The organism is Methylosinus sp. LW3 (assembly GCF_000527115.1).
Classification (GTDB): Bacteria; Pseudomonadota; Alphaproteobacteria; order Rhizobiales; family Beijerinckiaceae; genus Methylosinus.
On the sequence record NZ_AZUO01000001.1, the window covers coordinates 393,871 to 448,855 of the forward strand.

Genomic DNA, 54,985 nt, shown 5'->3' on the forward strand with positions numbered 1-54,985 from the left:
GCTGCGCGCGCTCGATCTGCGCCGCGAGGCGGAGGAGGTCTCCTACGCCTGGCGCGTTCCGCTGGTGAACAATGGCATTCTCTTTCTCGATTTGCTGGAGCGCGATCTCACGCAGGAGACTCCGCCATATCTGGAGCCGGCGCGCCTCGCCCGCTATGCGGCGGTGACGATCGAATCGGCCTCCGGCGAGGGCGCGCAGGGTCTCGGCTGGTACGCCTATAATTCCTGCCAGTTCGATGTGGCGCGCTTCTGGTTCGAGCGCGCGGTCGCCTGGTTTCCGAAGGAGGCGACGCTCTATGGCTATGTGCTGACGCTGAAGCGCCTGCGCAAGGACAAGGAGGCGCTGGAGCTCATCAACCGCTATGACGGGCTGTTCCCCAAGCTGGTCGAGCTGCTGTTCCCGGATGATTATTATCATCCGCCCTTCCCCTGCGACTCGCGCGTCGCCGCCAAGGCGCATGGGCCGGCGGTGAAAATGGCCGGCTATGTGGTGCCAGGGCCGGCCGGGCCGGCGCTCGCCGCCGAGCGCGACCGCCTGCGCGTCGAGGCCGAGAAGAAGGAGGCGACCACGCCGGACGCCGCCAAGGTGGCGGCGCAGGAGCAGCAGCGCGAGCGCGTGCTGAAAGCCGTGCGCGGCAGATTCCCGCTAGCGGTGACGGCGGAAAATCCGCTGCGCTTCGCGCCGCTGCCGCTGGTCGCCGCGCGCTCCGCCTCCGCCCAGCCGGCGCCGGTCGTAGCCGCCGCCGTTCCGGTCGGGCTGCGGACGGAGCCGCTCGGCGGCAAGGCGCCGCTGGTGGCGCGGCGCGTGCCCGGCGTCGGACCCATGCCCTCGGAGCGCTACGGCTTCATCCTCTCGCCCGGCTGGAACGCCGTCGATCTCGCGAGCTGGCCGCCGGCCTCCGAGCAGGTCGCGCCGACCGGCACGCAATGGGCCAATCAGGAGGCCGATCCGGCCTGGATCGGCCAGCAGAAGGCCGACGCCGCCACACAGCTCACGGCCAGCGCCGCCGAGCATGTCGCCACCGCCATGGCGCCGCGCAATCGCTATGGCGCCGCGCCGCCGCCGCCCGATCTCGCCGCGGTGCTTTCATTGCCCTCGTCCAAGCAGAGCCAGACCCGCTGAATTCGTTTTTCGGAGATTTCGTCATGAGCCATTTCTCGAGACATTCGCCCCCGCTGCTGCTGCTCGCGCTCGGCCTTTCCGCCTGCTCCCCGACGCGCGGCATTCTCGCCGTCGATACGACGCCGACCGGCGCCACCGCCGGACCGCCGCCGGCGCAGGGCGTCGAGGCGCGCAGCGGCGCGGCCTCCATTCTGGCGCTGCCGGCCGAGGCGCGCGTGCGCGGCGGCCTCGAGGAGCGCCGCTACGCCAATGGCTGGCGTCAGAGCGTCGCGCTCGACCGCGCCCTCATGGGCAAGGGCTGGAACGAGCTGACCATCGACATTCGCGCGGCGGCCGCCGGGAGCGGCCATGAGGGCGAGATCCCAATGGGCAGGCCGACCGAGGTCGGCGTGCGCCAGGAGCTGGCGCTGCGCTTTCCGACGACGCGCATGCGTATCGTCGCCAAGCCGCTGCATAATGAGCTCGGACCCTTCGGCCTCGCCGTGGGGCCGGGACCGGAAGGGACGCGCTGCGCCTTCGCCTGGCAATGGGTCGATGATTTGCGCGCCGTGGCCCGCCCGGACGCCGCCGCTACGACCATCGTCCGGGGCGACGAGATTCCCGCCTCGATCCGCATGCGCCTCTGCCGCAAGGGCGTCAGCGAGCAGCAATTCGCCGAATGGTTCGCGCGGCTGCGCGCCACCGAGGCCGCCAATGTGGAGCGCGTCGTCGACGCCGCCCGCAGCGGCGTCGATACGCCCACGCCTCTGCCCGCCGCTGGGGAGCGTCCCGCAGCGCCGGCGACGGTGGCGAGCATCGCTGGTCCGGCGAAGCGGCCGCCGGTCCATAAAGCCAAGGCGCGGCCTCTCCATCGCCATGAGGAGACGACGACCGAGGTTCGCCGCTACAGCGAGCCGGCCAAGCCGATGGAAACAAAGCCGGTGGAGACACGGGCGGCGGCGGTTCATTTCGACCCCGGCCTGCCGCCCCAGGCCTTCGCCGGCCCGCCCAAGCCCGCGGCGCGGTGAGAGGCTGCAGAGGCGGGCCTAAGACGATTGCCGGAGACGCCCAAGGCCTTGACACTCTCCTCCCGGCCGCCGATGTTGCCGAACAAATTGTTCGGCATATCGAACAGGAGAGAAGAATTTGGCCAATGCGCTTCCAGCCATAGAGACGTTGTCCTCTTCGGACCCGCTCAATGGGCGCATCGTCGAGTTCCCGCTGGACCGGCCGCTCCTCACCGATGGGGGCGGCTGCGTCGCGCCTTTGACGATCGCTTATCAGACCTATGGCGAGCTGAACGCCCAGCGTTCCAACGCCATTCTGCTGTGCCATGCGCTGACCGGCGACCAGCACGCCGCCAATGTGCATCCGCTGACCGGCAAGCCCGGCTGGTGGGATGTGATGGTCGGCCCCGGCAAGCCCTTCGACACGGAGCGCTATTTCATCGTCAGCTCCAATGTCGTCGGCGGCTGCCTCGGCACATCGGGTCCGTCCTCGATCAATCCCACGACGGGCCACGCCTATGGCCTCGATTTTCCGGTCGTCACCATTCGCGACATGGTGCGCGCGCAGGCGATGCTGATCGATCACCTCGGGATAGACCAGCTCTTCTGCGTCGCCGGCGGCTCCATGGGCGGCATGCAGGTTCTGCAATGGGCGGCGAGCTATCCCGAGCGCGTCTTCTCCGCCATGCCGATCGCCACCGCGCCCAAGCATTCGTCGCAGAATATCGCGTTTCACGAGGTCGGCCGGCAGGCGGTGATGGCCGATCCCGATTGGCGCGGCGGGCGTTATCTGGAGCAGGGCGTGCGGCCGGAGAAGGGCCTCGCCGTCGCGCGCATGGCCGCGCATATCACCTATCTCTCGGAGCCGGCTCTGCAACGCAAGTTCGGCCGCAAGCTGCAGGATCGCGCGGCGCCGACCTTCTCCTTCGACGCGGATTTTCAGATCGAGAATTATCTGCGTCACCAGGGCATGGCCTTCGTCGATCGCTTCGACGCCAACTCCTATCTCTATGTCACGCGCGCCTGCGATTATTTCGATCTCGCGGCCGATTACGGCGGCTCGCTGGCGCAGGCGTTCAAGGGCACGACGACGCGCTTTTGCGTCGTCTCCTTCAACACCGACTGGCTCTATCCGACCTCCGCTTCGCGCGCCATCGTGCATGCGCTCAACGCCGGCGGCGCCTCGGTCTCCTTCGTCGAGATCGACAGCGACAAAGGCCATGACGCATTTCTCGTCTATGAGCCGGATTTCATCGCGACGACGCGCGGATTTCTGGAGGCGGCCGCTGCGGCGCGCGGCCTGCCGCGCGCCGAGGAGGCTTAGCCGATGAACGCTCCCATCTTTCCTCAGAGCGCGCAGGAACGCCCCGTTCGTCTCGATCTCGCCGCCGTCGCGGCGATGGTCGCGCCGGGCAGCCGCGTGCTCGACGTCGGCTGCGGCGATGGCGCGCTGCTGAAATTGCTGGCCGAGACCAAGCAGGTGGACGGACGCGGCGTGGAATTGTCGCAGCGCGGCGTCAATGATTGCGTGGCCAAAGGCTTGTCGGTGATTCAAGGCGACGCCGACACCGATCTGCGCGACTATCCGACCGACGGATTCGATTATGTGATTCTGTCGCAGACGCTGCAGGCGACGCATCATCCGCGTCAGGTGCTGGTCGACATGCTGCGAATCGGCCGGCGCGCGATCGTGTCCTTCCCCAATTTCGGACATTGGAAAGTGCGGCTGTCGCTGCTGGCGAAAGGCCGCATGCCGCAGACCACGACGCTGGCGCACGCCTGGTACGACACGCCCAACATACATCTCTGCACGATCAGGGATTTCGTCGATCTCGTCGAAGCGCTGGGGGCGCATATCGAACGCGGCGCGGCGCTGGATCACGCCGGCGCGCCCATCCGCGTGAACGCGCCTTGGTGGGTGTGGAATCTCTTCGGCGCGCAGGCGATCTTCCTGCTCGAGCGCGATCCGCCGAAAAAAATATCGCTCATCGCTGCAAAAAATACTTAGGCGATTGAATCTCGCGGGGCTCGGCGTCTGCGCAATAATGCCGAGACTCCGCGCTCTCTCTTTTTCATGCAGCGCCGCGCAAATCACGAAAAGTCCAGAAATCAAAGGCGGATCGCTGCTTTTTACGAGCGCTCGCGGAGGCGGAGCGCGCGCTTCATGCGACTTCCTGTCCAAGAGCGAGCGCTTTCCCAGGGGGAAGCTTCGCGATAGATTGCGTACAATGACCGATGAACGCGCCGATTTGCGCGGAAAAGTCGGCGACCGCGGGAGCGCGCTAATGCTGGAGCCGCCGTCTCTTAGAGGCGTGCCGATGTTTGCGACTGTCGATGCGCAGTCGATGCAGCGGCTCACCCGCGATGCGAAATTAGAACAATTCGAAGATGGTCAGACGATTTTTCGTCAAGGCGATCACGCGCTTCACGTGGCGATTGTGCTCGACGGATTCGTGAAGCTGATGCGCACCGCCTCCTGCGGCGACGAGACTCTCATCAATATCTGCAATATCGGCGAGACTCTCTTCGAGGCGCTGAGCCCGGACGGCGAGAGCTATCGCGTCGGCGCGGAAGCAGTTGGACCGGCGCAGCTCATAAAGCTCTCCGCGCCGCGATTTCGTTTCATGCTGCGTGAATCCCCTTCGCTCGCATCGGCGGTGATCGAGGAGACCGCGCGCAAATTGGGCGGGCTGATCGGCGAGATCGAATCGCTCAAAGGCCAGACCGCCGAGCAGCGGCTCGCACGCTTCCTGCTAACGCTGTGTCCGCCGAATGTCGAAAGCTGCAGCCTGCGCTTGCCTTATGACAAGCGGCTCATCGCCGCGCGGCTCGGCGTCAAGCAGGAGACATTGTCGCGCGCTTTCGCCAAGCTGCGCGAGATCGGCGTGCGCACGGAGACGCGCGACGTCACCATTGAGAATGTCGCGCGTCTGTCGATCGAATGTTGCGGCGGCGAGCGCGAGCCCACTCTGCCCTCCGAGCGGCGCGATCTGATCGAGAGCCGTGGCGCGCTCGCCTGAGCTTCGCCGCCTTCGCGCCATGATTTCGGCCCCGCATGCCGCAATTCTCCGCCCCTCGCGCGCAGGGCGCGAAGCTCGGAAGGAATTGCGCATGAAACGGATTTTCGCGACCGCTCTTTTCATTCTCGCGGCCGATGGCGCCGCCCTCGCCGCCTCCACGACGGACGGCGCCGGCGCCTTGTCGCTCGCCGCCCTCGCCGGCAAGCATTCGCCGGCGGTGAAGCCCGCCGAGAAGGCGGCGCTCGGCAAGCTCGCCGACGGACATGCGAAGGTCGCTTTTCCCAAGGGCAAGACGATAGAAGTGGTCGTCGATTCGATCAGCTGCCGCGCGAGCAATGTGGACATTACGCAGCATGCATGCGAGCTGACGTTCGGCCAGAAGAAGGTCCAGCTCTCCGGCCGCCTCGCGCATGAGATATTCGCGACGCTGCTGGAAGTGGGCGTGCCGCCCGACGGCGCAGCCGGAACGATTTATGCTGCGGCGTCCGCTCTCGACTGCACGGTCGATCCGGATGAGGTGGCGCAAAAGGCCGGCGGCGGGGCGCAGTGCAAATATGAGCCGCCGAAGTGAGCGGCGAAGGAGGTCAGGTGAGCGAGCCGGAAACGACGGTCTATGTGTGCACTGTCTGCCGAGCCAAGGATGATCCGGAGGTGCGTCCGGGCCATGCGCTGCTCGAGGCGCTCGGCGCGCGCCTCACCGCGGAGGATCGCGCGATCGTCGCGGCGGAGCCGGTGGAATGTCTCGGCGTGTGCTCGCGCCCCTGCACGGTGGCCATGGCCGCCCGCGGCAAGTGGACCTATGTGCTGGGCGATTTCGACAATGTCGCCGATGTGGACGATCTCATCGAAGCGGCGCGCCGCTACACGGCGTCGGAAACCGGCCTGGTGCCGAAGAAGGATCGGCCGGACGCCATGCGCAAGGGGATAATCTCGCGCACGCCGCCGGCGCCGAAGGGGTGAGCGAATAGCGAAATAGCGAGTAGCGAATAGTTTTTGCTACTCGCTATTCGCTACTCTCTATTCGCCCTTTTTCGCCCGCGCGATCGCTTCATTGATGATCTTGTGGGCCGCTTCCGCGTCGCCCCAGCCGGCCGCCTCGACCCATTTGCCGGGCTCCAGGTCCTTGTAATGGGCGAAGAAATGCTCGATCTGCCGAGTCGTGATCTCCGGCAGGTCGGTGTAGTTCTGCACCTTGTCGTAGCGCTTGGTCAGCTTGGGCGCGGGCACGGCGATGATCTTCTCGTCGCCGCCGGCCTCGTCGCGCATGTAGAGCACGCCGATCGGGCGCACGGCGATCAGCGCGCCGGGCGCGATCGGCCGCGTATTGGCGACCAGCACGTCGCAGGGGTCGCCATCTTCCGACAGAGTGTGCGGGATGAAGCCGTAATTGCCGGGATAGCGCATCGACGTATAGAGGAATCGGTCGACGACGAGCGTTCCCGAGGCTTTGTCGAGCTCATATTTGATCGGCTCGCCGCCGAGCGGCACTTCGATCACGACATTGACTTCGAATGGAGGATTCGCGCCGATTTCAATGGCGTCGAGACGCATCTAGCAGCTCCTGACAGTGGGAAAAGTCAGCGGACGGGCGCGGAGACGAATCCGAAGGCGACGCGCGCCAACATGTCTTCGCCGAAGCGCTCTTCCGCGCGGCGGACGGTGAGGCCGCCGAGCCGGCGATAAAAGGCGAGAGCCTTGTCATTATCGGCCAAGGCCCAGACGATGGTGGAGAGATAGCCATGCGCGGCGAGCTCCTGCCGCGCGGCGTTGAACAGGCGTCGGCCGAAGCCGAGGCCCTGATATTCGGGCAGCAGATAGATCTCGAAGATCTCGCCCGAGTAAGGCATGGAGGGCACGCGATTGCGGCCGTAGGTGACGTAGCCGACGACGTCCTGGTCGAACTCCAGCACCAGAATGCCGCTGCCCCGCACGATCGCCCGCGCCCACCATTGCGGCCCGCGGCGGGCGATCATGCGCTCGAGCTCCCCGCCCGGAATGACGCCGCGATAGGCGTCCCGCCAGGAGGCGTCGTGCACATGCGTGATCGCCTCGGCGTCGCCGGGTCCAGCATGGCGAATGAGGGTGGTGGTCTCGACCATGGCTCCGATGTTAGGTCCCGAGGGCCTGTTTGGGCAAGAGCCGGGCGCCGACAAAGCGAACAAAAATAAAAGATCGCGGCGCCGAAATGACCGAATCGGCGCCGCCTCCCTTGCGGCTCAAGACAATAGGCCGGTGGCGGCGCCCACGAGCAGAACCACGCCGATGAAGGCCCGGTAGACGACGAAGGGCCAGGTGGAGAAACGCTCCAGAAAACGCATCAGTCCCCATATGGCCGCGAAGGCCGAAACGGAGGCGACGACGAGGCCGACCGCCAGCACCGACCAGCCATGGCCGTCGAGATGCGCCTTGTGCAGCTCATAGAGCTCCTTGAGGCCGGCGAGGGTGATGGCCGGCAGGCCGAGCAGGAAGGAGAATTGCGCCGCCTGCTCGCGCTTGAGGTCTAGGAACAGGGCCGCGGTCAAGGTGGAGCCGGAGCGCGAGACGCCCGGCACCAGCGCGCCCACCTGGGCGAAGCCGACGACCAGGGCATCCTTCAGGCTCACATGGTCCAGCGTGCGGGAGTGGTTGCAATAGAGCTCGGCGATGGCGAGCAGCGCCGCCATGACGATGCAGGAGATGCCGATGACCGGCAGCGAGCGCAGCGGCGAGCCGCAGGCGTTCAGCACGCCGGACAGCGCGATGCCGGCGAGGCCGATGGGGATGGTGGCGAGGACGATCCATATGAGGAAGCGGAAGTTCCAATCGCTGAAATCGCGCCGCAGCGCCGCATGGACGGAGCCGAAGGCGATCCCGCGAATATCCTTCCAGAAATAGCTGACCACGGCGGCCAAAGCGGCGAGCTGCATGGCGGCCGAGAAGGCCGAGCCCGGGTCCTTCCAGCCGAGCAGCGCCGGCACGATCCGCATATGCGCCGTGGAGGAAATGGGGAGAAGCTCGGTGATGCCCTGCACGACGCCGAGCGCCGCCACTTTCGCATAGCCGAGCTCGACGAAGCCGGTATCGAGACCTGAAGTGCAAGCCAAGGCCATGAAACGCTCTCCGAAACGAGGCCCAAGGCCGCGCCGAAAGGGCGCGAATCGCCCCCGCGCGGCGGTTACGGTCTTGTCTCAGACAGATGGTTAAGGATTGCTCACGGCTCCGGCGTCAGGCGGCGTCATAATAGGCGCGATACCAGTCGACGAAGGCCGAGACGCCCTCCTCCACCGAGGTCTGCGGGCGAAAGCCGGTCAGCCGCTCGAGCAGCGAGCAATCGGCGAAGGTGCGGGGGGCGTCGCCCTTCTGCATCTCGAGATAGTTGCGGACCGCCGTCTTGCCCAATTTGCGCTCGATCGCCTCGATGAAATCGAGCAGGCCCACGGGCTCGCCGCGCCCGATGTTGACGATGCGGAACGGGGCGACCGGCGAGACGGATGCGTCCGCGCCGATCTGCGGCGCGCGGTCGACGAGGCGCAGGATCGCCTCGACGAGATCGCCGACATAGGTGAAATCGCGCTGCATCTTGCCGTGATTGTAGATGTCGATCGGCCGGCCCTTCTCGATGGCGTCGACGAATTTGAACAGCGCCATATCCGGCCGGCCCCAGGGGCCGTAGACGGTGAAGAAGCGGAACATGGTCGTCGGAATGGACCACAGATGCGCATAGGAATGCGCCATCGCCTCATTGGCCTTTTTCGTCGCCGCATAGAGCGTCAGCGGAAAATCGGCGCGCTCGCTCTCCAAAAAGGGCACGTCCTGATTGCCGCCATAGACGGAGCTGGTGGAGGCCATCAGCAGATGGCGAACGCCCTGCAGCCGCGCCAGCTCGAGAACATTGAAGCCGCCGACGAGATTGGCGTCCACATAGGCGCGCGGGTTCTCGAGGCTGTAGCGAACGCCCGCCTGCGCCGCGAGATGGACGATGACCTCCGGCTCCGCCGCCGTGACGGCGCGGGTCAGCGCCTCCATATCCTCGAGCATGGCGATATGGGGGCGAAACGCTTCGAAGCCTGAGAGCCGGGCGTGGCGCGCCTCTTTCAGCGTCACATCGTAATAAGGCGTGAGCCCGTCGAAGCCGTCGACCCTGTGGCCGAGCTCGAGCAGGCGCTGTGCGAGATGGAAGCCGATGAATCCGGCCGTGCCGGTCACGAAGACGCGCATGAGCCCGCTCTCGTTGGAGACGGGCAACCTCTGGCGGAAAAGCCCCGCCGCTGTCAACTTCCGGCGACGTACGGGCCTTCCGCGACCACGCCGGCCCTCACGCAAAAAGCCGGTTTTCACTTCCGCCCAAAAGGCGCTAAACATCGCGCCGAGCATTTTTCTCTAGCGGGACCGATCACCCATGGCGCGGCAGTTCATCTATCATATGCAGGGTCTAACCAAGACCTATCCGGGCGGCAAGAAGGTCCTCGACAATGTCCATTTGTCCTTCTACCCGGACGCGAAGATCGGCGTTCTCGGCGTCAACGGCGCCGGTAAATCGACATTGCTGCGCATCATGGGCGGCATGGACAAGGAGTATACCGGCGAGGGCTTCGTCGCCGAAGGCGCGCGCGTCGGCTATCTGCCGCAGGAGCCGCAGCTCGATCCAGAGCTCGACGTGCGCGGCAATGTGATGCTCGGCGTCGCCGACAAGAAGGCCATTCTCGATCGCTACAATGATCTCGCGGTGAATTATTCCGACGAGACCGCCGACGAGATGACCCGCCTGCAGGACGAGATCGAGGCCAAGGGCCTCTGGGATCTCGACAGCCAGGTGGATCAGGCCATGGAGGCGCTCGGCTGCGCGGCCGACGACGCCGACGTCACCAAGCTTTCCGGCGGCGAGCGGCGCCGCGTGGCGCTGTGCCGCCTGCTGCTCGAGCAGCCGGAAATGCTGCTGCTCGACGAGCCGACCAACCATCTCGACGCCGAGACGGTGAACTGGCTCGAGGGACATTTGCGCAATTATCCGGGCGCGATCCTCATCGTCACCCATGACCGCTACTTCCTCGACAATGTGACCGGCTGGATTCTCGAGCTCGATCGCGGCCGCGGCATTCCCTACGAAGGCAATTACACCAGCTGGCTGAAGCAGAAGCAGAAGCGCCTCGCGCAGGAGAACAGCGAGGACAAGGCCCGCCAGCGCGCCCTCGAGGCGGAGAGCGAGTGGATCGCCGCCTCGCCCAAGGCGCGCCAGGCCAAGTCCAAGGCGCGTATCCAGCGCTATGAGGATCTCGTCGCCAAGCAGAATGAGAAGGCGCCGACGACGGCGCAGATCGTCATTCCGGTGGCCGAGCGCCTCGGCGACAATGTCATCGCCTTCGATCATTTGTCGAAGGGCTTCGGCGATCATCTCTTGATCGACGATCTCTCCTTCAAGCTGCCGCCGGGCGGCATCGTCGGCGTGATCGGCCCCAACGGCGCCGGCAAGACGACCTTGTTCCGCATGATCACGGGCCAGGAGAAGCCGGACAAAGGCTCCATCACGGTCGGCGACAGCGTGCAGCTCGGCTATGTCGACCAATCGCGCGACGCGCTCGAGGACAAGAAGACCGTGTGGGAAGAGATTTCCGGCGGCAATGACATCATCTATCTCGGCAAGCGCGAGATCAACTCGCGCGCCTATTGCGGCGCCTTCAACTTCAAGGGAACCGACCAGCAGAAGAAGGTCGGCATGCTCTCCGGCGGCGAGCGCAACCGCGTGCATCTCGCCAAGATTTTGAAGCAGGGCGCCAATGTTCTGCTGCTCGACGAGCCGACCAACGATCTCGACGTCGACACGCTGCGCGCGCTGGAAGAAGCGCTGGTCGATTACGCCGGCTGCGCGGTCATCATCTCGCATGACCGCTTCTTCCTCGATCGCATCGCCACTCATATGCTCGCCTTCGAGGGCGATTCGCATGTGGAGTGGTTCGAGGGCAATTTCGCCGATTACGAGGAGGACAAGAAGCGTCGCCTCGGAATCGACAGCGTCATTCCGCATCGGCTGAAATATAAGAAATTCTCGCGCTGAGGCCCTCTCCCCGGCCCTCCCCCGCTGCGCGGAAGAGGGCTTTTGCGAAGGCGTGCTACGGTTTCCGCGTGAATGCCACGCATTCCCGCATGGTCGTCATTGCGAGGAGCGGAGCGACGAAGCAATCCAGAACCGCCCCACGGCTCTGGATTGCTTCGCTTCGCTCGCAATGACGGCTGTGCGGTCGTCGCTTTTTCGAGCGAAGAATCAGATGGAAACCCTATGATGAGTGGCGAGCGCATTCTTCACGCAGGCTCTCGGCCCTTTGCGCGCGCCGGCCGCGGCGTCTCCTCGACCGGCGGCTCCACGACGCCGCGGCAAATATCGACGATTTCGCGCCGCAGCCATGCGTGCGCCGGCTCGCGATCTTGCAGCGAGTGCCAGACCATCAAGAGATCATAGGTCGGGAACTCGATCGGTATCTCCAATATTCGCAGCGGCGCGAGACGCACGAAATGCTCGGCGATGCGCAGCGGCAATGAGAAGACGAGATCGCTGCTCGCCACGATCCAGGGCGCAGATAGAAAATTCGGCACGACGAGCGAGACCTTGCGCGCGAGACCGCGGCGCTCCAGCCAGTCGTCGATGATTCCCGTGCCCGCCTCGCGCCGCGACATCAGCATATGTCGCGCCGCGACGAATTGCTCGAGCGTCGGCTCATCGGTCGGAAAATCAGGATGGTCGCGGCGCACCAGCGCGACGATGCGATCCGTGTAGAGCCGCTCGCGCCGGACATAGGGCGTCGAATCCAGGATCACGTCGAAGCCGATGACGAGATCGACATCGCCGGCGTCCGCCGCCTCGCGCAGCGAGCCGGAGGTCTGCACCAGATGAATCTCCACATTGGGCGCCTGCCGGCTCACCGATTTCATCAGCGGCGGCAGCAGGCAGAACTCGACGTAATCATTCGTCGCGATCGTGAAGCGCCGCTGCGTCGTCGCCGGCGAAAACTCCTTCGAGCCGCGGATCACCTGCTCGACCTCGTTCAAGATGGAAGCGACCGGCTCCACCAGGGCGAGCGCGCGCTGCGTCGGCTTCATGCCCTGCGGCGTCTTCACCAGCACCGGATCGTCGAGCTGCTGCCGCAATCGCTGCAGCACATGGCTCATTGCCGATTGGGTGATGAACATCTTCTGCGCCGCGCGCGACACATTGCGCTCCTCCATCAGAAAATTGAAGGCGACGAGGAGATTGAGATCGAAGTTCCGCAGCTCGGTCATATGTCCGCCATCCGCATCATCGCGCAAAAGCGAGGATCGTTCGTGAAGATGACGCCAGAACGGCGCCTCCGACGCCACTGAAAATTTTTGATAGCGCGATGAAATCAATGCATTTATGCGGACCTTACCTCTCCGCGCCTCGCTACGGAAGAGCGCGGGCGCCTGCCGGCCCGTCGGATCCTTCGGGCGGCTTTCCGTCCCCAGCATGCTCCCTCGACGAGGGAAAGCGAGCCGTTCCTCGCGGGGCCGCGGGGCGCGGCGACGGGGCGGCTTTCTCGCATTGCGGCTGCGGACCATCTCGCAACCGCGAAAAGGAGTCTGCGCAAGAAATGGACAATCGCGGAAAAACCCTGGTTTTCCGGGCGATTCGCGGCGGGGGCTGCGGCTTGACACGAAATGGCGCTGCCCATATGTTGCGCGCGGCTCGAACGACTTGGCCGCCCGGCCGATATCGCGTCGCGTCGAAATCCCTTCCGTCGCCCCTGTCCGGGCGTTTCTTCGGCAATCATCTATGCTGCTCGCGCGCGCTCTAAAGCTTTTGCGCGAGGAGGAGAGCCGATGACAACGGACAAGAACGAGAGCGACCGCGAGCTGCGCGCGAGGCTGGAGAGGCTCCAGGCCGAGCTCGGCAGCAAGGAAGAGGAGCGACGCGCCGAGACTGGCGGCGGATTGCCTGTCGGCGGGTCGTTCGGAAAGGCGCTGAGCGCGGGTTTCACCGTGCTGTCCGAATTCGTCGCCGCGATTCTCGTCGGCACGCTGATCGGATGGCAGGCGGATCGCTGGTTCGGCACCGGGCCGTGGCTGCTGATCCTGTTTCTGGGGCTCGGCGTCGCTGCGGGCTTCTACAATGTGTTTCGCTTCGTTGCGCCGAAAGACGCGCGAGGCGGCGAATGAAACAGGCGGCCCGACTCCCTCGGCGCCGCGGAGATGAAGGGCCGGGCGCCGTCCGGATCGAGCGATGAATCCTACCGAGCAGTTCGAGCTCCAGCGTATTGCGCCTTACTTCATCAATGGCGTCGACGTCTCCTTCACCAACGCCTCGCTCTACATGCTTCTCGCCGCTTCCGCGGCCATCATCCTCACCATATTCGCGACGTCCAAGCGCGCGCTGGTGCCGGGTCGTGGACAGGCGCTCGCCGAGGTTCTCTACGAATTCGTGGCCAATACGGTGCGCTCTACGGCGGGCAAGGAAGGGATGCGCTTCTTCCCCTTCGTCTTCACGCTGTTCACCTTCATTCTGATGTCGAATCTGATCGGCCTCGTCCCCTACACCTATTCGCTGTCGAGCCAGATCGTCCTCACCTTCGCCTTCGCGGCCTTCGTTCTCCTTCTGGTGATCCTCTACGGGCTCTATCGCCACGGCTTCGGCTTTCTGCGGCTGTTCGTGCCGCATGGCGTTCCGGGGCCGGTGCTGGTCATTCTGATCCCGATCGAGATCATCTCCTTCCTGTCGCGGCCCGTGTCGCTCTCCGTTCGTCTCTTCGCCAACATTCTCGCGGGCCATATCACGCTCGCCGTGTTCGGCGGTCTCGCGGTGATGCTTCTCGGCGCCGGCTCCTGGGCGGCGCTCGCGCCGGTTCCTGTGCTCGGCGTCGTCGTGCTCTACGCCCTGGAGCTGCTGGTCAACTGCCTTCAGGCGTTCGTCTTCACCGTCCTCACTTGCGTCTATCTCAATGACGCGATCCACCCGGGCCACTGATAAATATTTGAACAATAAATGGTCGCCCGCCTAAAAAAGAGCAGGAGTTAACAATGGCTGATGTTTCCGTCTACGGCCCGATCGGCGCTGGTCTCGCCGCCATCGGAACGGGCGCCGCCGCGATCGGCGTCGCGATCATCTTCGGCAACTATCTCAATGGCGCTCTGCGCAATCCGTCGGCCGCTGCGGCTCAGTTCACCAACGCCATCATCGGCGCGGCGCTGGCCGAAGGTCTCGGCATCTTCGCGTTCCTGATCGCGATCCTGCTCTATCTCAAGGCCTGAGGCCGTATGAACGAAGGCTCGGGACGCGTCCCGAGCCTTTGTCGTCTCCCATCCAGACAAGAGGCTTTGAAGCCGTCATGGCGAATATCGTTCTCGCCGCCGAAGAGGCGGCGCCGCATGGAGCCCATGAGCCGAGCACGACGCAAACGAGCGTCGAGCATCACGGTGGAGGCGAGTTTCCGCCCTTCCAGACGGAGAATTTCGTTCCGCAGCTCGTCTGGCTGGCGCTGACCTTCGGACTTCTCTATCTTCTCATGTCGCGCATCGCATTGCCGCGCATCGGCTCCATTCTGCACGACCGCGAGAGCCGCATCGAGAGCGATCTCATCGCCTCGCGCGAGCTGCAGGAGAAGGCGCAGGAAGCCGCCGCCGCGCATGACGAGACCTTGCGCGTCACCAAGGCGCAGGCGCAGGATATCGGCCGCGCCGCCCAGCAGCAGGCGGCCACCGAGACCGCCACGCGTCGCGCCAGCGAGGAGGCCGCCTTCGCCGAGAAGGTCGCCGCCGCCGAGACGCAGATTCTCGCCGCCAAATCCGAGGCGCTGTCCAATGTCGAGACGATCGCCACCGAAGCCGCCGGCGCGATCCTCGAGAAGCTGACGGGCGCCCGCTTCGCCGCCGAGACGCTGCAAGGCGAATACCGTAACATCAAGGCGAGCTGAGAGGTCGAGCCATGCATTTCGACGCGGAAGTTTTCGTCGCCATCGGCTTCGGCATTTTCGTCTGCCTGCTCCTCTATGTGGGCGCGCATAAGAAGCTCGGAGCCGCGCTCGATTCGCGCGTGATCCGGATCAAGAGCGAGCTCGCCGAGGCCGAGCGCCTGCGCAGCGAGGCCGAGAGCCTGCTCGCCTCTTTCGAGAAGAAGCGCGAGGAGGCCGAGGAAGAGGCCAAGGCGATCGTCGCTCAGGCCAAGAGCGAGGCCGATCTGCTGGCGACCGAAGCGCGCCAGCGCCTCGAGGATTATATCACCCGCCGCACCAAGCAGGTGGAGGACAAGATCGCCCAGGCCGAGGCTCAGGCCGCCGCAGAGGTGCGCGCCAGCGCCGCCGACGCCGCGGTGAAGGTCGCCGAGGCCGTGCTGCGCAAGGGCGTCGCCGGAACCGATTTCGTCTCCGCCGGCATTGCGGATGTGAAGTCGCTGGCGCACTGACCGCCGCTTAGCGCCGTGGAGGCGGGCTCGCCTCTCCCCGCCGAAGCCTGACCAAATTCAAAACGCCCGAAGTCGCGAGACTTCGGGCGTTTTGCTTTTATCGAATGTCCGGCGCCGGTTCGGCGCGCGGCTCCCCGGCAAAGGCCGCCCGCGCTTGCCTACGCGGTCCGGCGCGCGACCTCACGCCGCGCGCGCCAGCTCGCCGATCATGGCCGGGGCAGCCGCCCGGATGGGCAGGCCGGCTCCAGACACTCGGCCGGCCGCGCCGGTCAGCGCGCCCTTCGTCAGCTCGAGGCCGAGAAAACGCTCGCGCTCGACGGGGCCGGGCATTGTCAGCCCTTCGGTGAAACGCGTCTCGAAGCCGAAGCGCGCATAATAGGGCGCGTCGCCGACGAGCAGAACCGCGCGATGATTGCGGGCTGCCGCGCGCGCGAGGCCCGCCTCTATCATGGCGGCGCCGAGCCCCAACGAGCGATAGTCGCGCGCCACCGCGAGCGGGCCGAGCAGCAGCGCCGGGCGCCCCGGCCCGGCGAAGATCGCCCACATGCGCATTGTGGCGACGAGCCGGTCCTCGTCCTTGCAGACCAGCGCGAGCCCGCGCGCCGGCATGCGGCCTTCGCGAAGCCGCTCGCAAGTCTTCAGAAAGCGCGCCGGGCCGAAGGCCGCGTCGAGCAGAGCCTCGCGCGCGGCAATGTCTTCCGGGGTTTCTTCCGCGATCGCGCAGACGGGACGGCGCGCCTCGAGGCTCGCTTCCGCAATCACGCTGTTGCGCGTAAAGCCGAGCGACCGGATCTCATGATGAGAAAGTTCAAAGGCCATCGGTTCCTCCCTTCGAGGACGGACGACCCTCGCGCCTGGCGCGCATCGCTGCGCGCCCGCCGAACGGGACAGGTAATTTTGGGCGGGGCGGCTGCGAGCCAGAAGGCTCGCGGCCCGCAGGCGTCAGATGACGAAGGATTCGAGCGGCGGGAAGCCGTTGAAGCCCACCGACGAATAGGTCGTCGTATAGGCGCCGGTTCCCTCGATCAGCACTTTCGAGCCGATCTCCAGGCTGATGGGCAGGAGGTAGGGCTCCTTCTCATACAGCACGTCCACCGAATCGCAGCTCGGCCCGGCGATGACGCAAGGCGCGGTCGCGGAGCCGTCCGCCTCGGTGCGGATCGGATAGCGGATCATCTCGTCGGTCGTCTCGGCGAGACCGTTGAACTTGCCGATGTCGAGATAGACCCAGCGGACCTCGTCCTCACGGGACTTCTTCGACACCAGCACGACCTCGGCCTCGATCACGCCGGCGTTGCCGACCATGCCGCGGCCCGGCTCGATGATCGTCTCGGGAATGCGATTGCCGAAATGCTTCGACAACGCCCGGAAGATCGCCTGGCCATAGGCCTTCACCGCCGGCACATTCTTGAGGTAACGGGTCGGAAATCCGCCGCCGAGATTGACCATCTGCAGCTGAATGCCGCGCTCGGCGAGATCGCGGAAGATCGACGAGGCCGACTTCAGCGCGCCGTCCCACATGTTCGGATTGCCCTGCTGCGAGCCGACATGGAAGGACACGCCATAGGCGACAAGGCCGAGGCGATGAGCGTGCTCGAGGACGCGCGGCGCCATATCCGGCGTGCAGCCGAATTTGCGCGACAGCGGCCATTCGGCGCCGCTGCCGTCGCAGAGAATGCGGCAGAAGACCTTGGAGCCCGGCGCGGAGCGGGCGATCTTCTCGACCTCCGCCTCGCAATCGACCGCGAAGAGGCGCACGCCCAGCGCATAGGCGCGGGCGATATCACGCTCCTTCTTGATCGTGTTGCCGAAGCTGATGCGATCCGGCGTCGCGCCGGCGGCCATGGCCTGCTCGATCTCGACAACGGAGGCCGTGTCGAAGCAGGAGCCGAGCGAAGCGAGCAGCGAGAGCACTTCCGGCGCCGGATTGGCCTTCACCGCGTAGAAAACGCGCGTGTCCGGCAGCGCCTTGGCGAAGCTCGTGTAATTGTCGCGCACGACCTCGAGGTCGACGACGAGGCAGGGGCCGACATCGCGTCCGGCGCGACGACGGGCCTCCAAAAATTCGCGAATACGATCCGTCATTTGCGGCATCCCCAACGAAGTCGCGGCATGTAGCGCCGCGGAGTGGCCAAGGGCTTCGATCGGATGCACGACGTCGTTTGCGCAGCACGCTGTGGAGGCGAGCTGAACATCGAGACGACTGCGTTCCATGACCGTCACGGCTTCGCTCGCGGCGAAGCGCAGGACGGTCGGGTGATGCGCCGTCGGCTAGACGAAACGCGGACTCGCATGTCCAGACGGACATCGAATCCCGTGTCGAATAGCCATCGCTTGGAAGGGGATTTTTCCCTTTCCGCACGCCCGGCAAGAAAGACAAGCCTCTTCGGTACGCCGACCTTTGGAGGGTCGACAGAGACGAAAAAGCCCGGTCCGTCGTTGCTTTAAGTCGCGATCCCTCGCTCAGGCGAGGTTCGCCGGTTTCGCCTCCGGCTGCCGGTTTTATTCCGATGGTTGACCGGCCTCTTGTCCGGATCCCCATCGACCGACACACGACCACAGGCACGTGCGAAAGTGGGCGAGAACGTAAATACGCGCTTTCGCCGGCTCTGCAAGGGCTTTTTCGCCCGCCGGCGAAATTTGTCGCCCTTTCGCCCATTTTGCGCCCTCCGCGGGGTGATAGCTCCACCGTCTTGCAGCCCGGCCCAAAGCCGGATAGGCAGAAGCTCGGACGGGGCCGGGCGACGCGCGCCGCGCTCGTAGACGGGGCGGCGTCCCCAAGAACGCCCGATTCGTCTGCGACCCCGATTCGTCTGCGACCCGAAGACGGGCTTCCGCTCGTCGCTCAATTTTTCCGGAAACCGACTGAAATGATCGACATCACACGCCGCCGGCTTCTCGGCGCGATGGTCGCGGCGGGCGCTCAGGCCGCGCCGCTCGGACGCGCCGTCGCGCAATCCGTGCAGAACGGAACGCAGCCGCGCTTCGGCCTCGAGGACGTGGCGCGCCGCGCCCGCGACCTCGCCGGCGCGCCTTTCGAGGCGGCGCCGCCGCAGCTGCCGGACGAATTGGCGAAGCTCGACTTCGACTCCTTCCGCGATCTTCGCTTCCGTCCGGAAAAGGCGCTGTTCTCCAATATTCCGGGCTCGTTCCGGCTGCACACCTTCCATCTGGGCTTTCTCTACAAGCGCCCGGTGACGGTGAACACGATAAGGGACGGCATTCCGACGCCCATTCCCTATTCGGCGGCCCTGTTCGACTATGGCCGCAACAAATTCGAGCGGACGCTGCCGATCAACATCGGCTTCGCCGGCTTCCGCCTGCATTTCCCGCTCAATGATCCGCATGTGCACGACGAGGTGATCTCCTTCCTCGGCGCGAGCTATTTCCGCTTTCTCGGCCGCGGCCAGCGCTACGGCCTCTCGGCGCGCGCGCTCTGCGTCGACTGCGGCGACAATACGGAAGTCTTCCCCTTCTTCCGCGAGTTCTGGATCGAGACGCCGCAGCCGGGCAGCAATCGCGTCACCTTCTATGCGCTGCTCGACGGCGAGGCGGCGACCGGCGCCTATCGCTTCGATCTGACGACCGGCCAGGACAGCACGATCGACGTGCAGGCGACCATCTTCCCGCGTCGCAAGGCGAAATTCGGCCTCGCGCCGCTCACCTCAATGTATCTCACCGGCGAGAACGACCGCCGCATGCGCGACGGCTTCCGCACCGAGCTGCATGATTCGGACGGGCTGCTCGTCCATGGCGAGTCGAAGGAATGGCTCTGGCGCCCGCTCGCCAATGCGCCGATCGCGCGGCTGACGTCCTTCTCCGATCCCAATATTCGCGGCTTCGGCCTTCTGCAGCGCGACCGCAACTTCGAGACCTATCAGGACATCGACCTCGCCTATGAGCGGCGGCCGAGCTATTTCATCGAGCCGCAAGGGTCATGGGGCGAGGGCGCCGTCGAGCTGCTGGAGCTGCCGACGCTCGACGAGACCAATGACAATATCGTCGCGGCCTGGGTCGGCGCGCAGCCGCTCGAGATCGGCAAGCCCTTCTCCTACGCCTATCGCATCACCTCGCTGCTCGATCTGCCGCGGCTCTCTCCCAATGGCCGCGCGGTGAACACATTCGAGGCGCCGGCGCGGGCGCTCGGCTCGGGCGAGGCGGTGACTCCGGGCGCGCATCGCTTCATCGTCGATTTCGCCGGCGGCGATCTCGCTTATTACGTCAATGATCCTTCGCAGGTGGAAGTCGTCGCCTCGGCGACCAATGGCACGGTCATCCGCTCGAGCGTCGCCGCCAATCCGCACATAGACGGCATGCGCGTGATGTTCGACATAGCGGTGAAATCCGGCCAGACGGCGGATATTCGCGCCTTCCTCAAGGCCGGCCCGCTGACGTTGACGGAGACTTGGACCTATCCCTGGACCGCGCCGTGAGGGGCGAATAGAGGTTGGCGAGTAGCGAGTAGCGAGTAGCGAATAGACAGCTCGCTGCCTGCTACTCGCTATTCGCTATTCGCTGGTGACTTCACACCCCCAAGCTCATCTGCGGATCGTCGCTTCCACCCGCGGGCGCGAGCGAGGAGAGCGTGACGCCGAGCAGGCGCACGCCTTTCTCTGACGGAAACAGCGGGCGCAGCAGCGCCAGCGCGCAGGCTTCCAGCGCGGCGCGCGAGGCGATCGGCGCGGCGCCGGTGCTGCGCCGCGTGATCTGCTGAAAATCCGCATATTTGACTTTGAGCGTCACCGTGCGTCCCTCTATGCCCGCCCCCTCGCAATGGGCGGCGACGCGCGCGACGATGGGCGCGAGAGCGGCGATCGCTTCCTCGAGCGCGACGAGATCATGCGCGAAGGTCACTTCCGCACCGATCGATTTGCGAATGCGGTCTGGCCGTACTGGACGATCGTCGACGCCGCGCGCGATGCCGTAAAAATAGCTTCCCGATTTGCCGAAATGCCGCTGCAGAAAGGGCAGGGGCTTGGCGCGCAGATCGAGCCCCGTCTCTATGCCGAGCGCATTCATCTTCTTCGCCGTCGCCGGCCCGACTCCGTGAAACTTGCCGATCGGCAGCGTGGCGACGAATTCCGCGCCTCTGTCCGGCGTGATGACGAAGAGACCATTCGGCTTGTTCTGGTCGGACGCGAGCTTGGCCAAAAATTTGTTGTAGGAGACGCCCGCCGAGGCGGTCAGCCGAGTCTCCTCGCGAATGCGCGCTCTTATCTCCTCGGCGATATGCGTCGCGGAGGCGATCTTCTTGCGATTTTCGGTGACGTCGAGATAGGCCTCGTCGAGCGAGAGCGGCTCGACCAGCGGCGTGTAATCGAGGAAGATCGCGCGAATGCGCCGCGACACCTCGCGATAGACGTCGAAGCGCGGCGGAACGAAGAGGAGATCGGGACATCGCCTGCTCGCTGTGACGGAAGGCATGGCCGAGCGCACGCCGAAAGCGCGCGCCTCATAGCTCGCCGCCGCCACGACGCCGCGCTCGCGCGGCGAGCCGACGGCGACCGGCCGTCCGCGCAATCGCGGATCGTCGCGCTGTTCGACCGACGCATAGAAAGCGTCCATGTCGATGTGGATGATCTTGCGTTGCGACGCCATGGGTGAGGAGACGCCGAGCGGCGACGCCGCGGGAACGGGAAGCTCTCACGTCGGTCGGCCGGATTCAAGCCGAGGCCGCGCGTGACGTCCCGCATCTTCGCGGTGGCCGACCCTTGGAACCACGCCCGCGCGCGCCATTTGAGCGACGTCACCCGACGCCGCGGCGCAGTCATGATCCGACTGGAGCATGTCAGTAAATGTTTCGGCGGCGCGCGCGTCGTCGACGACGTCACGCTGACGATAGAGCCCGCGCGCACGACGGCGCTGATCGGCCCATCCGGCTCCGGCAAATCCACGCTTCTCGCCATGATCGTCGGGCTCGTGACGCCGGACGAGGGCGAGATAGAGGTGGCGCGCCATCTGCTGACGCCGCTTTCAGCGGCGAAGCTCCGGAGCCTCATGGGCTATGTGATTCAGGAGGGCGGCCTCTTCCCGCATCTTACCGCGCGCCGCAACATAGAGCTGATGGCGCGCGAGATGCGCTGGCCCGCGGAACGTCGCACGGCGCGACTCGAGGAGCTGCTGCGTCTCACGCGCTTTCCGGCGGAGGCTTTGGATCGCTTTCCGGCCGAGCTCTCGGGCGGCCAGCGGCAGCGCGTGGCGCTGATGCGCGCGCTCATGCTCGATCCGGAGATTCTGCTGATGGACGAGCCGCTGGGCGCGCTCGATCCGCTGATCCGCGCCGATCTGCAGGACGATCTCGCCGCCATATTCGCGCGGCTGCGCAAGACCGTCGTCATCGTTACGCATGATCTCGCCGAGGCCGGATTCTTCGCCGAGCAGATCGTGCTGATGAATCACGGCCGCATCGTGCAGCAAGGCCGCTTCGCCGATTTCGTCGAGCGGCCGGCGGAGGAGTTCGTCACGCGCTTCGTGCGCGCCAGCGCGCGGCGCCTCGCCGATCTGCCGCTTCCGCCGGAGGGCGCGCGATGAGGGGCGCTCTTGCAATTTTGCTCGCGCTCCTTCTGCTCGGCGCCTGTGCGCGTGAGGGCGATGTCGTGCGCATCGGCTCCAAGACCTTCACCGAATCCGTCATTCTCTCGGATATCGTCGCCGATCTTGCCGCCGCTTCTGGCGCGCGCGTGATCCGCCGACCGGCGCTCGGCGGCACGCGGCTCGTCTGGAATGCGCTGCTCTCCGGCGAGATCGACGCCTATCCCGAATATACGGGCACGCTGCGGCAGGAGATTCTCGCGCAGCTGCGGCTCTCCAACGATCGCCAGCTCGCCGACGCGCTCGGCGAGCTCGGGCTGCGCATGAGCCTGCCGCTCGGCTTCGGCAATGGCTATGCGCTCGGCATGCGGCGCGACAAGGCGGAGGCGCTGGGCGTGCGGACCATTTCTGATCTCGCGCGGCAGGCGTCGCTCGTCTTCGCCTTGAGCGAGGAATTGCTCGCTCGCGCCGATGGCTGGCCGGCGCTGCGCGCCGCCTATGGATTCGCGGCGGAGGATGTGCGCGGGCTCGATCACGATATCGCCTATAAGGGGCTTCTCGACGGCGCCATCGATGTCGTCGATCTCTACGCCACCGATCCGCAAGTCGCCGATCGGCGCATTCTCGTGCTCGACGACGACCGCAAGCTGTTCGCGGAAAATCGCGCCGTTCTGCTCTATCGCGTCGATCTCGAGCAGCGCGCGCCGCAGGCGGTCATGTCCATGCTGAGGCTCGAGGGTCGCATAGACGCGCCGGCGATGATCGCGATGAATATCGCGGTGAAGACAGGCCTTCGCACAGAGCGCGAGGCGGCGGCGAATTTCGTCGCGACGCAATTCGGCGTCGAGGCGCCGGCGCCTTCGCAGAGTCTCGCCGAGCGGCTGTGGCGACGCACGCGCGAGCATCTCTTTCTCGTCGGCGTCTCGCTGGCGGCGGCGATCCTCGTCGCTGTGCCGCTCGGCGTCGCGGCGGCGAAGCGTCCGCGTCTCGGCCATGCGATCCTCGGCCTCGCCAGCGTGCTGCAGACGATTCCCTCGCTCGCTCTGCTCGTCTTCATGATTCCGCTGCTCGGCATAGGCGCGGCGCCGGCCATTGCGGCGCTGTTCCTCTATAGCCTGCTGCCGATCGTACGGAATGTCGCGACCGGCCTCACGACGATTCCGCGCGCGATCGAAAATTCGGCGATCGCCATCGGGCTCACGCCCTGGCGGCGCTTGCTTCTCGTCGAATTGCCGATGGCGTCGCCCGCTATTCTCGCGGGGCTGAAGACGGCGGCGGTCATCAATGTCGGCACGGCGACTTTGGGCGCGCTGATCGGCGCCGGCGGCTATGGCCAGCCGATTTTCACCGGCGTCCGCCTCGACAATTTCGCGCTGATCCTCGAGGGGGCGATTCCTGCGGCGCTCATGGCGCTCGCCGCGCAGGGGCTGTTCGATCTCGCGGAGTCGCGTATCGTGCCGCGAGGCTTGCGGCTGAAGGCGAGCGGATGATCTTTTCGTGCAACGCCGACCACTCCTTCTCCCGCTCGCGGGAGAAGGAGACGCGCGTCACTCCTTCGGGAAATCCAGCCGCATCTCGCGATAGCGCTCGGGATCGTCGGCCCAATTCTCGCGCACCTTCACGAACAAAAAGAGATGCACCTTCTGCTCGGCGGCCTCCGCGATCTCGCGGCGCGCGGCCTGGCCGATCGCCTTTATGGTGCGGCCGCCTTCGCCGATGACGATCTTCTTCTGCCCGTCGCGGGTGACATAGATCGTCTGCTCTATGCGGGCCGAACCGTCCTTCTGATTTTGCCAGGAATCGGTCTCGACCGTCGATTGATAGGGCAATTCATCATGCAGACGCTCGAAGATCTTCTCGCGCGTGATCTCGGCGGCGAGCAGTCGCAGCGGCGCGTCGGAGAGCTGGTCTTCCGGATAGAGCCAGGGCGAGGGCTTCATCAGCGCGGCGAGCTTGGCTTTGAGATCGGCGACGCCATCGCCGTTCAGCGCCGAGATCATATAGGTCTCGATGAAATTCGCCTTTTCCGTCAGCGCCGCCGTGAGCGCCAGCAGCGAATCGCGCGGCACCAGATCGATCTTGTTGAGCGCCAGAATTTTCGGCGCGGAGAGCGTGGCGAGCTTGGCGACGATCTCCTCCACCTCCGCGACGAGGCCGCGGCGCGCATCCACGAGCAGCACAATGGCGTCGGCGTCGCCGGCGCCGGAGATGGCGCTCGCCACCATGGCGCGGTCGAGCCTACGCTTGGGCGCGAAAATGCCGGGCGTGTCGACCAGAATGATCTGCGCCTCGCCTTCCAGCGCTATGCCGCGCACGAGGGCGCGCGTCGTCTGCGCCTTGCGCGAGACGATGGACACTTTCGCGCCGACGAGCTGATTGAGCAGCGTCGATTTGCCGGCGTTGGGCGCGCCGACCAAGGCGACGAAGCCACAGCTTGTTTCGGTCACGAGAATGCGCCTTTCGATGTTGGCATGAAGCCCTGGTCCAAATCAGCGCCCTCAGGATGAGGGGACTGTCGTGTCGAGCCCGCGAAGCTGGCGCTCACACGTCCTCCCTCTCTATCCCCTCGCGGTCGAGAAAGGCCTGAGCGGCGGATTGCTCCGCGGCGCGCTTGGAGGCGCCAGCGCCTTGCGCGGCCACGAAGCCCTCGACCTCCACCGCTACCTCGAAGAAGGGCGCATGGTCCGGCCCGCTGCGCGCGGCGAGCCGGTAGCGCGGCGTGGCCAGGCGGCGGGCCTGCGCCCATTCCTGCAGCGCGGTCTTGGCGTCGCGCAGCCTTCGCCCCGGCGCGTGCATGCGCTCGGCGAAGGCGGCGCGCACCACGGCCTCGGCCGCCTGCGGGCCGCCGTCGAGATAGACCGCGCCGATGATCGCCTCGCACATATCGCCCAATATGGCGCGTTTTTTCCGTCCGCCCGTCTGCGCCTCGCCGTCGCCGAGCCGCATGAAAGGGCCGACGCCCCAGCGCTCGGAAACCTCGGCGCAGGATTCCTTGCGCACGAGGTCGGCGAGCCGCCGCGACAATTCGCCCTCGCTCTCCTGCGGGAAATTCTCATAGAGCATATGGGCGATGACGACGCCGAGCACGCGGTCGCCGAGAAACTCCAGCCGCTCATAGGACTCCGGCCGCGCCGCCGAGGCGCTGACATGGGTCAGCGCATGCTCCAGCAGGCCGCGATTGGCGAAGCCATGACCGACGCTCGCCTCGAGCGTGGCGAGGTCCTCCCGACCGAGAACTCCCATTTGCGTCTGCTTTATGCCGAGCGGCGTCAATGCGCTGGCTTGAACAGCCGATCCCACCTGACCGTCCAGGGCCAGCGCCAGAAGGCCAGAGCATATTCGTCCTTCTGCACCGAGAAGAAGATGATCTCGGCGCGGCCCACCAGATTCTCGAAGGGCACATAGCCGACGCCGCCTTCTTCCGGCGCGAAGCGTGAATCGGTGGAATTGTCGCGATTGTCGCCCATCATGAAATAATTGTTCGGCGGCACCACGAAGAGCTCGGTGTTGTCCTTATAGCCGTGGTCGCCCTCGATCTCGATGATCGTATGGGCGACGCCGCCGGGCAGAGTCTCGGTATAGGTCGGCACCTCGACCTCGCGGCCGTCGCGGCCCTCGTGCTTCTCCTTGGCCTTGACCTCGCGCGGCACGATCTCGCCATTGATATAAAGGCGGCCCTCGATCATCTGGACGCGGTCGCCGGGCAGGCCGATCACGCGCTTGATGTAATCGGTCTCATTGTCGCGCGGCAGCTTGAACACCACGACATCGCCGCGCTTGGGCTGCGAGCCGAGCACGCGGCCGGAGAAGAGATCGAGCCGCCAGTCGAGATAAGGCACGGAGGGCAGCGAGTAGTTCGAATAGCCATAGGCGTATTTCGAGACGAAGACATAATCGCCGATCAGCAATGTCGGGATCATAGAGCCCGAGGGAATGTTGAAGGGCTGAAACAGCAGCGTGCGAATGACGAGCGCGATGACCAGCGCCTGGACGATCACCTTGATCGTCTCGAGCAAACCACCTTCGTCGCGCCGTTCGGCGACCGAGACGTTCCTGCTCAAACCACGTCACTCCTTAGTTGTGGCCGAAGCCGCTCCTGGTCGTCCGTTTGCGAGCGAGCCTGAAGGCGCGCGGTCCATCAGGCCTCGGACCGCGCGCCTTCAGGCTCGCTCGCAAAGCTCGTCTATCACGTCAGCGCCTCTATGAGAACCTGGGCCTGCGCGAGCGGATATTCGTCGGTCAATGTGAGGTGAATGACGATCCGCGCGCCCTGCGGCGCGATCTCGGCCAGACGCTCGGCGGCGGCGCCGGTCAGCTCCACCGTCGGCTTGCCGGAGGGCAGATTGACGACGCCCATGGTTTTCCAGGTGATTCCTTCGCTTATGCCGGTGCCGAGCGCCTTGGCGCAGGCCTCCTTGGCGGCAAAGCGCTTGGCGTAGGAGGCCGCGCGAGCGGCGCGTCCTTCCGATTTCTCGCGTTCGACATCGGTGAAGCAGCGGCGGATGAAGCGCTCGCCATAGCGCTCGAGCGCCTGCTCGATGCGGCGAATGTCGCAGAGATCGCTGCCGAAGCCGATGATCATGCGGCGCCCGCGCCCTCGTCGATCGCCCGCCGCATGGCGCGGATCGATTCGGCGAGGCCGACGAAGACCGCTTCGCCGATGAGGAAATGCCCGATGTTCAGCTCGACGATCTGCGGCAGCGCCGAGATGCGCTTCGCCGTCGTATAGTCCAGCCCATGGCCGGCGTGGCACTCGAGCCCGCGCTCCGACGTATGCGCCGCGGCCGCCACGATGCGGGCGAACTCGCGCTCGGCGGTCCCGTGGTCCCCCACTTCGACCGCATGGCACCATGCGCCCGTATGCAGCTCGACGACCGGCGCCTTGATCGAGGTCGCGGCGTCGATCGCCTCGGCGCCCGGCTCGATGAACAGAGAGACGCGAATCCCGGCCCGGTTCAGCTCGTCGACGAAGGGGACGAGGTGATTATGCCCGCCGATGACGTCGAGCCCGCCCTCGGTGGTGCGCTCGGTGCGGCGCTCCGGCACCAGGCAGACGGCGTGAGGCTTGGTCTGCAGCGCAATGTCGAGCATCTGCTCGGTCGCGGCCATCTCGAAATTGAGCGGCTTGGATATTTCCGCCTTCAGCCGCGCCATGTCGGCGTCGCGAATATGGCGGCGATCCTCCCGCAAATGCGCAGTGATTCCGTCCGCGCCCGCCTCGATGGCGAGCAGAGCGGCGCGCACAGGGTCCGGCGAGAGGCCGCCGCGGGCGTTGCGAATGGTGGCGACGTGATCGACATTCACGCCGAGACGTATGCGGCGAGCAGTCATGTTTCCTCACCCGATGACGCGCTCGACCTTGCTGACCAGAGCGCTCGCCCGCAGCCGGGCGATGATGTCGTTCAAATGTTTCAGATCGGCGACCTCGAGGTCGAATCGCATCTCACGAAAGTCGGGAGAATGAATGGCGAAGGCGACATTGTCGATATTGGCCCCCGTCTCGCCGATCAGCGTCGCCAGCCCGCCCAGCGTTCCCGGCTCGTTGATCGCCGTCACCACGAGCCGCGCCGGAAACAGCTCCCGGCTCTCCGGGTCTATGTCCCAGCGCACGTCCAGCCAGCGGTCGGGCTGATCGTCGAAGGCGGTCAGCGCCGGCGATTGGATCGGATATATGGTGATGCCTTCGCCCGGCGTCAGTATGCCGACGATGCGGTCGCCCGGCACGGCGCCGCCCTCCGGGGCGAAGCGCACCGGCACGTCGCCGCGCAGGCCGCGGATCGGAATGGCGCTGGCCTGATCGGGCGAGCCGGGGGCCTTGAACACGACATTGGCGTTGGACTTCATGCCGAACCAGCCGGGCTCGCCCGGCTCGAGGCGCATTTGCTGCGCGGGCTTCCGCTCCTCGCTGAAATCCGGATAGACGGATTTCACCACATCGCCGGAATAGATCTCGCCGCGGCCGACAGCGGCGAAAGCATCCTCCAGCGAGGCGCGGGCGAGGCGCGGCAGCGCGGCTTTCAGCTTCTCGTCCGAGACCGCTCGCCCAGCGCGCTCGAAAGCGCGGGTGACGATCTGCCGGCCGAGCCCGGCGTATTGCATCCGCACCGCCTCGCGCGTCGCGCGGCGAATGGCGGAACGCGCCTTGCCGGTGACGACGAGCGATTCCCAGGCCGCCGGCGGCACGTGACTTTCAGCGCGGACGATCTCCACCTCGTCGCCATTCTGCAATTGCGACAGAACCGGCGCGATGCGTCCGTTGATCTTGGCGCCGACAGCGGAATCGCCGACCCGCGTATGCACCGCATAGGCGAAATCGATCGGCGTCGCGCCGCGCGGCAGAGCGATCAGCCCGCCCTTGGGCGTGAAGCAGAACACCTGGTCCTGAAACAATTCGAGCCGCGTATGCTCGAGGAATTCTTCCGGACTGTCGCCGTGGGCGAGCAATTCCAGCGTGTCCTGCAGCCATTTGAAGGCGCGGCTCTCCTTGGCCAGCTCCTCCTTGCCCTCGTCGCTGGAGGAATCCTTGTAGAGCGCATGGGCGGCGATGCCGAAGCGCGCGATCTCATGCATGGTCGCGGTGCGGATCTGCAGCTCGACGCGCTGATGGCCGGGGCCGATCACAGTGGTGTGAATGGAGCGATAGTCGTTCTGCTTGGGCGTCGAGATGTAATCCTTGAACCGCCCCGGCACGCTCGGCCATTTGGTGTGCACTATGCCGAGCGCGCGATAGCAATCTTCCACACCGTCGACGATGATGCGAAAGCCGAAAATATCGGAGAGCTGCTCGAAGGCGATCGACTTGCGCTCCATCTTGCGCCAGACGGAATAGGGCGTCTTCTGCCGCCCGGTGACGGCCGCATGAATCCCGCGAGCGGCGAACTCCTGCGTCAGCTCCTTCTCGATCTTCTTGATGATGCGGCCATTCTTGGCGCGCAGATCGTGCAGGCGCGATTCGATCGCCTGATAGGCCTCCGGCGTCAGATGGCGGAAGGCGAGGCCCTCCAGCTCCTCGCGCAGCCGCTGCATGCCCATGCGGCCGGCGAGCGGCGCATAGATGTCCAGCGTCTCCTGCGCGATGCGGGCGCGCTTCTCCGGCGGCACGAAATGCAGGGTGCGCATATTGTGCAGCCGGTCCGCGAGCTTGACCAGCAGAACGCGGACGTCCTCGGAGACGGCGAGCAAAAGCTTGCGAAAATTCTCGCCTTGCGCGGCCTTTTTGGAAACGAGGTCGAGCTTCTCGATCTTGGTCAGACCATCGACCAGCTTGCCGATCTGCGGGCCGAACAGGCGATTGATCTCGTCGAGCGTGGAGCTCGTGTCCTCCACCGTGTCGTGCAGCACGGCGGCGACGATGGTGGCGTCGTCGAGCTTGAGGTCGGTGAGGATCGCCGCCACTTCGAGCGGATGCGAGAAATAAGGGTCGCCGGAGGCGCGCGTCTGCTGGCCATGCGCCTTCATGGCGTAGACATAGGCGCGATTGAGCAGGTCCTCGTCGACCTGCGGATTATATTTTCGAACTCGCTCGACGAGCTCGTATTGGCGCATCATAGGCGTCGACCGGCGATCTGGTTGCGCGGATCGTCGGGGGCGTCGCGGAGCTCACGGGGAAGATCGGACGGGAGGCGGCGCGAGCGCCCGAAACCGGCCGACGGCCGCATTCACGTTCAATTGTAGAACAGCTCGCCGCCGGCCCCTAGTGTTTTCGGCGAGCGAGCATGGGAGATTAGGCGAAGGTAGCGAGGCAGCCGGACGGCAAAGCCGTCCGGGGTGGCGTTTTCGTTCGCCCGTCGGTAGGCGAATTACTCGCCTTCGTCCTCGACCTCGGCCGGAGGCACCAGACCCTCGAGGCCGCGGAGAAGATCCTCCTCCGTCATGCGGTCGAACTGCGCGTCGCCGCCGCCGTCGGAATCCGGCGAGGCGGCCAGGGACGGCACAGTCTCGGTCTCGGGCTCGTCGACCTCGACATGGCGCTGCAGCGAATGGATGAAGTCTTCCTTCAGATCGTCCGGCGAAAGCGCGGTCTCGGCGATCTCGCGCAGCGCGACGACGGGATTCTTATCCTTGTCGCGCTCGACCAGAATGGACTGGCCGGAGGAGATCAGCCGCGCGCGATGGGCTGCGAGCAGGACCAGATCGAAGCGGTTCTCGATTTTGTCGATGCAGTCTTCGACGGTGACGCGCGCCATGACTTGCGGACTCCTCTAGCGTTCGATCGGTCGGGCTGCTACACTAATTTTTTGCCGTTGGCAATGCGCGACGGCGCGGGATGGCAGGGTCGCCGCGGCCGGGAGAGCATGAACCGCTTGTCGAACCATCTATTGCTGTAGTATTTCCAGACAGATTTTTCGCGTACCCCCTTGACGATCGCCGATACATGGTCGATTTACGACTTTAACGAAGGGCGTGACTTTCATGTGACGAAAAAGCTGTTCGTGGATGGCGCGCCTGTCTACGACCGCGATCGACGACGGCTTCGAGATTTTCGTCACTGTCGATTCGCGTCACAGTTAGAGATGCGTGCTGCCAGTAGGGTCGACAGCGCGTGCGGCAAGCGGCGGCCCCTCCATACTGGACCCGACAAGCGAGACCAACTACGATGGCAGACCCGGAACGAATTGCCTTATTCATTGACGGCGCCAACCTCTATGCGACGGCCAAATCGCTCGGATTCGATATCGATTACAAACGGCTGTTGCGCGAGTTCCAGGGCAAGGGCCGCCTCATTCGCGCTTTCTATTATACGGCGCTGATCGAGGATCAGGAATATTCGTCGATTCGTCCGCTGATCGATTGGCTCGACTATAATGGCTACGCCGTCGTGACCAAGCCGACCAAGGAATTCGTCGACTCGCTCGGCCGCCGCAAGGTCAAGGGCAATATGGACATCGAGCTCGCTGTCGACGCGATGGAGATGGCCGAGCATATCGACCATATGGTTCTCTTCTCGGGCGACGGCGACTTCCGCTCGCTGGTCGAGGCCGTGCAGCGCAAGGGCGTTCGCGTCTCGGTGATCTCGACGATCACCACCCAGCCGCCGATGATCGCCGACGAGCTTCGCCGTCAGGCCGACGAATTCGTCGATCTCATCCATCTCGTCGGCAAGATCGGCCGCGATCCGGGCGAGCGCGCCGAGCGCATGCAGCGCTTCCAGGAGCGCCGGCCGCAGCCGGTGACGCCGGGCGGCGCCCCTGAGGACGATCACGAGGCCTGATCCTTCGAAATCAGCTTCCTGCGCGGACGAGCCGGGCCATGATTGCCCGCTCTGTCCGCGCTTGGTCACGTACCGGCATGAGCTGAGGGAGCGCCATCCCGACTGGCATAATGCGCCGGTCGCCGATTTCGGCCCGCGCGACGCGCGCTTGCTGATCGTCGGCCTCGCCCCGGGGCGGATGGGCGCCAATCGCACCGGCCGCCCTTTCACCGGCGATGACGCCGGCCGTCTCCTCTACGCCACTCTCGCGGAAACCGGTTTTTCCCGCGGCGTCTATGACGCCCGCGCCGATGATGGCGTCGCGCTCGTCGATTGCCGGATCACCAATGTCCTGCGCTGCGTTCCGCCCGGCAATAAGCCGCTGCCCGCCGAGCTTTCGGCCTGTCGCCCTTTTCTCGACGTCACCTTGCGCCGGCTGAAGCGGGTGAGACTAATTGTCGCGCTCGGTCGCATCGCCCATGACGGCGTGCTGCGCGCCTTTTCATTGAAGCCCGGCGGCTTCCCCTTCGCCCATGGTCATGAGCATGAGATCGCGACGAATACTCGGAATACGCGTATTATTCTTATCGACAGCTATCATTGCTCCCGTCTCAACACCAATACGGGCGCGCTGACGCCGCAGATGTTCAGTGCGATCTTCGCACGGGCTCGGGAAATTTTAGAAAAATAACACTGAATATTTCCCTCAGCCGCGGTCGCGCAGCAGCCGGCTCTTCTCGCGGCCCCAGTCGCGCTTCTTTTCCACCTCGCGCTTGTCGTGCAGCTTCTTGCCGCGCCCCAGCGCGATCTGCAGCTTGGCGCGGCCGCGCTCGTTGAAATAGAGCTTCATCGGCACGATGGTCATGCCCTCGCGCTCGACGCCCTGCGCCAGCTTGGCGATCTCGCGCTGCTTCAGCAGCAGCTTGCGCAGCCTTTTGGGCTCGTGATTGAAGCGATTGCCGGAGAGATATTCGGGAATGGTGGCGTTGACGAGCCAAGCCTCGCCCTTGCGGTCGACATGGGCGTAGCTCTCGGCGATGGTCGCCTTGCCGGTGCGCAGCGACTTCACCTCCGTGCCGGTCAGCGACAGGCCGGCCTCGAAGGTCTCGCCGATCTCATAATCATAGCGCGCGCGCCGATTGTCGGCGACGACCTTGAAATTGGGGTTTTCCTTCTCGGCCACTTGCGCGCGTCCTGCTTCTGCCCGCTCAGGCGTCCAGCACGCCGGCGAGAACCATCGCGTCGCGAATGGCCTTTTTCGTCGGCTCGGCGGAGGCGACCAGCGGCAGCCGGACTTCCTCCCCCACGCGGCCGAGCAGAGAGAGGCCATATTTGGCCCCGGTCACGCCGGCTTCGAGGAAGATCGCCTGCTGAAGCGCGATCAGGCGATCCTGCAGCGCCAGAGCGGTTTTGAAATCCCCGGCGAGGGCGGCGTTCTGCAGATCGGCGCAGAGCCGCGGCGCGACATTGGAGACGACCGAGATCACGCCAATGGCGCCGACGGCGACGCTGGCCAGAGCGAGAATGTCGTCGCCGGAGAATTGCACGAATTCCGGCCCGCAGGCGGCGCGCTGCTGGAGGATGCGGCCGACATTGCCGGTCGCGTCCTTCACGCCGACAATGGACTCTAGCTGGGCGAGGCGCGCCAGCGTGGCGACGCTCATATCGACGACCGAGCGCGGCGGGATGTTGTAGACGATGATCGGAATGGAGACCGCCTCCGCCACAGCGGCGAAATGCTGGTAGAGGCCTTCCTGATTCGGCTTGTTGTAGTAAGGCGTGACCACGAGCACGCCATCCGCCCCCGCCTGCTGGGCATGGAGCGCGAGCTCCACCGCCTCGCGCGTGTTGTTGGAGCCGGCGCCCGCGATCACCGGAACGCGGCCGGCCGCCTGCTGGATCACGGTCTCGACGACGGCGCGATGCTCCTCATGGCTCAAGGTCGGGCTCTCGCCCGTCGTGCCTACGGGAACGAGGCCATGCGTCCCACTCTCGATCTGCCAGTCGACGAGCGCGCGCAGAGCGGCGTGATCGACCACGCCATCGGCGAAAGGCGTGACCAGAGCGGTGTAGGATCCTCGGAACACTGGCTTGTCGTTCATCTGCCGTCGCTTTCGCTGCGCCACGCGGGCGCCGTAATCGCCGCGCTTACTGACTGGGATTGGTACGGAGAAATTTCGGTCCGTCCTCGCGGCGGCCGTTCCGCCCTGGGAAGACGGCAACTGTCATAGCCTCTGGGCGTTTGGGTGAAAAGGGTCCGCGGCGTCCCTCCGCGCGGAATCGGCGAACAGCTCGAGCAGCGGGTCGACGCGGAGCGAAAAATTCGAAAATGCCGCTGCTTAGCGATTTGGTTGACAGTTCCGCAACGAAATGGCCGCAGGCTGGATTACGTTAAGAGTTCGGAGCGTTAGGCCGATGACGAATCGCCACAGTGGGGCCGCGCGCCTCGTTCTCATCGTCGCCGCCCTGGGCGTGGCGGCGGCCCTTTATCCGTCCACGCAGCGCCGCACGCCGGACCGCGACAGCGACGATCCGCCGCTCGCCGGCGCCGCCTCCTCCCCGCAAGAGCCCTGGGCGCCGCGCGATTCGGCGCGCGAGGCGCTGCATGATTTTCTCGGTCCCGCCGCTCCGCCCGATCCGCGCGCCGCCGGCATGCTGCGCCGACCGCCGGCGGGAGAGGCCGCGTCCAAGCTGCTCTCTTACGCGCCGCCGGACGGTGGGCTCGATCTCGAGGCGCGCGTCGCGCAGCCGCCAGAGGCCGCCGTTCTTCTCGGAACCGATTACGACGCTTTCGGGCGCGCGCTCGCCGCCTACAAAGCCAATGATTTTTCCGGCGGCGATCAGGCGCTGGCCGGCGTCGAAGGCCCGCTCGCCCGCGCCGCCGCGCAATGGGCCGGCTTGCGGCTGCATCCGCGCGAGGCCGGCTTCGCGCGCCTGTCGAAATTTCTGGCCGAGCATCCCGAATGGCCGGCCTCGGCCTGGCTGCGCCAGCGCGTCGAGGAGGCGCTCTATGGCGACAAGCACCCAGATCGGCTGATCGTCGAATATTTCGCCGAGCGTCCGCCCAAGACGCCGGCCGGAAGGTTGGCGCTCGCCCGCGTCATGGCCCGCCGCGGCGAGCCGCTGGAGGTCGCGGCGCTCATCAAGCCCATGTGGCGCGAGGATGATTTCAACGAGCAGCTGGAGGCGGCGGCGAAAAAAGAGTTCGGCGATTATCTCGATGTCGCCGACCATAAATACCGCGCCGATCGGCTGCTCTACGCGGAGAAGACCGGGCCGGCTCTGCGCATCGCCGCCCATGCCGGCAAGGATGCGCTCGATCTCGCCCGCGCCCGCGCGCTGGCGATCAATGAGAGCGCTTCGGAAAAGACCTTCTCCGCTCTGCCGGCCGAGGCGCAGAAGGACCCCGGAATCCTCTTCGCGCGCATTCACATGCTGCGCCATCAAAAGAAGCTCGTCGAGGCGGCGGCGCTGCTGCGCTCCGCCCCGCGCGATCCGCGCCTCATCGTCGATGGCGACGCCTGGTGGGTAGAGCGGCGGCTCATCTCGCGCAAGCTGATGGATCTCGGGCAATTCGCGCAGGCCTATGAGCTCTGCGCGCAGCATTCGGCGCGCTCTCTCTCCTATCGCGTCGAGGCGGAATTCCATGCGGGCTGGATCGCGCTGCGATTCCTGAGCGATCCCGTCAAGGCGCAGCGGCATTTCGAGGAGATCGCCCGCATCGCCGAGACGCCGATTCAAAAGTCACGCGGCGCCTATTGGCTCGCCCGCGCCCGTGAGGCCGCGGGCGCCGCCGAGGCGGCGCGCGCGTCTTATGAGACCGCCGCGCGGCAATCGACGACCTTCTACGGCCAGCTCGCCCGCGCTCGGCTCGGCGCTTTCGACTCGCCTGTGCGACCGACGCCCGAGCCCGCCCATGGCGACGCCCGCGACGAAGCGGTGCGCGCGGTGGAGCTGTTCTTCGCCGCCGGCGAGAAGGAGATGGCGGCGCAGCTCGCCGCCGACGCCGCCAAGACGCTGGTCGGCGAGGCGCAACTGTCGGCGCTGACCGATGTGGCGCAACGCCGCCGCGAGGCCAAAATTTCCCTGACGCTCGGCAAGCTCGCCTCCTATCGCGGCATTGCGATAGACGACGCAGCTTTTCCGTCTTTCGGCATCCCCACTTTCGCGGCGCTGCCGGGCTCGGCCTCACGGGCGATCGTCTACGCCATCGCCCGGCAGGAGAGCGCCTTCGATCCCAAGGCCGTCTCCAGCGCCGGCGCCATGGGGCTGATGCAGATGATCGCCTCCACCGCGCGCCACACCGCGCAGCAGACGGGGGTCGGCTTCGATCTGAAGCGCATGATCGACGAGCCCGCCTTCAACGCACGGCTCGGCGCGGCGCATCTCGGCATGCTGCTCGACGAGCACAAGGGCTCCTACATTCTCGCCTTCGCCGCCTATAACGCCGGCGGCAAAAGGGTGAAGGAGTGGATCGACGCCTATGGCGATCCGCGCAAGAACGAGGTCGATCCGATCGATTGGGTGGAGCGCATTCCGATCAGCGAGACGCGCAATTATGTTCAGCGCGTGATCGAGAATCTGACCGTTTATCGCGCGCGCTTCGGCGATCGCGAGACCCGCGCGCCGCTCGGGGATTTGTCGCGCATGCAAGCGGCGAATTGATCGTCGCGCCTTCGCGATTTTCCACCGCGAAGGCGCGACGAGAATGGACGCCTCGGGTCTATGTGACGACGTCGCAGAATTCGGCTTCCCATCTCTGGTAGAGCTTGTGGTCCGTCAAAATTTTGGGAAGCGAGCTTTTATATTTGCCCACGGTGTAGGGAACGCCGACGAGCTTCGCGGTTTCGAACAATTCGTGGCAGGAGTGCATGCCTCCGCCGACGAGATAGCCGATGATGGCGAGCAGATAGGTCTTGAGGTCTTCATAATTGTCGATGTCGCCGAAGAACGTCGCCGCCAGCAATAGGGTGGATGTCGAGCCGGAGAGGCCCGCGCTGCAGAACAGATTCTGCGCGTTCATATTCGCGTAGAAGGGCGAGAACTGATCGAAAGTTCCTTCGAATTTTTCGATGCCCCGCTTTCGCGGCTCGTTCTCGACAGGCAGAGTCCGACCGTCGAACCAGTCCCGTTTGATGCGCTCCCAGCATGCGCCGATCTCGCTATCGGTCGCCATATGCTGCGCGCTCAGCAGGCCGGGATAAGTATTTTCTTTGATATCCTTGTTCTCCTTGCTCGTTCTTCCGCGATAGCGTTTGGCCGATGCGCTCTCGCCGAATATTTCGTCCGGGCGAAGCAGCCTTTTGAGCCCCTGAAAGCGTCTCCAACTGAATGATGTCGCGGTCCAGTGCTCCTGGGTCGCGGTGAATTCTTTTCTCCTGTTCGCGTCCGCATTGTCCGGGCATCTCGTATAGGGAAGCCAGGATTTCACATTGCTGTTATCGGAATTCGCGCTGTCGCTCGGCCCGAGCATTTGAAATATGCGAAGGAAATTGTCGTGAACATTGAGAATCTTCGGAATCGAGTTGCCATGGAGCGCGGAGAGCATCTGCTGCACGGCCATCGCCAGCTCGGGAGGAAACCCCGCGCCCAGGCGGCCGAAGCTCGTCTCGCCATGCGTATATTGCGCGGTCGCGCGAACCGCGGACCATGAGTCTGGCGGGACGGCGTTATTCGCCACTTGCAGGGCGCTGACGCCCTGCGGCGCGGTGTGGTGATGGCCGATCTTCAGCGGCTTCGGTTGCAGATACTGAATTTGATTCTGAGCGTTTACGACAGGCTTGCGCGGCGCGACGAGCGCGCGCGTCGGCTGCTGAAAGACTGCTTGAGCCTTGTTGGCGCCGGCGGTCAATTGCTCGCGACGGTTCAGCCAATAGATCGTCATCTGCTTGGAGACGCGATAGAGCGCCGGCTGCACGAGCTGCGGATTGTGCAGCACGATCGCGGCCAGCGCCGTTTCCGCGAGCCGTCGGCGCGCTCGATTCAACGCGGGCGTATATGGGACCGCGCTCACATGCTGCGGATTGTGGCCGGCCACTGCGGCGCCGTCCCAATAGATGACTTTTCCACGGCACGACGCCGCGGCGCCGTTATAGACGCCCCACGGCTGGTAAGGCTGGGCGGGCAGGCCGCGCGCCTTGATCAGAATCCAAGGCTTCTGCCCGGCGTATTTGTCGATCGTCTCGACATATTCGCTTTCGAGATAGTGGGGCGAGCCGTCATGGGGAGGAATGTTCAGGCCCGTGAAATCCTGGTGCAACGGATTGGGACGAATCAACAGCTGAAAGTCTAGCCAATTATATTCATAGGTCGGGGTGACCCGGTCTCGGACGCCCGGCATGGTCATTCTCCGCGTTTTTCAAAAAGCTTCGAGAGCGACGCTAGAGCAGGCGCAGTTCGGCGGCTGTGGCGAAAGCCACAAGCCTCTCCCTGGCGGATTCGCGGCTGTGCTTCCTTGGCGTAGGCCGACCGAGCCCCTATATCGAGGACGCCCTAGACTGGAGATGCGTCCCGTGTCGCAGAAGCGCGAGATCGACAAGCCCGCCGAGATCGAGATCCTCCCGCCCGAGAGCGAGATCCGTCCCCGCTTCCGCTCGCGCACGCGCATATGGATCGGCGGGGCCGAGGGCGTGAAGGTCATCAAGGTCGGACCCGTGGGCGCCGCTCTGCTGACGCTCGTCAGCGCGGTGATCCTCGCCATGGGGCTCATCTTCTTCGCCAGCGCTTTTGTGGTGCTGCTGCCCATCGCGCTGGTGGTCGGGGTGATCGCCTATCTCACCGGCGCCGGCGGCAATCCCTTCCGCCGCATCCCCTGAGACCAGATTCCGGCTTTGCGGAGCGGGCCGGCGCTGGTAGATAGGGCCATGGTCCTGCGCCGCAGCATACGAATTATTGGCCCGGCCCGCGCTCGAGCGTGATCAAGCTCGCGCGGCGACCGGGTTCTCGCGCCGTTCGTGGCGCCCTTCCGCTTGTTTTCCCTTCCCTTTCGCGCGCCGCCCCGGCTCGGGGCGCAGCCCGCGAGCGCAGCGGTTTCCGATAAGATGAACGAGAAGACCAAAGACAAGGCCCAAGACGACAAGTCCCAGCAGGACAAGGGCCCCGATTTCTCCAAGAGCCTCTATCTGCCGCAGACGGATTTTCCGATGCGCGCCGGCCTGCCGCAGCGCGAGCCGGAAATCCTCGCGCGCTGGGAGAAGATCGGCCTCTACGCCAAGCTGCGCGAGACCGCGAAAGGCCGGCCGAAATTCGTGCTGCATGACGGCCCGCCCTACGCCAATGGCAATATCCACATCGGCCATGCGCTGAACAAGATCCTCAAGGATCTCGTCACCCGCAGCCGGCAGATGAGCGGCAAGGACAGCAATTACGTCCCCGGCTGGGACTGCCATGGCTTGCCGATCGAATGGAAGATCGAGGAGGAGAACTACCGCTCCAAGGGCAAGAAGAAGCCCGACTTCGCCGATCCGACCGCCATTGTCGCCTTCCGCCAGGAGTGCCGCGCCTATGCCGGGCATTGGCTCTCGGTGCAGCGCGAGGAGTTCAAGCGGCTGGGCGTGACGGGCGACTGGGCCAATCCCTACGCCACGATGAATTTCCCCGCCGAGGCGCATATCGCCCGCGAGCTGATGAAATTCGCCGAGAATGGATTGCTCTATCGCGGCTCCAAGCCGGTGATGTGGAGCGTGGTCGAGAAGACCGCGCTCGCGGAAGCGGAGGTGGAGTATGAGGATCATGTCAGCGACACGGTGCATGTCGCTTTTCCGGTGAAGGAAGGCCCGGGCGCCGTCGTCATCTGGACGACGACTCCTTGGACGCTGCCGGGCAATCGCGCGATCTCTTATTCGCACAAGATCGCCTATGGCCTCTATCGCGTGACCGCGGCGCCCGAGAATAATTGGGCGAAAGTGGGCGCGACTTATGTGCTCGCCGACAAGCTTGCCGAAGATGTGTTCAAAGCTGCGAAGGTGGAATGCTTCGAGCGTTTGCGCGACGTGCCCGCGCAAGAGCTTTCAAGCTTTGTCGCGTCGCATCCACTCGCGCATTTGGGATATGATTTCAAAGTGCCGCTGCTCGACGGCGATCACGTCACCGACGATACGGGAACGGGCTTCGTCCACACCGCGCCCGGCCATGGCCGCGAGGACTTCGACATTTGGATGGCGAGCGGGCGCATGCTCGCCGAGCGCGGCATCGATGCGCGCATTCCCTATACGGTCGACGCCGACGGCTTCTACACCGATGAAGCGCCCGGTTTTCCCGGCAAGCGCGTGCTGACCGAAAAGGGCGACAAGGGCGACGCCAATGAGGCGGTGATCCAGGCGCTGGTCGCGGCGGGAAATCTCGTCGCGCGCGGGCGGCTGAAGCATCAATATCCGCATTCGTGGCGCTCGAAGAAGCCGGTCATCTTCCGCAACACGCCGCAATGGTTCATCGCGCTCGACAAGAAATTCGCGCAGTCGAACCCTCACCCTGAGGAGGCGCGAAGCGCCGTCTCGAAGGACGAGGGTTCGCCCCGCGGCGCATCCTTCGAGACGCCGGCTGCGCCGGCTCCTCAGGATGAGGGGGTTGGCGACAATGCGCCCACGCTCCGCGATATCGCGCTCGACGAAATCTCCCGCACGCAATGGGTTCCCGCTGCGGGCGAGAATCGCATCCGCGGCATGATCGCCAATCGGCCGGATTGGGTGGTCTCGCGTCAGCGCGCCTGGGGCGTGCCGATCGCGGTCTTCGTGAAGAAGGGCGGCCACGACATTCTCGTCGATCCGCGCGTGAACGCCCGTATCGTGGACGCCTTCGAGAAGGAGGGCGCCGACGCCTGGTATGAGGAGGGCGCGGCGAAGCGCTTCCTTTCGCCCGAATACGACCCTGCCGACTACGAGAAGATCGACGATGTTCTCGACGTGTGGTTCGACTCGGGCTCGACGCATTCCTTCACGCTGGAAGACCCGGTGCATTTCCCCGGCCTCGCGGGAATCAAGCGCAAGCGCGATGGCGGCGCCGATGAGGTGCTCTATCTCGAGGGCTCGGATCAGCATCGCGGCTGGTTCCATTCCTCGCTGCTGGAATCCTGCGGCACGCGCGGCCGCGCGCCCTATGACATTGTGCTGACGCATGGCTTCACGCTCGACGAGCACGGCCATAAAATGTCGAAGTCGAAAGGCAATGTCGTCGCGCCGCAAAAGGTCATCGCCGACGCCGGCGCCGATATTCTGCGCCTGTGGGTGGCGAGCGTCGATTACAGCGACGATCAGCGCATCGGGCCGGAAATCCTCAAAAGCGTCACCGATAATTACCGCAAGCTGCGCAACACCATCCGCTGGATGCTCGGCACGCTCGCGCATTATCGCGCCGAGGAGCGCGTCGCCTATGCCGATCTGCCGGAGCTGGAACGCCTCGTGCTGCATCGTCTGTCGGAGCTCGGCGAGGAGGTCGCTGCGGCCTATGCGGAGTTCGATTACAAGAAGGTCGTCGCTCTGCTGACGCCCTTCCTGACCAGCGATCTCTCGGCCTTCTATTTCGACATTCGCAAGGACGCGCTCTATTGCGATCCGCCGTCGAGCGTGAAGCGCAAGGCGGCGCTGACCGTGGTGGAGGAAGTGTTCCGCGCGGTGACTTTGTGGCTCGCGCCCATCCTCGCCTTCACGGCGGAGGAATCGTGGCTGTCGCGCTACGCCGACGCGGTCTCCGTGCATCTCGAGACCTTCCCCGATTTGCCGGCCGCTTGGCGCGACGAAGCGCTCGCCGCGAAATGGGAGAAGCTGCGCGCCATCCGCTCCGTCGTCACTGGCGCGTTGGAGATAGAGCGCGCGCAAAAGCGCATCGGCTCGTCGCTGGAGGCGGCGCCGCTCGTCCATGTGACGGACGCCGATCTGCGCGCGGCGCTCACGGGCGTGGACTTCGCCGAAATCTGCATCGTGTCGGATATAGCGCTTCGATCGGAGGAGGGGCCGGCCGAGGCTTTCCGCCTGCCCGAGGTCGCGGGCGTGGCTGTGGTTCCGCGGCGGGCGGAGGGCGTCAAATGCGCGCGCTCCTGGAAATATTTCGACCCCGCGACGGCGCAGGCCGATTATCCTGGCGTCACGCCCCGCGACGCGCAGGCGCTGCGGGAGCTGACAGCGGCAGGGAAATGGCCGGCGTAAGGGTTTCTTCGTCCCTGGCCGCTAGCCTCTATCTACGTGCGCGCCCCTTCTCCCGCTCGTGGGAGAAGGGGCGCGCAAATCGACTCGGCCAGGGAGAGACGAAGTGAGGGTTCCTGTCGCTTTCCTCGCCGAGAGGATCGCTGATTTGTCAGTTGGCCTCTTCCTGCTCGCTTGTCTCGCGGCGCCCGCTTCCGCCGCCCCGATCTGCCGCCTCATCGTCGAGGCGGAGACCGGCGCTACGCTCGTGCGGGAAGGCGCCGGATGCGAGCGGCGCAACAGCCCGGCCTCGACTTTCAAGATACCGCTCGCGCTCATCGGTTATGAGGCCGGCCTTCTCATCGATGCGCATTCACCTGCGTTGCCTTACAAAGAAAAATACGCAGCTTGGCGCGAGAGCTGGAAAACGACGATCGACCCGACGAGCTGGCTGAGCGAATCCGTCGTCTGGTATTCCCAGGAACTCGCCGAGCGGCTCGGAGCCGCAGGTTTCAGTGAGGCCATCGAGAGACTCGGGTATGGCAATCGCGACGTCTCCGGCGATCCTGGTCGCAACAACGGCCTCACTCATGCCTGGCTCAGTTCGTCTCTGGCGATCTCGCCTGATGAGCAGGTCGCTTTTCTACGCAGGCTGCTCGACTATCGCCTTCCGTTTTCGAGACGCGCGATCGACCAGACGGTCGCGATCATTCCGAGCTTTCGGCTCGCCGACGGCGGGCTCGCGCGCGGCAAGACTGGAACCGGAACACCCACGGGTCCGCACGGCCCGAGCGCCGATCGCCAATTCGGCTGGTTCGTCGGCTGGGCGGAGAAAGGAGGCCGCAAAATCCTCTTTGCCGAGCTCATCGATGAGGTGGCGAAGAGCGAAGAGCCGGCTGGTTTTCGCGCGCGGTCCGATATGCTCGACTTTTTGCCGCGATTCTTGGAGACGCGATCCCTCGGAGCGACGAAGTGAAGGTTCTCGCCGCCTTCCTCGCCAACACAGTCGCAAACTTCCTCATCGGCCTGCTGGTCGCCAAATTCCTCGGGCCGGAGGAATATGGCCGCTTCGCGCTCGCCTTCGCGATCGGCGTCGTCATTCAGACCGGCGCTTTCGATTGGATGCGCCTTTCGGCGACGCGCTTTTATTCGACGCGCGTGCGCGAGGCGGAGCCGGCCATTCGTTCGACGCTCGATTTCGCCTATCTCGCGACCACGGCGGCGCTCATCCTCTGCGGCGGCCTCTTCCTCTTCATCGCGCCGCCCTTCGCGCTCGGCGACATTCTCATCGCTCTGGCGCTGGCGACGGCGGCGATCAATGGGCTGTTCGACTATTCCACGGCGCTGCTGCGCGCGCGCTTCGAGGACAAGAGCTATAGCCGCGTCGTTCTCGCCAAGAATATTCTCGCGCTCGCCCTCACTGGCGGCGGCGCCTTCGTCTTTCATTCGGCGGGAATGGCGATCGCCGGCAGCCTCGCCAGCCTCTTCGGCGCCGTGCTCACCGCGCGCGCCTCGCTGAAGGACCCCGGCGCCTCGCCGCGCGGCGCGCGCATGGCGACGGCGCGCACGCTCGTCGCCTATAGCGCGCCCATCGTCGCGGCGAACATGCTCTATCAATCCGTGCCGCTGGCGGCGCGGGCGCTCGTCACCGCCTATTACGGCTTCGCCGAGACGGGGCAATTCTCGCTCGCCTATGATCTCGGCATTCGCGCCATTTTCGCTATGGGCTCGGCGCTGGATGTGCTGCTGTTCCAGATCGCCGTCGCCGCCCATGAGCGTCACGGGGCCGAGAAGGGCAAGGAGCAGATCGCCCGCAATATGACGATCGTCGCGGCCTTTCTGCTGCCCGCCTGCGCCGGAATCTGGCTCACAATGCCCTCGATCGAGGCGCTGATCGTGCCGCCGCAATTTCGCGGGCCGTTCGGCCATTATCTCGATCTTCTGCTGCCCGGCCTCTTCGCCATGGGGCTGATTCAATTCGCTATCAATCCCGTGTTTCAGATCGAGAAGAAGACGGCGCCGCTCATCGGCGCGGCCTCGGTCGCCGTGGTCGCGGGCCTCTGCTTCGCCCTGGCGCTGCCGCGCGGCGCGGACGCCTCCAGCCTCGCCCTTGCCCAATGCCTCGCCTATGTGGCGGCGCTCGTCGCGCTGGTGCTGTTCGCAGCGCGCACCTCGCCGCAATGGCCGCGCGGACGCGACATGTTCGGCGCGCTGGCGGCGACCGGGGCGATGGTTCTGGCGCTGCATCCGCTCGCGGGCCTCGAGCCCGGCATTCTCACCTTGCTCCTGCAGGTCGGGGTCGGCGGCTTCGTCTATTGCGGCGCAGTGCTGGCCCTCGACATTGCCGGGCTGCGCGGCCTCGCGTTCTCCCGCGCTGGCCCCATATTGGCCAGAGCTCGGGCCGCGCTATAAATTGGGTCGAGGCCGAGCGGCATCCGGGATCAGTGGCGGCGCAGCCGAGGGAGAATGGTCGAGATGGTGCTGCCGCTACATGACGACGCGCCGCTCCATTATGTGCGGCGGCCTTATGTCAATTGGACGCTGATGGCGCTCAACATCTTCGTCTTCGTCGCCGTGTTCAGCGAATCATTCGGCGATCCGCTCACTGTGGTGCGCGGCTTCGGCCTCATACCGGCGGTGCTGTTCGGCCGCGCCGAGCTCGCCCCCTGGATCGTCACCCCCGGACCCGAGTGGACGCTGCTGACCAGCCTCTTCTTCCATTCCGGGCTCGGCCATCTCGCTGGAAACATGATCTTTCTCTATGTCTTCGGCGATAATGTCGAGGACGCCATGGGCTCGGCCGGCTATCTCATCTTCTATATTCTGTGCGGCGTCTCCGCCGCCATGCTGTTCGCTGTGGGCGCGCCGCTCACCATCACGCCGCTCGTCGGCGCCTCGGGGGCGATCTCGGGCGTCTGCGCGGCCTTCATCCTGCTCTATCCGCGCTCGACGATTTTCGGCCTCGTCGCCGGCATCATCCCCATCCATGCGCCCGCCTCGCTCTTCGTCGGCACATGGATTCTTTTTCAGCTCTTCAACGCCTTCACCGACGATCAGGGCCATGTCGGCTGGTGGGCGCATATCGGCGGCATATTGGCCGGGCTCATTCTGACGCCGCTGTTCAAGCGGCGCGGCGTGCAATGGTTCGGCCCGTGGCCTTTCCACGGCCCCTGGGGCTGAGACGATCGGAGATGATGACCCGGCCGACCGTCCTGCTGCTGACCGCGACCGTCGATCCGGGCGCTTACGCCCCCGAGATCGCGCGGCGCGATCTCGAGGTGAGAAAAAGCGATTATCGGAACGCATTGCAGTTTTTCATGCGGCTGCCGGACGCGCGCATCTCAGGCGTGGTGTTCTGCGAGAATTCCGGCGCCGATCTCTCTTTTTTGGACGCGGAGGCGCTTCGCCGCGAGACCGGGCGGCCGCTCGAGATCATCGGCTTCGACGGCAATCACCGGCCGGAGGGCCTCCATTATGGCTATTCGGAGCTCGGAATCGTCGATCACGCCTGCCGAAGCAGCCGTTTGCTCGCGCAGAGCGAGCGCTTTTTCAAAGTCACCGGCAGGCTGACCTTCGAGCGGCTCTCCGCGCTGATGGACCATCTGCCGGAGGATCGCCGCTTCGCCGCCGATTTCCGCCGCGCCTATTCCAAGGAAGGCGGGGCGCCTTTGCGGGCGCGCACGGAGCTGATGCTCTTTGCGAAGGATTTCTACCTCGAGCATTTCTTCGAGCGGCGCGACGAGATGATCGCGCCGCCACTCGTGCTGGAAGAATTCGTCGCGCGCGTGATCGCGCCGCTGCGCGGCCGGCGGGGAGATGACGGCCTGACGCTGCGCTGGCCGATCGAATGCCCGGCCTCCGGCCACGCCGCGCGGGACGATTCCGACTATGATTCCGCGCCCATTCGCGCCAAGCGCCGCCTCCGCGCCCTGGCGCGCGTCGTCGCCCCCTGGCTGTGGATCTGAGCCGCAATTTTAGCAATGGCCGTGTCTGCGACCGAGCTTCGCGCCGGCTGAGCGCTCGCGGCGCCGGAGGTTTCGGCGCGCGCGGGTTTGACAGGGCGGCGAGCCGAGGCTACCAGAACGTCTTCCGAGCTTTCCGCGCGCGCCTCGCGCCGCGCGGCGCTAATTCGTTCTCGACGCGGCGCTCGAAAAAGCCGATCGGGGCCTTTCGGCCACAGAGCGCGATTTTTCGAAACAATCGAGACGAAGGTCAATCTCGCCGGGAGTTGCGCGATGAAGGTTCTCGTGCCCGTCAAACGGGTGGTCGACTACAATGTGAAGATCAGGGTCAAGCCGGACGGTTCGGGCGTCGACGTCGCCAATGTGAAATTTTCGATGAATCCTTTCGACGAGATCGCCGTCGAGGAGGCTATTCGCCTGAGAGAGGCCGGCAAGGCGACGGAAGTCGTGCTCGTCACCATCGGCCCGGCCAAGGCGGACGAGACTTTGCGCTCCGGCATGGCCATCGGCGCCGACCGCGGCATTCACGTCAAGACCGACGAGCTGGTCGAGCCGCTGGCTGTCGCCAAGATTCTCGCGAAGATCGTCGCCGAGGAGGCTCCCGGCCTCGTCATTCTCGGCAAGCAGGCGATCGACGACGACAGCAATCAGACCGGCCAGATGCTCGCCGCTCTGCTCGGCTGGGGCCAGGGCACTTTCGCCTCCAAGGTGGAGATCGCCGACGGTTCCGTGGATGTAACGCGCGAGGTCGACGGCGGCCTGCAGACGGTGACGCTGAAGCTGCCAGCCGTGGTGACGACGGATCTGCGCCTCAACGAGCCGCGCTACGCCAGCCTGCCCAATATCATCAAGGCGAAGAAGAAAGAGGTCGCGGCCAAGACCCCGGCCGATTACGGCGTCGACATCACGCCGCGCCTCGAGGTGCTGAAGACGGCCGAGCCGCCGGCCCGCAAGGCCGGCATCAAGGTCGGCTCCGTCCCCGAATTGCTGGAAAAGCTCAAGACTGCGGGAGTTCTGTAAATGACGGCGCTCATCGTCGCGGAAGTCACAGAGTCCGCGCTCGCCCCCTCCACCGCCAAGGCGCTGACCGCGGCGCTGCAGATCGGCGGCGGCGTCCATATTCTCGTCGCGGGCGAGAATGTCGGCCCGGCGGCCGAGGCCGCGGCCAAGCTCTCGGGAGTCGAGAAGGTGCTCGTCGCCGACAGTGTGGCCTATGGCCATCATCTGGCCGAGCCGCTGGCGGCGCTGATCGTCGGCCTCGCCGGCGCCTATGACGCCATTCTCGCGCCTTCGACCTCCAGCTCGAAGAATGTGCTGCCGCGCGTCGCCGCCCTGCTCGACGTGGCGCAGGTGTCGGACGTCATCAAGGTCGTCTCCGCCGACACCTTCGAGCGGCCGATCTACGCCGGCAACGCCATTCAGACCGTGCGGTCGAGGGACGCCAAAAAGGTCATCACCGTGCGCACCGCCTCCTTCACGGCGACGGGCGAGGGCGGCTCGGCGGCGATCGAGGCGATCGGCGCGGGCTCCGATCCGGCCGTGTCGAGCTTCAAGAGCGAGGCGCTGGCCAAATCCGAGCGGCCTGAGCTGACGGCGGCCAAAATCATCGTCTCGGGCGGCCGCGGCCTCGCGAGCTCGGAGAATTTCAAGGAATATATCGAGCCTGTGGCGACCCGCCTCGGCGCGGCCATCGGCGCCTCGCGCGCGGCGGTCGACGCCGGCTACGCGCCCAATGATCTGCAGGTCGGCCAGACCGGCAAGGTGGTGGCGCCCGACCTCTATGTCGCCATCGGCATTTCCGGCGCGATCCAGCATCTCGCCGGCATGAAGGACTCCAAGGTCATTGTGGCGATCAACAAGGACGAGGAGGCGCCGATCTTCCAGGTGGCCGATTACGGCCTGGTGGCGGATCTCTTCCCGACCTTGAAGGAGCTCGACGCCGAGCTGGCCAAGGCCGGCCGCTGAGGGGTTTGGGGCTCCATTCCCGCTCGCGCGCGCAGCGAGCGGCGGAAGCCGGCGGGGGCGACGTCGCAAATATCTGGCGCCGCTCTCGATTCCCGGTCGGGCCGGCGGCCCGCCGGGATTGACGCCCTCCCAGGCCAGGGTGATGAAGCGGCCTGTTTCGCTGCGGTGCAAACGCCGGTTTTCACAAAGGCCGAACGCGCGCTATACTGAATTGGAAGCGTCCCGCTTCTCGCTGGTGGTGTTCGAAAGATGGGCTCTGAAATTCGCAAGATCGGCATTGTCGGCGCCGGGCAGATGGGCAAGGGCATTGCTCAGGTCTGCGCGGTCGCGGGTTTCGATGTGGCGCTCAACGACCTATCGGAGAGCCGCATCGCCGCCGGACTGGACGACATAGCGACGTATCTCGCCAAGGCGGTGGAGCGCGGCCAGATCGACGAGGAGGCCCGCAAGGCCGCCGTCGCCCGCATCCATCCGGCCAAGGATTACGCCGCTTTCTCGGACAGCGACCTCGTGATCGAGGCCGCGACCGAGAATGAGGAGGTCAAGCGCGGCATCCTCACCGAGCTCGGCCCCAAGCTGCGGCCGGGCGCCTTCATCGCCACCAACACCTCCTCCATCTCGATCACCCGCCTCGCCGCGGTGACGGGGCGGCCGGAGCAGTTCATCGGCATTCATTTCATGAATCCGGTGCCGAAGATGCAGCTCGTCGAGGTGATTCGCGGCATCGCCACCGAGGATAAGACCTTCGAGGCGGCCAAGCAGTTCATCGGCGAGCTCGGCAAGACGGTGACTGTTTCGGAGGATTTTCCGGCTTTCATCGTCAATCGCATCCTGCTGCCGATGATCAATGAGGCGATCTACACGCTCTATGAGGGCGTCGGCTCGGTGGAGGCGATCGACACGGCGATGAAGCTCGGCGCCAATCATCCGATGGGGCCGCTCCAGCTCGCCGATTTCATTGGCCTCGACGTCTGCCTATCGGTGATGCAGGTGCTGCACGAGGGGCTGGCCGATTCGAAATACCGCCCCTGCCCGCTGCTGGTGAAATATGTCGAGGCCGGCTGGCTCGGCCGCAAGACGCAGCGCGGCTTCTACGATTACCGCAGCGGCACGCCCGTTCCGACGCGCTGAGGCGACGCCTGGAGCAGGGCCGCACGGCCGGAAAGCTCCGGGCTTTCAGAATCCAAGCTCGCTGTGTGAGCCGAGGCGCACCAATTCCAGCCTTTCAGCGTCAGGCTTGCGGTATATGAGCAATAGGTCGGGGCGAAGGTGGCAATCTCTGTGATCCTTCCATTCCCCGATCAATTCATGGTCGCAATATCGCGCTGGCAACAGCTGATCTGCAGCCAGAAGGTTGACGGCGTCCAAAAGCAGTTGATCGATTTTCTTGCCCAATACCCCTGACCGTTCGCGCCGATAATCGTGCCGGAAGCGCGAGGTATATTTAATCGCCCTCATTCAGGCTTCCGAGCAGGTTTTCGACGGCGCCGACATCGACGAGCTCGCCACGGCGAGCGGCCTTCATAGCCTCGATAGTTTCGGCGTTCGGCACGAGCAGCTCGAACGGCAACGCCTTGTCCGTCGCGATCCGAACCATCATGAGCCGGAAAGCGTCGGACACAGTCAAGCCGATGGTCGCCAGAACGGCGGCGGCTTCCTCTTTCACATGCTCGTCGATGCGCGCACGGACGACGGTGTTGGTCATGGCTCGTCTCCTTGGGCCACAATGTAGCACACGGGCGGCGGCCCTTCGACGGGAAACGCTGCTCAGGAGCCCGGTTAGGCCTGCGGCCTGCCGGGAATGACGCTCTCCGCCGCGCGTCTCGCGTGGCGCAGCACGGATGGAAACGCCCGCACGGCCAGCAACGCGGCGGTCGCCGCGGCGTAGAGCAGGGGCTCCGCTGGCCAGGATTTCACGATCAGCAGAAAATGCGCCGCCGCCAATATGGCCGCGACATAGACGAGCTTGTGCAGCCGCGCCCAGGCCGTGGCCCCGAGCCGGCGGATCGCGGCGTTGTTGGAGGTGGCGGCCAGAGGGACGAGGATGACGAAAGCCGCCATGCCGATCGTCGCATAAGGCCGCTTCAAAATATCGCGGCCGATGGCGGGCCAGTCAAAGCCATGGTCGAGCGCGACATAGGCGGAAAGATGCAGCGCCGCATAATAAAAGGCGAGCAGCCCCAGCGCGCGGCGATAGCGCAAGAGATCGACGCCCCAGGCGCGGCGCAGCGGCGAGATCAGCAGGCACAGCAGCAGAAAGCGCAGCGACCAGAGCCCGAGCTCCTGCTCGAGCGTCTTGATCGGCTCCGGCCCCAGTTGGTCCTGAAGGCCGAGATAAAAGGTCCATGCCGCCGGGACCAGGCCCGCGACATAGACGGCGAGCTTCGGGACGCGGAGCGCGGCGCGCATTTTAAAAATACCGCTCGAGGTCCATGCCGCCATAGAGCGAGGCGACCTGATCGCCATAGCCATTATACATCAGCGTCGGCCGCCGCTTGGCGAAGAGGCCGCCCTCGCCGATTCGCCGCTCTGTCGCCTGGCTCCAGCGCGGATGGTCGACGTTTGGATTGACGTTGGAATAGAAGCCGTATTCGCGCGGATTTTGAATGTTCCAGGACGTCTTGGGCTGCGTCTCCACCAGCGATATGCGCACGATGGATTTGATGCCCTTGAAGCCATATTTCCACGGAACCACGAGCCGCAGCGGCGCGCCATTCTGATTGGGCAGCGTCTCGCCATAGAGGCCGACGGCGAGAATTGTGAGCGGATGCAGCGCCTCGTCGAGCCGCAGCCCCTCGACATAGGGCCAGGGCAGAAGCTGCAGCAGGCCCTTCTGGCCGGGCATTTCCTCCGGCCGCACCAGAGTCTCGAAGGCGACATATTTGGCGGAGCCCAAAGGCTCGGCGCGCTTCAAAATCTCCGAGAGCTGCACGCCGATCCAGGGAATGACCATGGACCAGCCCTCGACGCAGCGCATGCGATAGACGCGCTCCTCCAGCGCATGCGGCTCGATGAGGTCCTCGAGAAGAAAGTCGGCGGGCTTGGCGACGAGCCCGTCGATCCGCACCTTCCAAGGCTTGGTGGTGAGCGTATGGGCGTTGTCGGCCGGATCGCTCTTGCGGCCGCCGAATTCGTAGAAATTATTATAGGCGAGCACATCCGTCCGCGGCGTCTTGGGCTCGCTCGTCGAGAAAGGGCTACGCGTGGCGGCGAGCGGCGTCGCCTGCGCCGCGCCCGCGAAAGCGAGGCTCGCGCCGAACCCGGCGAGAAACTCGCGCCGCCGCAGATAGAGGGAGCGCGGCGTGATCTCGGATGGGGCGATATCGGGCGAATGACGAATCAGCATTTGCGCCTCGGGCAAAAAGAAAGAGCGGCTGGCCCTGATGGGTCCGCCGCTCCTATTTCGTCAGCCGGCGCGAGAGCGTTACGTGGCTCTCGGCCTCCTCCGCGTCAGAGCGAGGCCGCGGGCATCGCCTCGAGCCGCGCAATTCCGGCGCGCACCGCGGACTGCACCTTCTCGAAGGCGCGGACCTCGATCTGCCGCACGCGCTCGCGAGAGACGCCGAACTCCTCGGACAAATCCTCGAGCGTCACCGGATCGTCGGAGAGACGACGCGCCTCGAAGATGCGGCGCTCACGCGGGTTGAGCACGGTCAGCGCGCCGCGCAGCGCGTCGAGCCGATTATTGCTCTCCTCCTGATGCATGAGCACATGCTCCTGATCGGTGGAGGCGTCATCGACCAGCCAGTCCTGCCACTCGCCTTCGCCTTCCTCGCGCAGCGGCGCGTTCAGCGAGGCGTCGCCGGCCATGCGGCGGTTCATCTCGATGACGTCCTGCTTGGAGACGCCGAGGCGGGTGGCGATCGTCGCGACATGCTCGGGCGTGAGATCGCCGTCCTCGAAGGCCGAGATTTTGCTCTTGGCCTTGCGGAGATTGAAGAACAGCTTCTTCTGGCTCGCGGTGGTGCCCATTTTCACGAGCGACCAGGAGCGCAGGATATATTCCTGGATCGAGGCGCGGATCCACCACATGGCGTAGGTGGCCAGGCGAAAGCCGCGGTCCGGCTCGAAGCGCTTTACCGCCTGCATCAGGCCGACATTGCCCTCGGACACGATCTCGCCGATCGGCAGTCCATAGCCGCGATAGCCCATGGCGATCTTGGCGACGAGCCGAAGGTGGGAGGTGACGAGCTTTTGCGCGGCCTGTGGGTCCTCGTGCTCGCGCCAGCGCTTTGCGAGCATATATTCTTCCTGCGGCTCCAGCATGGGGAACCGGCGGATTTCGGCGAGATAGCGCGCGAGGCCGCTTTCGCCGGAGACGATGGGCAGGGCGTTCGCCATTGATCACCTCCTGACGGGCTCCCGAAATGCGGCGAACCCGTAATGCGCGACCGCGAGCGCCGGCCGCAACGCCTCAATATAAACCGATCCGAGCATGGCCGAAAGATGGCTCTTCGCTAAGCGCCAAATGGCCGCCGGGTTAAATTTCTGTAATCTGCGTAGGGGCTTTGAAGAAGTCGTCACCGCTACTTAGCGCGGCGCGGCGCGGTGTCACGCGCTGCGCCTGCGCCCGCTCAGACCGTGACGACGATCTTGCCGATCTGCTCATTCGACTCGAGAAAGCGATGCGCCTCGACGATTCTCTCGAGCGGAAAGCTGCGCGCGATGATGGGCCGCAGGCTCCCCGCCGCCAATCCGTCCAGAATGAAGCGCACGCCGCGCTCGCGCTTTTGCGCGTCGCGCGTCACCGAGAACAGCGTGTAGCCCCGCAGCGTGAGCTGCTTGCGAATGGCGGCGAACAAGGGAAAAGGCGTCGGCTCGCTGGATAGAGCGCCATAGAGAAAAATGGTTCCGCCGACGGCCGCGGCTTCGGCGAGCGCTTCGACACCCGGTCCGCCGATCGGATCGAAGACGAGACGCGCGCCTTCGCCTTTGGTGATGCGCTGCGTCTTTTCGACGAGGTCTTCGCTCTCGGTCACGACGACATGGCTCGCGCCCGCTTTCTGCAACGCCTCGCGCTTGGCGTTCTTGCGTGTGACGGCGATCGGCGTCGCGCCGGCGGCTCTGGCGATCTGTATGGCGGCGAGGCCGACGCTGCTCGAGGCCGCAGTGACGATCACCGCATCGCCGGCGGAGACGCCGCCGATCTCGACCAGCGCGCCATAGGCGGTGAGATATTGCATCCAGATCGCCGCCGCCTCGCTCCAAGACAGCGATTTTGGATGTTTCACCACCGCATGAGCGGGGACGATGGCGGCGTCGCCATAGACGCCATATTCGGTCATGGAGAAAGCCGGCATCGTGCTCACAGCGTCGCCGATGGAAAAGCCCGTCACGCCTTCGCCCATCGCCTCTATCTCGCCCGAGGCCTCATAGCCGAGCAGCGAGGGGAGGCGCGGCGCCTCGATATAGGCGCCGGAGCGGAACATGGATTCGGCGCGATTGAGGCCGATCGCGCGGACGCGCAGGCGAATCTCGCCCGGCTTCGGCGCGCCGAGCTCCATCTCGTCGATCTGGAGAACCTCCGGGCCGCCGAGACGATGAAAGCGAATGATGCGAGACATTTGCGGCTCCTTCGTTGATCGCCGCGGCGACGATAGCGATTCGTCGATGGAGCGAAAATTCGGCGAGCGCTCACAAGATCTGTGCGATAATTCCCCGATGGATTGGGAAGACCTCCGCTTTTTTCTGGCGCTGTCGCGTTGCGGCTCGTTGTCCGCCGCGGCGCGCGAGCTCGATGTCGACCATGCGACGGTCGGACGCCGCATCGCCGCTCTGGAGGCGTCGCTGGGCCTGCGGCTGATCGATCGTCTGCCGCGCAGCCGGCCGCTCACCGAAGATGGCGCGGCGATAGCGGCGACGGCGGAACGCATGGAGGCGATCGCCGAGGAAGTTCTGAGGCGCTCGCGCGGGGCGTCGTTGACGCTCGCCGGCGCCGTTCGCGTCTCGCTTCCGCCGGTGCTGGCGACACTCTGCGTCGCGCCGCGCATAGGGGCGTTGCAGCGCCTCCATCCCCAATTGCGCGTGGCGCTGCTCGCCTCCGCCAGCTTCGCGGCGCTCGATCGCGGCGAGGCGGATATTGCGATCCGCATGAGCCGGCCGGAGGAGGAGAGCGCCGTCGCGCGGCGCGTCGGCGCCATGCGCTTCGGTCTCTACGCCAGCGCCGATGTCGCGCGGCGGCCGGCGGAGGAATGGGAGTTCGTCGGCTTCGACGAATCGCTCGGCCATCTGGCGCAGCAGCGCTGGCTCCGCAAATTCGCCGGCGGGCGCAAAATCATCTTCGAGGCCAATGATCTCTTCGCCCAGCAGGCCGCCGCGCGCGTCGGAGCGGGAGCGGCGGTTCTTCCCGATTTCATGGGCGACGACGATCCGGGGCTCGTCGTCTTGCCGATCGAGCCGCCGCCGCCCAAGCGCGATCTCTGGCTGATCGCCTATCCCGATCTGCGCCGCTCGCCGGCGGTTCGCGCGGTCATGGATTTTCTCGCCGACTGCATCGCCGCCGAGCCGCGCTTGCGGCCGTGAGGCGGAACGAAACCCTCAGCCGGGCGGGGCGACGCGCCAGAACTCCGCGGCGCCGGGCGGGAGCGCCGACAGCGCGCGATCGAATTCCGCCCCATCCACGCAGGCGCGCAGAGCGCCGGCGACATCGACGATGGCGCTGTCGGGCGAAAAATTATGGTCTCGCCGTAAGGATCGGACTTCCTCCGTCAGCGCCGCTCGGGACGAGAATGGACGCGGCGGCTCCCCCACGTCCCAATCGGCGACGAAGATCGCGCGCAGCACTGGAGGAAGCGCGCCGGCGAAGCGAATGGCGTCCGAAATTTCGAGGCGTCGGCGGAATGTCAGCAGGACGCTCTGCGCCGTCGTATAGGCTTGGTTGCGCGTCGTCAGCCCCGTTCGCTCGACGACGAGCCGCAGGAAGCGCTCGAACTCCTCGGAGGCGTGCTGATACTCCATCGGAATCGGCATGGCTCGTCGTCTCGTCGTCGCGGGTCAGCTCGTTGCGAGCGCCTTCTGCATAGCCGCGAGGTCTTCCGGCAATTCGCTCTCGAACATCAGCTCCTCGCGCGTCACCGGATGGGTGAAGCCGAGCGAGGCTGCGTGCAGCGCCTGACGCCCGAGGGTCTCCACGGCGGCGCGGGCGGCGGGGGAGAGCAGGGCGGTCTTGGTCTTGAAGCCGGCGCCATAGGTGGCGTCGCCGATCAGCGGATGGCCGATATGGGCCATATGCACGCGAATCTGATGCGTGCGGCCAGTCTCCAGCTGGCAGGCCACGAGTGACGCAGGTCCGAAAGTCTCGACCAGCTCCCAATGCGTGACCGCCTCGCGGCCCCGCTCCTCGGGCACGACGGCCATTTTCTCGCGCTGCGTCGAGTGGCGGCCGATCGGCGCCTCGATTACGCCATGGCGGCGCTCCGGCGCGCCCCAGACGAAGGCGAGATATTCGCGCACCAGATGCAGCTTGCGGCCGTGATCCTCGAAAAGGCGCGACAGGCCCTTATGCGCCGCGTCGGTCTTGGCGACGACCAGCAGGCCCGACGTGTCCTTGTCGATGCGATGCACGATGCCGGGCTTTTTGACGCCGCCTATGCCGGAGAGGCTCGCGCCGCAATGGGCGAGCAGCGCGTTGACCAGCGTTCCCGTCTCATGACCATGGGCGGGATGCACCACGAGGCCGGCGGGCTTGTCGACAACCAGCAGATGCGCGT

General features: G+C 65.3%; 55 protein-coding genes (2 of these 55 running past the window's edge). 29 read left to right on the forward strand and 26 right to left on the reverse strand.

What is annotated here, in order from left to right:
- The 7 genes from METLW3_RS0101910 to METLW3_RS0101940 form a co-directional block, all read left to right on the forward strand.
- Positions 1 to 1,123, forward strand: partial view of a hypothetical protein gene (locus METLW3_RS0101910; RefSeq protein ID WP_024878320.1) — the 3' portion only. Its footprint begins 959 nt before the window's first position; 1,123 of the gene's 2,082 nt are visible here — the last part of the coding sequence; its start codon lies off the left edge, out of view; the stop codon is at positions 1,121 to 1,123.
- 23 nt (positions 1,124 to 1,146) lie between these two features.
- Positions 1,147 to 2,130, forward strand: a complete 984-nt coding sequence (gene bcsN / locus METLW3_RS0101915) for a cellulose biosynthesis protein BcsN (protein WP_024878321.1) — start codon at positions 1,147 to 1,149, stop codon at positions 2,128 to 2,130.
- A 139-nt stretch (positions 2,131 to 2,269) separates the two neighbouring features.
- Entirely contained in the window at positions 2,270 to 3,433 is a 1,164-nt protein-coding gene (locus tag METLW3_RS0101920) for a homoserine O-acetyltransferase (protein WP_245267427.1), read from the forward strand.
- Positions 3,434 to 3,436: 3 nt separating this feature from the next.
- Positions 3,437 to 4,117: a methionine biosynthesis protein MetW gene (gene metW / locus METLW3_RS0101925; RefSeq protein WP_024878323.1), complete on the forward strand. Its 681-nt coding sequence runs from the start codon at positions 3,437 to 3,439 to the stop codon at positions 4,115 to 4,117.
- 337 nt (positions 4,118 to 4,454) lie between these two features.
- Positions 4,455 to 5,129 carry a cyclic nucleotide-binding domain-containing protein gene (locus tag METLW3_RS0101930; RefSeq protein ID WP_280949443.1) on the forward strand — a complete coding sequence of 225 codons (675 nt, stop codon included), beginning with the start codon at positions 4,455 to 4,457 and terminating at the stop codon, positions 5,127 to 5,129.
- A 91-nt stretch (positions 5,130 to 5,220) separates the two neighbouring features.
- Positions 5,221 to 5,700: a hypothetical protein gene (locus METLW3_RS0101935; protein WP_036309167.1), complete on the forward strand. Its 480-nt coding sequence runs from the start codon at positions 5,221 to 5,223 to the stop codon at positions 5,698 to 5,700.
- A 17-nt stretch (positions 5,701 to 5,717) separates the two neighbouring features.
- A complete protein-coding gene (locus METLW3_RS0101940; RefSeq protein WP_024878326.1) occupies positions 5,718 to 6,089 on the forward strand; it encodes a DUF1636 domain-containing protein in 372 nt (123 codons plus the stop codon).
- Between the two features lie 57 nt (positions 6,090 to 6,146).
- On the opposite strand, the gene ppa is transcribed toward METLW3_RS0101940, so the two are convergent.
- From ppa to METLW3_RS0101960, 4 genes are all read right to left on the reverse strand, one after another.
- On the reverse strand, positions 6,147 to 6,680 hold the full coding sequence (ppa, locus tag METLW3_RS0101945; protein WP_024878327.1) for an inorganic diphosphatase: 534 nt from the start codon (positions 6,678 to 6,680) through the stop codon (positions 6,147 to 6,149).
- A 26-nt stretch (positions 6,681 to 6,706) separates the two neighbouring features.
- A complete protein-coding gene (locus METLW3_RS0101950; RefSeq protein ID WP_024878328.1) occupies positions 6,707 to 7,228 on the reverse strand; it encodes a GNAT family N-acetyltransferase in 522 nt (173 codons plus the stop codon).
- A gap of 117 nt (positions 7,229 to 7,345) precedes the next feature.
- Positions 7,346 to 8,218, reverse strand: coding sequence for an undecaprenyl-diphosphate phosphatase (locus tag METLW3_RS0101955; protein WP_024878329.1), 873 nt, complete (start codon positions 8,216 to 8,218; stop codon positions 7,346 to 7,348).
- A 115-nt stretch (positions 8,219 to 8,333) separates the two neighbouring features.
- Complete coding sequence (locus METLW3_RS0101960; RefSeq protein WP_024878330.1) at positions 8,334 to 9,326, reverse strand: NAD-dependent epimerase/dehydratase family protein; 993 nt, start codon at positions 9,324 to 9,326, stop codon at positions 8,334 to 8,336.
- A gap of 181 nt (positions 9,327 to 9,507) precedes the next feature.
- Here METLW3_RS0101960 and ettA point away from each other — a divergent pair, with 181 nt between their 5' ends.
- Positions 9,508 to 11,160, forward strand: coding sequence for an energy-dependent translational throttle protein EttA (ettA, locus tag METLW3_RS0101965; RefSeq protein WP_024878331.1), 1,653 nt, complete (start codon positions 9,508 to 9,510; stop codon positions 11,158 to 11,160).
- A 245-nt stretch (positions 11,161 to 11,405) separates the two neighbouring features.
- On the opposite strand, the gene METLW3_RS0101970 is transcribed toward ettA, so the two are convergent.
- Positions 11,406 to 12,380, reverse strand: coding sequence for a LysR family transcriptional regulator (locus METLW3_RS0101970; RefSeq protein WP_024878332.1), 975 nt, complete (start codon positions 12,378 to 12,380; stop codon positions 11,406 to 11,408).
- A 558-nt stretch (positions 12,381 to 12,938) separates the two neighbouring features.
- Here METLW3_RS0101970 and METLW3_RS0101980 point away from each other — a divergent pair.
- From METLW3_RS0101980 to METLW3_RS0102000, 5 genes are all read left to right on the forward strand, one after another.
- Positions 12,939 to 13,274, forward strand: a complete 336-nt coding sequence (locus METLW3_RS0101980; RefSeq protein WP_024878334.1) for an AtpZ/AtpI family protein — start codon at positions 12,939 to 12,941, stop codon at positions 13,272 to 13,274.
- Between the two features lie 64 nt (positions 13,275 to 13,338).
- Entirely contained in the window at positions 13,339 to 14,079 is a 741-nt protein-coding gene (locus tag METLW3_RS0101985) for a F0F1 ATP synthase subunit A (RefSeq protein WP_024878335.1), read from the forward strand.
- A gap of 53 nt (positions 14,080 to 14,132) precedes the next feature.
- The gene (locus tag METLW3_RS0101990; RefSeq protein WP_018267102.1) at positions 14,133 to 14,363 is read left to right on the forward strand and encodes a F0F1 ATP synthase subunit C; all 231 of its coding nucleotides are present in this window, start codon (positions 14,133 to 14,135) and stop codon (positions 14,361 to 14,363) included.
- A 77-nt stretch (positions 14,364 to 14,440) separates the two neighbouring features.
- A complete protein-coding gene (locus METLW3_RS0101995) occupies positions 14,441 to 15,025 on the forward strand; it encodes an ATPase (RefSeq protein ID WP_024878336.1) in 585 nt (194 codons plus the stop codon).
- Positions 15,026 to 15,036: 11 nt separating this feature from the next.
- Positions 15,037 to 15,513 (forward strand): ATP F0F1 synthase subunit B, encoded by a 477-nt coding sequence (locus METLW3_RS0102000; RefSeq protein ID WP_024878337.1) that lies wholly within the window; start codon positions 15,037 to 15,039, stop codon positions 15,511 to 15,513.
- Between the two features lie 180 nt (positions 15,514 to 15,693).
- Here METLW3_RS0102000 and METLW3_RS0102005 read toward each other — a convergent pair whose 3' ends face one another.
- Complete coding sequence (locus tag METLW3_RS0102005; protein ID WP_024878338.1) at positions 15,694 to 16,332, reverse strand: N-acetyltransferase; 639 nt, start codon at positions 16,330 to 16,332, stop codon at positions 15,694 to 15,696.
- 123 nt (positions 16,333 to 16,455) lie between these two features.
- Complete coding sequence (locus METLW3_RS0102010) at positions 16,456 to 17,598, reverse strand: type III PLP-dependent enzyme (RefSeq protein WP_024878339.1); 1,143 nt, start codon at positions 17,596 to 17,598, stop codon at positions 16,456 to 16,458.
- Positions 17,599 to 18,383: 785 nt separating this feature from the next.
- On the opposite strand from METLW3_RS0102010, the gene METLW3_RS0102015 reads away from it, so the two are divergent.
- Entirely contained in the window at positions 18,384 to 19,946 is a 1,563-nt protein-coding gene (locus tag METLW3_RS0102015; protein ID WP_024878340.1) for a glucan biosynthesis protein G, read from the forward strand.
- A 91-nt stretch (positions 19,947 to 20,037) separates the two neighbouring features.
- On the opposite strand, the gene dinB is transcribed toward METLW3_RS0102015, so the two are convergent.
- On the reverse strand, positions 20,038 to 21,111 hold the full coding sequence (gene dinB / locus METLW3_RS0102020) for a DNA polymerase IV (RefSeq protein WP_024878341.1): 1,074 nt from the start codon (positions 21,109 to 21,111) through the stop codon (positions 20,038 to 20,040).
- A gap of 81 nt (positions 21,112 to 21,192) precedes the next feature.
- On the opposite strand from dinB, the gene METLW3_RS0102025 reads away from it, so the two are divergent.
- Both METLW3_RS0102025 and METLW3_RS0102030 read left to right on the forward strand, forming a co-directional pair.
- Positions 21,193 to 22,044 carry an ATP-binding cassette domain-containing protein gene (locus METLW3_RS0102025; protein WP_245267207.1) on the forward strand — a complete coding sequence of 284 codons (852 nt, stop codon included), beginning with the start codon at positions 21,193 to 21,195 and terminating at the stop codon, positions 22,042 to 22,044.
- Positions 22,041 to 23,534: a glycine betaine ABC transporter substrate-binding protein gene (locus tag METLW3_RS0102030; RefSeq protein ID WP_024878343.1), complete on the forward strand. Its 1,494-nt coding sequence runs from the start codon at positions 22,041 to 22,043 to the stop codon at positions 23,532 to 23,534. The genes METLW3_RS0102025 and METLW3_RS0102030 overlap by 4 nt, the downstream gene beginning before the upstream one ends.
- Positions 23,535 to 23,591: 57 nt before the next feature.
- Here the strand turns inward: METLW3_RS0102030 and era are convergent, their stop codons facing one another.
- The 7 genes from era to rpoZ form a co-directional block, all read right to left on the reverse strand.
- Positions 23,592 to 24,491, reverse strand: a complete 900-nt coding sequence (gene era / locus METLW3_RS0102035) for a GTPase Era (protein WP_024878344.1) — start codon at positions 24,489 to 24,491, stop codon at positions 23,592 to 23,594.
- Positions 24,492 to 24,585: 94 nt separating this feature from the next.
- Positions 24,586 to 25,287, reverse strand: coding sequence for a ribonuclease III (gene rnc / locus METLW3_RS0102040; protein WP_024878345.1), 702 nt, complete (start codon positions 25,285 to 25,287; stop codon positions 24,586 to 24,588).
- Positions 25,288 to 25,313: 26 nt separating this feature from the next.
- On the reverse strand, positions 25,314 to 26,105 hold the full coding sequence (lepB, locus tag METLW3_RS0102045; protein WP_024878346.1) for a signal peptidase I: 792 nt from the start codon (positions 26,103 to 26,105) through the stop codon (positions 25,314 to 25,316).
- 125 nt (positions 26,106 to 26,230) lie between these two features.
- Positions 26,231 to 26,626: a holo-ACP synthase gene (acpS, locus tag METLW3_RS0102050; protein ID WP_024878347.1), complete on the reverse strand. Its 396-nt coding sequence runs from the start codon at positions 26,624 to 26,626 to the stop codon at positions 26,231 to 26,233.
- Entirely contained in the window at positions 26,623 to 27,375 is a 753-nt protein-coding gene (locus tag METLW3_RS0102055; protein ID WP_024878348.1) for a pyridoxine 5'-phosphate synthase, read from the reverse strand. Before METLW3_RS0102055 ends, acpS begins: the two co-directional genes overlap by 4 nt.
- Before the next feature lie 6 nt (positions 27,376 to 27,381).
- Entirely contained in the window at positions 27,382 to 29,592 is a 2,211-nt protein-coding gene (locus METLW3_RS0102060) for a bifunctional (p)ppGpp synthetase/guanosine-3',5'-bis(diphosphate) 3'-pyrophosphohydrolase (RefSeq protein ID WP_024878349.1), read from the reverse strand.
- A gap of 251 nt (positions 29,593 to 29,843) precedes the next feature.
- Positions 29,844 to 30,230 (reverse strand): DNA-directed RNA polymerase subunit omega, encoded by a 387-nt coding sequence (rpoZ, locus tag METLW3_RS0102065; protein ID WP_024878350.1) that lies wholly within the window; start codon positions 30,228 to 30,230, stop codon positions 29,844 to 29,846.
- A gap of 410 nt (positions 30,231 to 30,640) precedes the next feature.
- Here rpoZ and METLW3_RS0102070 point away from each other — a divergent pair, with 410 nt between their 5' ends.
- Both METLW3_RS0102070 and METLW3_RS0102075 read left to right on the forward strand, forming a co-directional pair.
- A complete protein-coding gene (locus METLW3_RS0102070; RefSeq protein ID WP_024878351.1) occupies positions 30,641 to 31,255 on the forward strand; it encodes an NYN domain-containing protein in 615 nt (204 codons plus the stop codon).
- Between the two features lie 61 nt (positions 31,256 to 31,316).
- Positions 31,317 to 31,925 carry a uracil-DNA glycosylase gene (locus tag METLW3_RS0102075; protein ID WP_024878352.1) on the forward strand — a complete coding sequence of 203 codons (609 nt, stop codon included), beginning with the start codon at positions 31,317 to 31,319 and terminating at the stop codon, positions 31,923 to 31,925.
- A gap of 15 nt (positions 31,926 to 31,940) precedes the next feature.
- Here the strand turns inward: METLW3_RS0102075 and smpB are convergent, their stop codons facing one another.
- Both smpB and dapA read right to left on the reverse strand, forming a co-directional pair.
- Entirely contained in the window at positions 31,941 to 32,417 is a 477-nt protein-coding gene (gene smpB, locus METLW3_RS0102080) for an SsrA-binding protein SmpB (protein WP_024878353.1), read from the reverse strand.
- A 25-nt stretch (positions 32,418 to 32,442) separates the two neighbouring features.
- Positions 32,443 to 33,336, reverse strand: a complete 894-nt coding sequence (gene dapA / locus METLW3_RS0102085; RefSeq protein WP_024878354.1) for a 4-hydroxy-tetrahydrodipicolinate synthase — start codon at positions 33,334 to 33,336, stop codon at positions 32,443 to 32,445.
- Positions 33,337 to 33,649: 313 nt separating this feature from the next.
- Between dapA and METLW3_RS0102090 the strand changes: the two genes are divergently transcribed.
- On the forward strand, positions 33,650 to 35,899 hold the full coding sequence (locus METLW3_RS0102090; protein WP_024878355.1) for a lytic transglycosylase domain-containing protein: 2,250 nt from the start codon (positions 33,650 to 33,652) through the stop codon (positions 35,897 to 35,899).
- A 58-nt stretch (positions 35,900 to 35,957) separates the two neighbouring features.
- Here METLW3_RS0102090 and METLW3_RS0102095 read toward each other — a convergent pair whose 3' ends face one another.
- Positions 35,958 to 37,574: a hypothetical protein gene (locus tag METLW3_RS0102095; protein ID WP_157096471.1), complete on the reverse strand. Its 1,617-nt coding sequence runs from the start codon at positions 37,572 to 37,574 to the stop codon at positions 35,958 to 35,960.
- Between the two features lie 172 nt (positions 37,575 to 37,746).
- Between METLW3_RS0102095 and METLW3_RS0102100 the strand changes: the two genes are divergently transcribed.
- The 9 genes from METLW3_RS0102100 (at position 37,747) to METLW3_RS0102145 (ending at position 48,407) form a co-directional block, all read left to right on the forward strand.
- Positions 37,747 to 38,049 carry a hypothetical protein gene (locus METLW3_RS0102100; protein WP_036309171.1) on the forward strand — a complete coding sequence of 101 codons (303 nt, stop codon included), beginning with the start codon at positions 37,747 to 37,749 and terminating at the stop codon, positions 38,047 to 38,049.
- A 225-nt stretch (positions 38,050 to 38,274) separates the two neighbouring features.
- The gene (gene ileS / locus METLW3_RS0102105) at positions 38,275 to 41,373 is read left to right on the forward strand and encodes an isoleucine--tRNA ligase (RefSeq protein WP_024878358.1); all 3,099 of its coding nucleotides are present in this window, start codon (positions 38,275 to 38,277) and stop codon (positions 41,371 to 41,373) included.
- Between the two features lie 145 nt (positions 41,374 to 41,518).
- Positions 41,519 to 42,325, forward strand: a complete 807-nt coding sequence (gene blaOXA, locus METLW3_RS0102110; protein ID WP_024878359.1) for a class D beta-lactamase — start codon at positions 41,519 to 41,521, stop codon at positions 42,323 to 42,325.
- Entirely contained in the window at positions 42,322 to 43,761 is a 1,440-nt protein-coding gene (locus METLW3_RS0102115; protein WP_024878360.1) for a polysaccharide biosynthesis C-terminal domain-containing protein, read from the forward strand. Before blaOXA ends, METLW3_RS0102115 begins: the two co-directional genes overlap by 4 nt.
- Before the next feature lie 54 nt (positions 43,762 to 43,815).
- Positions 43,816 to 44,529 (forward strand): rhomboid family intramembrane serine protease, encoded by a 714-nt coding sequence (locus tag METLW3_RS28025; protein WP_245267208.1) that lies wholly within the window; start codon positions 43,816 to 43,818, stop codon positions 44,527 to 44,529.
- Between the two features lie 11 nt (positions 44,530 to 44,540).
- Complete coding sequence (locus METLW3_RS28030; protein WP_024878362.1) at positions 44,541 to 45,314, forward strand: hypothetical protein; 774 nt, start codon at positions 44,541 to 44,543, stop codon at positions 45,312 to 45,314.
- A 270-nt stretch (positions 45,315 to 45,584) separates the two neighbouring features.
- Positions 45,585 to 46,331 carry an electron transfer flavoprotein subunit beta/FixA family protein gene (locus tag METLW3_RS0102135; protein WP_024878363.1) on the forward strand — a complete coding sequence of 249 codons (747 nt, stop codon included), beginning with the start codon at positions 45,585 to 45,587 and terminating at the stop codon, positions 46,329 to 46,331.
- Positions 46,332 to 47,276, forward strand: a complete 945-nt coding sequence (locus METLW3_RS0102140) for an FAD-binding protein (RefSeq protein ID WP_024878364.1) — start codon at positions 46,332 to 46,334, stop codon at positions 47,274 to 47,276.
- A gap of 249 nt (positions 47,277 to 47,525) precedes the next feature.
- Positions 47,526 to 48,407 carry a 3-hydroxybutyryl-CoA dehydrogenase gene (locus tag METLW3_RS0102145; RefSeq protein ID WP_024878365.1) on the forward strand — a complete coding sequence of 294 codons (882 nt, stop codon included), beginning with the start codon at positions 47,526 to 47,528 and terminating at the stop codon, positions 48,405 to 48,407.
- Between the two features lie 45 nt (positions 48,408 to 48,452).
- Here the strand turns inward: METLW3_RS0102145 and METLW3_RS0102150 are convergent, their stop codons facing one another.
- The 6 genes from METLW3_RS0102150 to METLW3_RS0102175 all read right to left on the reverse strand — a co-directional run bounded on the left by METLW3_RS0102150 (position 48,453) and on the right by METLW3_RS0102175 (position 52,840).
- On the reverse strand, positions 48,453 to 48,734 hold the full coding sequence (locus tag METLW3_RS0102150) for a type II toxin-antitoxin system YafQ family toxin (protein WP_024878366.1): 282 nt from the start codon (positions 48,732 to 48,734) through the stop codon (positions 48,453 to 48,455).
- Positions 48,721 to 48,981 carry a type II toxin-antitoxin system RelB/DinJ family antitoxin gene (locus METLW3_RS0102155; protein ID WP_024878367.1) on the reverse strand — a complete coding sequence of 87 codons (261 nt, stop codon included), beginning with the start codon at positions 48,979 to 48,981 and terminating at the stop codon, positions 48,721 to 48,723. Before METLW3_RS0102155 ends, METLW3_RS0102150 begins: the two co-directional genes overlap by 14 nt.
- A gap of 74 nt (positions 48,982 to 49,055) precedes the next feature.
- Positions 49,056 to 49,685: a protein-methionine-sulfoxide reductase heme-binding subunit MsrQ gene (msrQ, locus tag METLW3_RS24995; RefSeq protein ID WP_084484761.1), complete on the reverse strand. Its 630-nt coding sequence runs from the start codon at positions 49,683 to 49,685 to the stop codon at positions 49,056 to 49,058.
- A gap of 1 nt (position 49,686) precedes the next feature.
- Positions 49,687 to 50,622 (reverse strand): protein-methionine-sulfoxide reductase catalytic subunit MsrP, encoded by a 936-nt coding sequence (gene msrP, locus METLW3_RS0102165; protein WP_024878369.1) that lies wholly within the window; start codon positions 50,620 to 50,622, stop codon positions 49,687 to 49,689.
- Between the two features lie 104 nt (positions 50,623 to 50,726).
- Positions 50,727 to 51,617: an RNA polymerase sigma factor RpoH gene (gene rpoH / locus METLW3_RS0102170; RefSeq protein WP_024878370.1), complete on the reverse strand. Its 891-nt coding sequence runs from the start codon at positions 51,615 to 51,617 to the stop codon at positions 50,727 to 50,729.
- A gap of 233 nt (positions 51,618 to 51,850) precedes the next feature.
- Entirely contained in the window at positions 51,851 to 52,840 is a 990-nt protein-coding gene (locus tag METLW3_RS0102175; RefSeq protein WP_024878371.1) for a zinc-dependent alcohol dehydrogenase family protein, read from the reverse strand.
- A 97-nt stretch (positions 52,841 to 52,937) separates the two neighbouring features.
- Between METLW3_RS0102175 and METLW3_RS0102180 the strand changes: the two genes are divergently transcribed.
- Positions 52,938 to 53,798 carry a LysR family transcriptional regulator gene (locus METLW3_RS0102180; RefSeq protein WP_024878372.1) on the forward strand — a complete coding sequence of 287 codons (861 nt, stop codon included), beginning with the start codon at positions 52,938 to 52,940 and terminating at the stop codon, positions 53,796 to 53,798.
- Between the two features lie 15 nt (positions 53,799 to 53,813).
- Here the strand turns inward: METLW3_RS0102180 and METLW3_RS0102185 are convergent, their stop codons facing one another.
- A complete protein-coding gene (locus tag METLW3_RS0102185) occupies positions 53,814 to 54,245 on the reverse strand; it encodes a DUF2267 domain-containing protein (RefSeq protein WP_024878373.1) in 432 nt (143 codons plus the stop codon).
- A gap of 24 nt (positions 54,246 to 54,269) precedes the next feature.
- Positions 54,270 to 54,985: the 3' portion of an RluA family pseudouridine synthase gene (locus METLW3_RS0102190; protein WP_024878374.1), read on the reverse strand. Its footprint extends 316 nt past the window's final position; 716 of the gene's 1,032 nt are visible here — the last part of the coding sequence; its start codon lies off the right edge, out of view — the gene reads right to left on this strand; it ends in the stop codon at positions 54,270 to 54,272.

What these genes read in the sequence shown, in the direction of transcription:
- METLW3_RS0102135 (WP_024878363.1), top strand. Translation starts at nt 45,585, where the DNA reads ATGAAGGTTCTCGTGCCCGTCAAACGGGTGGTCGACTACAATGTGAAG.
- dapA (WP_024878354.1), bottom strand. Translation starts at nt 33,336, where the DNA reads ATGAACGACAAGCCAGTGTTCCGAGGATCCTACACCGCTCTGGTCACG.
- METLW3_RS0101950 (WP_024878328.1), bottom strand. Translation starts at nt 7,228, where the DNA reads ATGGTCGAGACCACCACCCTCATTCGCCATGCTGGACCCGGCGACGCC.
- rpoZ (WP_024878350.1), bottom strand. Translation starts at nt 30,230, where the DNA reads ATGGCGCGCGTCACCGTCGAAGACTGCATCGACAAAATCGAGAACCGC.
- acpS (WP_024878347.1), bottom strand. Translation starts at nt 26,626, where the DNA reads ATGATCATCGGCTTCGGCAGCGATCTCTGCGACATTCGCCGCATCGAG.
- METLW3_RS0102095 (WP_157096471.1), bottom strand. Translation starts at nt 37,574, where the DNA reads ATGCCGGGCGTCCGAGACCGGGTCACCCCGACCTATGAATATAATTGG.
- METLW3_RS0101980 (WP_024878334.1), top strand. Translation starts at nt 12,939, where the DNA reads ATGACAACGGACAAGAACGAGAGCGACCGCGAGCTGCGCGCGAGGCTG.
- METLW3_RS0101990 (WP_018267102.1), top strand. Translation starts at nt 14,133, where the DNA reads ATGGCTGATGTTTCCGTCTACGGCCCGATCGGCGCTGGTCTCGCCGCC.
- METLW3_RS0101985 (WP_024878335.1), top strand. Translation starts at nt 13,339, where the DNA reads ATGAATCCTACCGAGCAGTTCGAGCTCCAGCGTATTGCGCCTTACTTC.
- rpoH (WP_024878370.1), bottom strand. Translation starts at nt 51,617, where the DNA reads ATGGCGAACGCCCTGCCCATCGTCTCCGGCGAAAGCGGCCTCGCGCGC.
- ileS (WP_024878358.1), top strand. Translation starts at nt 38,275, where the DNA reads ATGAACGAGAAGACCAAAGACAAGGCCCAAGACGACAAGTCCCAGCAG.
- METLW3_RS0102000 (WP_024878337.1), top strand. Translation starts at nt 15,037, where the DNA reads ATGCATTTCGACGCGGAAGTTTTCGTCGCCATCGGCTTCGGCATTTTC.
- metW (WP_024878323.1), top strand. Translation starts at nt 3,437, where the DNA reads ATGAACGCTCCCATCTTTCCTCAGAGCGCGCAGGAACGCCCCGTTCGT.
- METLW3_RS0102055 (WP_024878348.1), bottom strand. Translation starts at nt 27,375, where the DNA reads ATGACTGCTCGCCGCATACGTCTCGGCGTGAATGTCGATCACGTCGCC.
- bcsN (WP_024878321.1), top strand. Translation starts at nt 1,147, where the DNA reads ATGAGCCATTTCTCGAGACATTCGCCCCCGCTGCTGCTGCTCGCGCTC.
- METLW3_RS0102150 (WP_024878366.1), bottom strand. Translation starts at nt 48,734, where the DNA reads ATGAGGGCGATTAAATATACCTCGCGCTTCCGGCACGATTATCGGCGC.
- METLW3_RS0102140 (WP_024878364.1), top strand. Translation starts at nt 46,332, where the DNA reads ATGACGGCGCTCATCGTCGCGGAAGTCACAGAGTCCGCGCTCGCCCCC.
- METLW3_RS0102175 (WP_024878371.1), bottom strand. Translation starts at nt 52,840, where the DNA reads ATGTCTCGCATCATTCGCTTTCATCGTCTCGGCGGCCCGGAGGTTCTC.
- METLW3_RS0102145 (WP_024878365.1), top strand. Translation starts at nt 47,526, where the DNA reads ATGGGCTCTGAAATTCGCAAGATCGGCATTGTCGGCGCCGGGCAGATG.
- METLW3_RS28030 (WP_024878362.1), top strand. Translation starts at nt 44,541, where the DNA reads ATGATGACCCGGCCGACCGTCCTGCTGCTGACCGCGACCGTCGATCCG.
- METLW3_RS0101930 (WP_280949443.1), top strand. Translation starts at nt 4,455, where the DNA reads ATGCAGCGGCTCACCCGCGATGCGAAATTAGAACAATTCGAAGATGGT.
- METLW3_RS0102090 (WP_024878355.1), top strand. Translation starts at nt 33,650, where the DNA reads ATGACGAATCGCCACAGTGGGGCCGCGCGCCTCGTTCTCATCGTCGCC.
- ppa (WP_024878327.1), bottom strand. Translation starts at nt 6,680, where the DNA reads ATGCGTCTCGACGCCATTGAAATCGGCGCGAATCCTCCATTCGAAGTC.
- METLW3_RS0102030 (WP_024878343.1), top strand. Translation starts at nt 22,041, where the DNA reads ATGAGGGGCGCTCTTGCAATTTTGCTCGCGCTCCTTCTGCTCGGCGCC.
- METLW3_RS0102185 (WP_024878373.1), bottom strand. Translation starts at nt 54,245, where the DNA reads ATGCCGATTCCGATGGAGTATCAGCACGCCTCCGAGGAGTTCGAGCGC.
- METLW3_RS0102180 (WP_024878372.1), top strand. Translation starts at nt 52,938, where the DNA reads ATGGATTGGGAAGACCTCCGCTTTTTTCTGGCGCTGTCGCGTTGCGGC.
- METLW3_RS0101955 (WP_024878329.1), bottom strand. Translation starts at nt 8,218, where the DNA reads ATGGCCTTGGCTTGCACTTCAGGTCTCGATACCGGCTTCGTCGAGCTC.
- METLW3_RS28025 (WP_245267208.1), top strand. Translation starts at nt 43,816, where the DNA reads ATGGTCGAGATGGTGCTGCCGCTACATGACGACGCGCCGCTCCATTAT.
- dinB (WP_024878341.1), bottom strand. Translation starts at nt 21,111, where the DNA reads ATGGCGTCGCAACGCAAGATCATCCACATCGACATGGACGCTTTCTAT.
- METLW3_RS0101960 (WP_024878330.1), bottom strand. Translation starts at nt 9,326, where the DNA reads ATGCGCGTCTTCGTGACCGGCACGGCCGGATTCATCGGCTTCCATCTC.
- METLW3_RS0102070 (WP_024878351.1), top strand. Translation starts at nt 30,641, where the DNA reads ATGGCAGACCCGGAACGAATTGCCTTATTCATTGACGGCGCCAACCTC.
- rnc (WP_024878345.1), bottom strand. Translation starts at nt 25,287, where the DNA reads ATGGGAGTTCTCGGTCGGGAGGACCTCGCCACGCTCGAGGCGAGCGTC.
- METLW3_RS0102005 (WP_024878338.1), bottom strand. Translation starts at nt 16,332, where the DNA reads ATGGCCTTTGAACTTTCTCATCATGAGATCCGGTCGCTCGGCTTTACG.
- METLW3_RS0101970 (WP_024878332.1), bottom strand. Translation starts at nt 12,380, where the DNA reads ATGACCGAGCTGCGGAACTTCGATCTCAATCTCCTCGTCGCCTTCAAT.
- msrP (WP_024878369.1), bottom strand. Translation starts at nt 50,622, where the DNA reads ATGCTGATTCGTCATTCGCCCGATATCGCCCCATCCGAGATCACGCCG.
- ettA (WP_024878331.1), top strand. Translation starts at nt 9,508, where the DNA reads ATGGCGCGGCAGTTCATCTATCATATGCAGGGTCTAACCAAGACCTAT.
- METLW3_RS0102010 (WP_024878339.1), bottom strand. Translation starts at nt 17,598, where the DNA reads ATGACGGATCGTATTCGCGAATTTTTGGAGGCCCGTCGTCGCGCCGGA.
- METLW3_RS0102015 (WP_024878340.1), top strand. Translation starts at nt 18,384, where the DNA reads ATGATCGACATCACACGCCGCCGGCTTCTCGGCGCGATGGTCGCGGCG.
- METLW3_RS0101935 (WP_036309167.1), top strand. Translation starts at nt 5,221, where the DNA reads ATGAAACGGATTTTCGCGACCGCTCTTTTCATTCTCGCGGCCGATGGC.
- METLW3_RS0102060 (WP_024878349.1), bottom strand. Translation starts at nt 29,592, where the DNA reads ATGATGCGCCAATACGAGCTCGTCGAGCGAGTTCGAAAATATAATCCG.
- METLW3_RS0101995 (WP_024878336.1), top strand. Translation starts at nt 14,441, where the DNA reads ATGGCGAATATCGTTCTCGCCGCCGAAGAGGCGGCGCCGCATGGAGCC.
- METLW3_RS0102155 (WP_024878367.1), bottom strand. Translation starts at nt 48,981, where the DNA reads ATGACCAACACCGTCGTCCGTGCGCGCATCGACGAGCATGTGAAAGAG.
- msrQ (WP_084484761.1), bottom strand. Translation starts at nt 49,685, where the DNA reads ATGCGCGCCGCGCTCCGCGTCCCGAAGCTCGCCGTCTATGTCGCGGGC.